General features: G+C 40.0%; 48 protein-coding genes and 1 pseudogene (1 of these 49 running past the window's edge). 44 read left to right on the forward strand and 5 right to left on the reverse strand.

Annotated elements, in window-relative coordinates:
• The first annotated feature begins 238 nt into the window (after nucleotides 1-238).
• Genes KFT32_RS20260 through KFT32_RS20350 form a run of 19 tightly spaced genes read left to right on the forward strand, consistent with a single transcriptional unit; the run spans nucleotide 239 to nucleotide 16,645 of the window.
• Complete coding sequence (locus tag KFT32_RS20260) at nucleotides 239-1,456, forward strand: ATP-grasp domain-containing protein (RefSeq protein WP_211749304.1); 1,218 nt, start codon at nucleotides 239-241, stop codon at nucleotides 1,454-1,456.
• Nucleotides 1,457-1,462: 6 nt separating this feature from the next.
• A complete protein-coding gene (locus KFT32_RS20265) occupies nucleotides 1,463-2,734 on the forward strand; it encodes an MFS transporter (RefSeq protein ID WP_211749305.1) in 1,272 nt (423 codons plus the stop codon).
• 31 nt (nucleotides 2,735-2,765) lie between these two features.
• The gene (locus tag KFT32_RS20270; RefSeq protein WP_211749306.1) at nucleotides 2,766-3,974 is read left to right on the forward strand and encodes an ATP-grasp domain-containing protein; all 1,209 of its coding nucleotides are present in this window, start codon (nucleotides 2,766-2,768) and stop codon (nucleotides 3,972-3,974) included.
• The gene (locus KFT32_RS20275; protein ID WP_249436019.1) at nucleotides 3,971-4,477 is read left to right on the forward strand and encodes a thiamine pyrophosphate-binding protein; all 507 of its coding nucleotides are present in this window, start codon (nucleotides 3,971-3,973) and stop codon (nucleotides 4,475-4,477) included. The genes KFT32_RS20270 and KFT32_RS20275 overlap by 4 nt, the downstream gene beginning before the upstream one ends.
• Before the next feature lie 11 nt (nucleotides 4,478-4,488).
• Nucleotides 4,489-5,034: a thiamine pyrophosphate-dependent enzyme gene (locus tag KFT32_RS20280; RefSeq protein WP_211749307.1), complete on the forward strand. Its 546-nt coding sequence runs from the start codon at nucleotides 4,489-4,491 to the stop codon at nucleotides 5,032-5,034.
• A gap of 4 nt (nucleotides 5,035-5,038) precedes the next feature.
• The gene (locus KFT32_RS20285; protein ID WP_211749308.1) at nucleotides 5,039-6,073 is read left to right on the forward strand and encodes a beta/alpha barrel domain-containing protein; all 1,035 of its coding nucleotides are present in this window, start codon (nucleotides 5,039-5,041) and stop codon (nucleotides 6,071-6,073) included.
• Complete coding sequence (gene aepX, locus KFT32_RS20290) at nucleotides 6,042-6,923, forward strand: phosphoenolpyruvate mutase (protein ID WP_211749309.1); 882 nt, start codon at nucleotides 6,042-6,044, stop codon at nucleotides 6,921-6,923. The genes KFT32_RS20285 and aepX overlap by 32 nt, the downstream gene beginning before the upstream one ends.
• 23 nt (nucleotides 6,924-6,946) lie before the next feature.
• Nucleotides 6,947-8,206, forward strand: coding sequence for a threonine synthase (thrC, locus tag KFT32_RS20295; protein ID WP_211749310.1), 1,260 nt, complete (start codon nucleotides 6,947-6,949; stop codon nucleotides 8,204-8,206).
• Between the two features lie 14 nt (nucleotides 8,207-8,220).
• Nucleotides 8,221-9,315: a phosphoenolpyruvate carboxykinase (ATP) gene (locus KFT32_RS20300; protein ID WP_349304934.1), complete on the forward strand. Its 1,095-nt coding sequence runs from the start codon at nucleotides 8,221-8,223 to the stop codon at nucleotides 9,313-9,315.
• On the forward strand, nucleotides 9,308-10,444 hold the full coding sequence (locus KFT32_RS20305) for an amidohydrolase family protein (RefSeq protein WP_211749311.1): 1,137 nt from the start codon (nucleotides 9,308-9,310) through the stop codon (nucleotides 10,442-10,444). The genes KFT32_RS20300 and KFT32_RS20305 overlap by 8 nt, the downstream gene beginning before the upstream one ends.
• Nucleotides 10,444-10,800 (forward strand): Rieske (2Fe-2S) protein, encoded by a 357-nt coding sequence (locus KFT32_RS20310; RefSeq protein ID WP_211749312.1) that lies wholly within the window; start codon nucleotides 10,444-10,446, stop codon nucleotides 10,798-10,800. Before KFT32_RS20305 ends, KFT32_RS20310 begins: the two co-directional genes overlap by 1 nt.
• A gap of 8 nt (nucleotides 10,801-10,808) precedes the next feature.
• Nucleotides 10,809-10,994 carry a hypothetical protein gene (locus KFT32_RS20315; RefSeq protein WP_211749313.1) on the forward strand — a complete coding sequence of 62 codons (186 nt, stop codon included), beginning with the start codon at nucleotides 10,809-10,811 and terminating at the stop codon, nucleotides 10,992-10,994.
• A gap of 19 nt (nucleotides 10,995-11,013) precedes the next feature.
• Nucleotides 11,014-12,174, forward strand: a complete 1,161-nt coding sequence (locus tag KFT32_RS20320; protein WP_211749314.1) for a nucleotidyltransferase domain-containing protein — start codon at nucleotides 11,014-11,016, stop codon at nucleotides 12,172-12,174.
• Entirely contained in the window at nucleotides 12,174-12,941 is a 768-nt protein-coding gene (locus KFT32_RS20325) for a metallophosphoesterase family protein (protein ID WP_211749315.1), read from the forward strand. Before KFT32_RS20320 ends, KFT32_RS20325 begins: the two co-directional genes overlap by 1 nt.
• Complete coding sequence (locus KFT32_RS20330; protein WP_249436020.1) at nucleotides 12,931-13,332, forward strand: YjbQ family protein; 402 nt, start codon at nucleotides 12,931-12,933, stop codon at nucleotides 13,330-13,332. Before KFT32_RS20325 ends, KFT32_RS20330 begins: the two co-directional genes overlap by 11 nt.
• Nucleotides 13,333-13,354: 22 nt before the next feature.
• Entirely contained in the window at nucleotides 13,355-14,521 is a 1,167-nt protein-coding gene (locus tag KFT32_RS20335; RefSeq protein WP_249436021.1) for a pyridoxal-phosphate-dependent aminotransferase family protein, read from the forward strand.
• A complete protein-coding gene (locus tag KFT32_RS20340; RefSeq protein WP_211749316.1) occupies nucleotides 14,499-14,753 on the forward strand; it encodes a glutaredoxin domain-containing protein in 255 nt (84 codons plus the stop codon). Before KFT32_RS20335 ends, KFT32_RS20340 begins: the two co-directional genes overlap by 23 nt.
• 12 nt (nucleotides 14,754-14,765) lie before the next feature.
• Nucleotides 14,766-15,413 (forward strand): metallophosphoesterase family protein, encoded by a 648-nt coding sequence (locus KFT32_RS20345; RefSeq protein WP_211749317.1) that lies wholly within the window; start codon nucleotides 14,766-14,768, stop codon nucleotides 15,411-15,413.
• A 20-nt stretch (nucleotides 15,414-15,433) separates the two neighbouring features.
• The gene (locus KFT32_RS20350; RefSeq protein ID WP_211749318.1) at nucleotides 15,434-16,645 is read left to right on the forward strand and encodes an ATP-grasp domain-containing protein; all 1,212 of its coding nucleotides are present in this window, start codon (nucleotides 15,434-15,436) and stop codon (nucleotides 16,643-16,645) included.
• A gap of 193 nt (nucleotides 16,646-16,838) precedes the next feature.
• Here KFT32_RS20350 and KFT32_RS20355 read toward each other — a convergent pair whose 3' ends face one another.
• Complete coding sequence (locus KFT32_RS20355) at nucleotides 16,839-17,690, reverse strand: aldo/keto reductase (protein ID WP_211749319.1); 852 nt, start codon at nucleotides 17,688-17,690, stop codon at nucleotides 16,839-16,841.
• 215 nt (nucleotides 17,691-17,905) lie between these two features.
• Between KFT32_RS20355 and KFT32_RS20360 the strand changes: the two genes are divergently transcribed.
• The 4 genes from KFT32_RS20360 to KFT32_RS20375 all read left to right on the forward strand — a co-directional run bounded on the left by KFT32_RS20360 (nucleotide 17,906) and on the right by KFT32_RS20375 (nucleotide 23,932).
• Nucleotides 17,906-18,523, forward strand: coding sequence for a DUF3238 domain-containing protein (locus KFT32_RS20360; RefSeq protein WP_211749320.1), 618 nt, complete (start codon nucleotides 17,906-17,908; stop codon nucleotides 18,521-18,523).
• Between the two features lie 267 nt (nucleotides 18,524-18,790).
• Nucleotides 18,791-21,250 carry a GH39 family glycosyl hydrolase gene (locus KFT32_RS20365; protein ID WP_211749321.1) on the forward strand — a complete coding sequence of 820 codons (2,460 nt, stop codon included), beginning with the start codon at nucleotides 18,791-18,793 and terminating at the stop codon, nucleotides 21,248-21,250.
• A 274-nt stretch (nucleotides 21,251-21,524) separates the two neighbouring features.
• The gene (locus tag KFT32_RS20370) at nucleotides 21,525-22,637 is read left to right on the forward strand and encodes an alpha/beta hydrolase (RefSeq protein ID WP_211749322.1); all 1,113 of its coding nucleotides are present in this window, start codon (nucleotides 21,525-21,527) and stop codon (nucleotides 22,635-22,637) included.
• A gap of 422 nt (nucleotides 22,638-23,059) precedes the next feature.
• Nucleotides 23,060-23,932: a YitT family protein gene (locus KFT32_RS20375; protein WP_211749323.1), complete on the forward strand. Its 873-nt coding sequence runs from the start codon at nucleotides 23,060-23,062 to the stop codon at nucleotides 23,930-23,932.
• Between the two features lie 99 nt (nucleotides 23,933-24,031).
• On the opposite strand, the gene KFT32_RS20380 is transcribed toward KFT32_RS20375, so the two are convergent.
• On the reverse strand, nucleotides 24,032-24,370 hold the full coding sequence (locus tag KFT32_RS20380) for a DoxX family protein (protein WP_211749324.1): 339 nt from the start codon (nucleotides 24,368-24,370) through the stop codon (nucleotides 24,032-24,034).
• A gap of 130 nt (nucleotides 24,371-24,500) precedes the next feature.
• On the opposite strand from KFT32_RS20380, the gene KFT32_RS20385 reads away from it, so the two are divergent.
• The 4 genes from KFT32_RS20385 to KFT32_RS20400 all read left to right on the forward strand — a co-directional run bounded on the left by KFT32_RS20385 (nucleotide 24,501) and on the right by KFT32_RS20400 (nucleotide 29,115).
• Nucleotides 24,501-24,842, forward strand: a complete 342-nt coding sequence (locus KFT32_RS20385; RefSeq protein ID WP_211749325.1) for a winged helix-turn-helix transcriptional regulator — start codon at nucleotides 24,501-24,503, stop codon at nucleotides 24,840-24,842.
• An 833-nt stretch (nucleotides 24,843-25,675) separates the two neighbouring features.
• Complete coding sequence (locus tag KFT32_RS20390; protein WP_211749326.1) at nucleotides 25,676-26,980, forward strand: NtaA/DmoA family FMN-dependent monooxygenase; 1,305 nt, start codon at nucleotides 25,676-25,678, stop codon at nucleotides 26,978-26,980.
• Nucleotides 26,981-27,670: 690 nt separating this feature from the next.
• The gene (locus KFT32_RS20395; RefSeq protein WP_211749327.1) at nucleotides 27,671-28,147 is read left to right on the forward strand and encodes a GNAT family N-acetyltransferase; all 477 of its coding nucleotides are present in this window, start codon (nucleotides 27,671-27,673) and stop codon (nucleotides 28,145-28,147) included.
• A gap of 149 nt (nucleotides 28,148-28,296) precedes the next feature.
• Nucleotides 28,297-29,115 (forward strand): endonuclease/exonuclease/phosphatase family protein, encoded by an 819-nt coding sequence (locus KFT32_RS20400; RefSeq protein ID WP_211749328.1) that lies wholly within the window; start codon nucleotides 28,297-28,299, stop codon nucleotides 29,113-29,115.
• Nucleotides 29,116-30,069: 954 nt separating this feature from the next.
• Here the strand turns inward: KFT32_RS20400 and KFT32_RS20405 are convergent.
• Complete coding sequence (locus KFT32_RS20405; RefSeq protein WP_211749329.1) at nucleotides 30,070-30,672, reverse strand: TetR/AcrR family transcriptional regulator; 603 nt, start codon at nucleotides 30,670-30,672, stop codon at nucleotides 30,070-30,072.
• A gap of 137 nt (nucleotides 30,673-30,809) precedes the next feature.
• Here KFT32_RS20405 and KFT32_RS20410 point away from each other — a divergent pair, with 137 nt between their 5' ends.
• From KFT32_RS20410 to ppsA, 3 genes are all read left to right on the forward strand, one after another.
• Entirely contained in the window at nucleotides 30,810-32,072 is a 1,263-nt protein-coding gene (locus tag KFT32_RS20410) for an MFS transporter (RefSeq protein WP_211749330.1), read from the forward strand.
• 465 nt (nucleotides 32,073-32,537) lie between these two features.
• Entirely contained in the window at nucleotides 32,538-34,871 is a 2,334-nt protein-coding gene (gene helD / locus KFT32_RS20415) for an RNA polymerase recycling motor HelD (protein WP_349304935.1), read from the forward strand.
• 406 nt (nucleotides 34,872-35,277) lie between these two features.
• Nucleotides 35,278-37,890, forward strand: a complete 2,613-nt coding sequence (gene ppsA / locus KFT32_RS20420) for a phosphoenolpyruvate synthase (RefSeq protein ID WP_211749332.1) — start codon at nucleotides 35,278-35,280, stop codon at nucleotides 37,888-37,890.
• Nucleotides 37,891-38,041: 151 nt separating this feature from the next.
• Here ppsA and KFT32_RS20425 read toward each other — a convergent pair.
• Nucleotides 38,042-38,638 (reverse strand): annotated as a pseudogene (locus KFT32_RS20425) (beta-propeller fold lactonase family protein); the annotation flags it as partial.
• Nucleotides 38,639-38,914: 276 nt separating this feature from the next.
• Here KFT32_RS20425 and KFT32_RS20430 point away from each other — a divergent pair.
• From KFT32_RS20430 to KFT32_RS20495, 14 genes are all read left to right on the forward strand, one after another.
• The gene (locus tag KFT32_RS20430; protein ID WP_211749333.1) at nucleotides 38,915-39,898 is read left to right on the forward strand and encodes a LacI family DNA-binding transcriptional regulator; all 984 of its coding nucleotides are present in this window, start codon (nucleotides 38,915-38,917) and stop codon (nucleotides 39,896-39,898) included.
• 201 nt (nucleotides 39,899-40,099) lie between these two features.
• Nucleotides 40,100-41,344 carry an MFS transporter gene (locus KFT32_RS20435; protein ID WP_211749334.1) on the forward strand — a complete coding sequence of 415 codons (1,245 nt, stop codon included), beginning with the start codon at nucleotides 40,100-40,102 and terminating at the stop codon, nucleotides 41,342-41,344.
• Nucleotides 41,345-41,355: 11 nt separating this feature from the next.
• Complete coding sequence (locus tag KFT32_RS20440) at nucleotides 41,356-42,837, forward strand: glycoside hydrolase family 32 protein (RefSeq protein ID WP_211749335.1); 1,482 nt, start codon at nucleotides 41,356-41,358, stop codon at nucleotides 42,835-42,837.
• 342 nt (nucleotides 42,838-43,179) lie between these two features.
• On the forward strand, nucleotides 43,180-43,965 hold the full coding sequence (locus tag KFT32_RS20445; protein WP_211749336.1) for a DeoR/GlpR family DNA-binding transcription regulator: 786 nt from the start codon (nucleotides 43,180-43,182) through the stop codon (nucleotides 43,963-43,965).
• A 22-nt stretch (nucleotides 43,966-43,987) separates the two neighbouring features.
• Nucleotides 43,988-45,061, forward strand: coding sequence for a phosphate/phosphite/phosphonate ABC transporter substrate-binding protein (locus KFT32_RS20450; protein ID WP_349304936.1), 1,074 nt, complete (start codon nucleotides 43,988-43,990; stop codon nucleotides 45,059-45,061).
• On the forward strand, nucleotides 45,061-45,864 hold the full coding sequence (locus tag KFT32_RS20455; protein WP_211749337.1) for an HAD family hydrolase: 804 nt from the start codon (nucleotides 45,061-45,063) through the stop codon (nucleotides 45,862-45,864). Before KFT32_RS20450 ends, KFT32_RS20455 begins: the two co-directional genes overlap by 1 nt.
• 114 nt (nucleotides 45,865-45,978) lie before the next feature.
• Entirely contained in the window at nucleotides 45,979-46,794 is an 816-nt protein-coding gene (phnC, locus tag KFT32_RS20460) for a phosphonate ABC transporter ATP-binding protein (protein ID WP_211749338.1), read from the forward strand.
• A complete protein-coding gene (locus tag KFT32_RS20465; protein ID WP_211749339.1) occupies nucleotides 46,781-47,569 on the forward strand; it encodes an ABC transporter permease subunit in 789 nt (262 codons plus the stop codon). Before phnC ends, KFT32_RS20465 begins: the two co-directional genes overlap by 14 nt.
• A 72-nt stretch (nucleotides 47,570-47,641) precedes the next feature.
• Nucleotides 47,642-48,463 (forward strand): PhnE/PtxC family ABC transporter permease, encoded by an 822-nt coding sequence (locus KFT32_RS20470; RefSeq protein ID WP_211749340.1) that lies wholly within the window; start codon nucleotides 47,642-47,644, stop codon nucleotides 48,461-48,463.
• Between the two features lie 96 nt (nucleotides 48,464-48,559).
• Entirely contained in the window at nucleotides 48,560-49,624 is a 1,065-nt protein-coding gene (locus KFT32_RS20475) for an Ig-like domain-containing protein (RefSeq protein WP_211749341.1), read from the forward strand.
• 107 nt (nucleotides 49,625-49,731) lie between these two features.
• Nucleotides 49,732-54,090 carry an S-layer homology domain-containing protein gene (locus KFT32_RS20480; RefSeq protein WP_211749342.1) on the forward strand — a complete coding sequence of 1,453 codons (4,359 nt, stop codon included), beginning with the start codon at nucleotides 49,732-49,734 and terminating at the stop codon, nucleotides 54,088-54,090.
• Nucleotides 54,091-54,476: 386 nt separating this feature from the next.
• Entirely contained in the window at nucleotides 54,477-55,490 is a 1,014-nt protein-coding gene (locus KFT32_RS20485) for a phosphotransferase enzyme family protein (protein WP_211749343.1), read from the forward strand.
• A gap of 427 nt (nucleotides 55,491-55,917) precedes the next feature.
• Nucleotides 55,918-56,658, forward strand: a complete 741-nt coding sequence (locus KFT32_RS20490) for an ABC transporter ATP-binding protein (protein ID WP_481856358.1) — start codon at nucleotides 55,918-55,920, stop codon at nucleotides 56,656-56,658.
• Nucleotides 56,659-56,909: 251 nt separating this feature from the next.
• Nucleotides 56,910-57,476, forward strand: coding sequence for a sugar O-acetyltransferase (locus KFT32_RS20495; RefSeq protein ID WP_249436023.1), 567 nt, complete (start codon nucleotides 56,910-56,912; stop codon nucleotides 57,474-57,476).
• Between the two features lie 178 nt (nucleotides 57,477-57,654).
• Here the strand turns inward: KFT32_RS20495 and KFT32_RS20500 are convergent, their stop codons facing one another.
• Nucleotides 57,655-57,671, reverse strand: the final stretch of a protein-coding gene (locus KFT32_RS20500) for a MerR family transcriptional regulator (protein WP_211749346.1). 397 nt of this gene lie beyond the right edge of the window; the window shows 17 of its 414 coding nt (coding positions 398-414); the start codon falls outside the window, past its right edge — the gene reads right to left on this strand; its stop codon occupies nucleotides 57,655-57,657.

The following is a 57,671-nucleotide window of genomic DNA, read 5'->3' on the forward strand; positions in this document are numbered from 1 at the left end:
GTTATATAATACCATTTTTGTTGTCATTGCAAATTATTCTTTTGGAATTGCCTACCCAGCACTAAGTTTTAATAATTTTACTCATGTTAGATATTCTGGTTTTGTAAAGCTCCTCTCAAATTCATCTGGTTATTCAAAAGTTTCAGGGCATATTTCCTCCGGTACACCATTTTATTAGTAATAAAAATTCAAGCTAATAATTCAATTCCAAAATCATAATATCTGCTGGAGTGGTTGAATGAAGACAGTGATTATAAATCGTTTTTCTCCTGAACGTGCTCAATATGAGGAATGGTTGCAAGATGTTGAAGGTGAATTCATCATGGTTACCAAAAGCGACAAGGTTCAGCGTTTTTCTTCTTTTTATTCAAATACGATTGGGTTCCCTAATTTCAGTCTCAATGACAATGTTTATAAGTTCATTTCAGATATGCATAAAGAAAGTAACATTGATTTCATTATAGCTACACATGAATTTGATTTACTTAAAGCTGCGCGGCTTCGTGAGCACTTAAAGGTAACTGGACAACATGGAGAAAGTGCTAGAGCATTTCGCGATAAGGTATATATGAAGCAGCTAGTGCAAAATAGCATTCGCATACCTAAATTCAGAAAAATCCATGATGTTATGGATCTAATTTCATTTATAGAAGAAAATGATTATCCTATAGTCATTAAGCCAATTGATGGTGCTGGCTCTGTAGATGTCCAAATTATACGTGGACAACAACAGTTGCTACCAATATTAGAAACCGGCCTTGAAGCAAATTTGGAAGTAGAGGAATATATTGAAGGCGAGATGTACCATGTAGATGGTATTTTCAGCGGATCTCAGTTATTACTTTCTCGTCCTTCACGTTATATAAACGGTTGTATGGCATTTCATGAAGACAAATACCTTGGCTCGCTCTTGCTTCAACCGGGCGAGTTATTTGATCGCCTCAATAATGCGGTTGAGTCTGTTTTAAGGGCTTTACCAACCCCTGATCATGCAATATCCTTTCATGCGGAATTTTTCTTAACTAATTCTGACGAGATTGTACTTTGCGAAATAGCTAGTAGGGTTGGTGGAGGAGATATCGTAGAAACAATTGATTTTGCAACTGGAGTCAATATTTTAAGAGAGTCTGTACGGGCTCAATGTGGTGCTTCAATTAATTGTACTCCTTCACAGGATCGGCTAGCTGGTTGGTTGCTTATTCCTGCTAGAAACGGTGTTTTAAAAAGCATTCATACTCAACCCCCTTTTGAATGGGTCCTAAACTGTACAGTGAAACCTGAACATATTGGTAAAACATTCGATCAAGCCTCCTCAAGTGTTGATAGTGTCGCTACATTGCTGGTAGAAGGAAAAGACGAAAATCAACTGCAATTACGCCTTAATGAAGTATATGAATGGATGCAAAATCACATTGTTTGGGAACAAGTATCTGACCAAACTTTAGTGGTTTCTTAAAAGATTATGATTAATGAAATCCGTTCATTTCACCCCAATATTAGAGCAAGAATGGGCATCGTTTTAATTAGCTCAGTTGCATCTAATATGATTCTTCCCTTTATGTCTATTTATTTGGCGCGTTCCGTAGGCACTGGTTTAGCCGGTCTTATTTTATCTTTAGGAATAATATTGAATTTTACAGCTAATTTGATAGGTGGATATTGCTCAGACACAATTGGGCGCAAAAACATGATGATTTTTTCTGAAGTAATAAGGCTTTTTTCTTATTTGTTAATGCTAATTTCTAATATGGGATTTCAACTTCTAATGATTTTGGGCTTCCTATTAAGTAATATAGCATCCGGTTTTTTTAGTCCAGCATCTGACGCCATGCTTTTAGATGTAACTTCATCTAAAGAACGGAAATCTATGTACTCTTATATGTACTGGATAATGAATTTCTCCATGGCATTAGGTGGACTTTTAGGGACATTACTTTTCACTCAATTCCTCATTTATTTATGTGCTGGTCTTGTATTGGCATCTTGTATATCGCTTGGTATCATTTTTGTTCGCATTACAGAGACATATAAACCAAATCCTAATGGTACGGTGATAAAAAAAGGTATTGGTAAAAATTTAGCACAAATGATGAAAAACTATGCCACGGTATGGAAAGACAAAGTTTTTATGGTTTATATTTCTACGTTCGTATTACTGTTCTCATTAGAGAGTCATTTCAGCTATTATGTAGCGGTTCGATTTGAACAACAGGTTGGACTGTTCCAGTTATCTCCACTCAATTTCCAACTTAATGGTATAGAAATGTTTGGTTTACTGAGGCTCGAGAACACCATTTTTGTAATTCTCTTTTCGATCATGGCGATAACCTTAACTAAAAAGTGGACGGATAGAGGATGGATGTTTCTGGGGATTAGTTTCTATATTATCGGCTATGTCTGTATCGTTTTCTTGAATAATTCTTGGTTGTTGGTAGCTATGATGGCTTTTGCTGTATTAGGTGAAGCTTTATTTGCACCAATCTATGAAACTTATCTTAGCGAAATCCCACCAAAGGAATTAAGGAGTACTTATATGGCAGTTAACAAGATTGCTTTAAAACTTAGTACACTAATAGGTTCTTTTGGTATTTTCTTTGTTAATGTGATTTCATCCGAAATAGCTGCTATCTTCTTGCTCATAGTTGGGGTGCTTGCCGTAATTCTCATTAGCTATATTCTTCCTAATGTTCGAAACCATAACGAATCAGCTCCAGGAATGTCTTCGGAATCGTAGAATATTTCAAGCAAGAAAAGGAAGCGATTGGATGAGTATATTAATTTTAAGTAAAACAGCCTATGCTAAATCTCCTTTTGACGTATGGCTAAAGGAATTAAATGAAGATTTAGTAGTAATCTCTTCTGAAAAAAGGAAGAAGGATTATACGAATTATTCACAAGTTGAGTTTTTTGATCATTATGAAACTAACCCTTTAATAGAATTAAGCGCATTAAAACAAGGTGAAAATTCATTTTTTCGAGCAGTCATTGCAACATCTGAATTTGATATTTTACGGGCTGGACGTATTCGAAACTACTTAGACATAGAAGGACAATCATATGACAGTGCAAATGCGTTCCGAAACAAAGTCATAATGAAGACGATCTTGCAGGAAGGCGGATTATCCGTACCTCCTTTTAGGAAAGTAACATCTGTAATTGATATTTTGGAATTTAGCGAAATTCATGGTTTCCCTATTGTTATAAAGCCAATCTATGGATCTGGATCATCAGATGTTTTCGTTCTAGAGAACGAAAGTGATATTTTTGGGTTTGCTCAAAATGAAATAAAACCAAATCAAGAAGTGGAGATATTTATTGAAGGGGATATGTACCACATTGACGGCTTAATTGTAGATAGTGAGATTAGGTTTATCTGGCCATCAAAATATATTAATGGTTGTTTATCTTTTCAAGACAAGACATTTAACGGGAGCTATCTCCTTGATGAATCCAATCCCCTTTTTAATAGACTTATTACTTTTGTTAAAGAGGCTCTTATCTTATTACCTACACCGAAGGACACTTCATTTCATGCTGAAGTATTTCACACACCTTCAGATGAGTTAATTTTTTGTGAGATTGCGAGCCGAACTGGAGGTGGGTTAATAAGAGAGACTATAAAAGGATCTTTTGATCTTGACCTTACACAAGCAAGTGTACAAGCACAGTGTGGGCTTAAAAATGGATTAGCGGATGAATACCCGTGTTTGACAGCAGGAGGTTTTATATTGATACCTACGCAAGAGGGTGTATTAATATCTCTTCCCGAAAAGTATCCGGAATGGGTAACACTAAAGGTAATAGAAGGGTCACCAGGGCAAAGATTTACAGATTCAGATTCAAGTGTTGATACCATTGCAAGTTTTCGCATTCAAGGTGATTCACAAACACAGGTGGAAAAAAGAATTGTGGAACTTGCTCTTTTTTTTGAAAAACATACAAATTGGGAGAGAAGAAAGGAAGAATATCATTGACCCAATCTATCGTTAGTACGAAGGCAGAAAAAATATTGTCAATCTTAAACGAGAAAGGTTACGACCACTTTACAGGCGTACCATGCTCCTTATTAAAAGGTCTTTTTGATTTGTTGGAGCAAAGCGACAATTCGAAAGTGCGTTACATACCTGCAGTAAGAGAAGATTCTGCAATTGGTGTCGCATCGGGATTTGCTATCTCTGGCCGAAAGAGTGTTGTATTGATGCAAAATTCCGGGCTTGGATACAGTCTAAACGTTCTAACTTCCTTTAATATGATTTATGATCTTCCCGTTATTCTTATTGTTAGTTGGAGAGGGGCCTATGGGAATGACGCAGTAGAACATGACATAATTGGTGCTAGACTAACACATCTCTTAGATGCTGTTGAAATTCCTTACATTGAGCTTAATGATAATGAAACTGAAGCGATTCATAAGGCAATTGAAGTGATTGAGACGACTAGTAAGCCTGTTGCTCTACTCATAAAGGATGAGGTTTAAGGAGAGATACTATGCGAAAAGATGAAGCGATTAAGCTTGTACTCGAAAAGTTTCCGTCCGCATATGTAGTCAGTACTTGTGGACATATAAGTAGAGATTTGTATAATATTCGGGATCGGAAAGAGCATTTTTATATGGTTGGTTCCATGGGGATTGCTGCTCCAGTAGCCCTTGGTCTAGCACTCACTAACTCTAACAAACAAATCCTTATTTTAGACGGAGATGGTTCTTTTTTAATGAATTTAGGTGTAACTTCCATGATTGGAGAACAAAAACCGACTAATTTAATTCATGTGGTATTAGATAATGCAATGCATGAAAGTACGGGTGGACAACGAACCATTGGAATGGATGGTATGACAACAGCTGTTCTTTCGATGGGATATAAACATGGGATGAAAATTCATAATCACCAAGAGTTGCAACAGGCAATTCCAGACGAAGGACCTGTTTTAATTCATATGAAAATTGAGCCTCGAACAGAAAAAATTGGGAAACGAGTAGAGTGGACGCCCCAACAAATTCTCTCACGTTTTTCAGCTGCCATAAAGGGGTGAGTGCGTGAGTATTCAACTTATTGACTGTACACTGCGAGATGGGGGCAATTTGAACAACTGGAATTTTAGTGATCAAGCAATTCAAAAAATAGTAGAGGGATTAGATGATACTCGTGCTGACTATATTGAAGTAGGGTACCTAGGGGGATCAAGCAGTAATAAATCCAAGTTAGTAGGTAAAAATTCTGACTGTACTCAGGATTTTTTAGAACAACTCCCAAAGACCTTACACTCAAAAATAGCAATAATGGTAGTTCCTACAGTATGCCGTATAGAGCAACTACTAGACCTTGATGTTGATACTGTTTCCCTAGTACGTGTTGCATCCTATCCACAAAATGTAGAGGATGTTTATCCCTATATCTCTACCTTGAAGAATCGTGGGTTTCAAGTAGCAATGAATTTAATGGCTGCAAGTTATGTAGAGCCAAGCAAAACCGCACAAATTGCAAAAGAAGCGACTCGACATGGAGCCGATATTTTTTATTTAGCTGATTCATTTGGGACGATGACACCAACAAGTGTTGATGAATATGTTACCGCTCTTAAAGAATCAACTCCTATTGAAGTGGGATTCCACGGACATAATAATTTGGGACTTGCTTTTTCAAATGCTCTACAAGCCATAAGATCAGGGGCAACCTATATTGATACTTCATTTTGTGGCATGGCCCGTGGTGCAGGGAATTTACCAACAGAACAATTTGTATGTGCTCTTACCCACTGGGGAGAGTTTGGAACTGATTTCATAGTGAAACCAGCAATTGATACTGCTGAATATGTGCTAAATAGTGTATTGGAGAAACCAATGAGGATTTCTTCTCCAGAAATAATTTGTGGAATTAGTAATATTCACTATTACTACTACGATAAAATTCTGAATTCTAATATGGATATAGAACCTATCCCTGCTTTAGAAATTGCACAAATTCTTGGAAAGTTACGTCCGCCAAAAGTAGACGTTTCCTATTTAAATGAAGCCATAGAACTAATAGGGGGAATTTCGAATGAAAGCACAAAAACTAAGAGAACTTCTTAATTCTAAAAAATTAATTCGCGTAATGGGTGCGCACAATGGCTTGAGTGCTAAACTAGCTGAACAGGCAGGTTTTGATGCTATTTGGGCAAGTGGTCTCGAAATTTCAGCAACTCATTCTGTTCCGGATGCAAATATTTTGACGATGACAGAAAACTTACAAGCAGCGATTTCAATGAATCAGGCAACGTCAATACCTATTATTTGTGACTGTGATTCCGGGTATGGAAATGTCAATAACGTAATTCGAATGGTAAAGGAATATGAAAGGAATGGAATGGCTGGAATATGTATAGAAGATAAGCAGTTCCCGAAATTAAATAGTTTTGTAGAAGGTCCTCAAAAGCTAACTCCAATCGAAGAATTTGCAGGCAAAATACGTGCTGCGAAGGATACACAATTAGATCCTAATTTCGTAGTTATAGCTAGGATTGAAGCTTTGATAGCAGGACAAGGTATGCAAGAAGCATTGAATCGAGCTTATGCCTATGAAGAGGCAGGTGCTGATGCCATATTGATTCATTCCAAGCAGAAACAACCACATGAAATTATCTCCTTCGTTGAGTCATATAAAGGATCTGCCCCTATGGTTATCGTTCCAACAACATATCCAACACTCGATGTAGAACAAATCAGTAATTTTGGAATCCAGATGGTTATTTATGCAAATCACGGATTACGGAGTTCAATAAAAGCTATGCAGGAAACATTTGATCGAATTCTCAAGGAAGGTAATACTGCAGGTGTAGAACTTGATATCTCAACAATGCAAGAAGTATTTGAACTTCAAGGCATGTATGAGATGAGACGCCAAGAAGATAAATACAGTGCAGCTCCAGTCACACTTAAATAACGAGTTGTTAAGGAGTAAGTATTATGAAGTTACATTGTAACGATTGTGATAAGCGGTATTCGTTAAGCGATTTTAAGTATGGTTGCAGTTGTGGCGGTCTTTTAGAGATTGAACAAGATTTTAGTAATGTGGATTCAGATTATTTGAAACAAAAATTTGAAGAGCGCTTATCGGAAAGAGTGACCCCCTATGCTAGTGGAGTATGGCGCTACAAAGAAATAATTTTCCCTGAGCTTGAAGATAGACATATGATAACGAAATATGAAGGAAACACAGGTCTTTATCAAGCGGAAAAAGTGAATCAATACTTAGGTGTTCAGAAAATTTGGCTGAAATGTCAGAGCGAAAACCCAAGTGGATCATTTAAAGATAACGGGATGGTCGTTGCTGTATCTCATGGCAAGTCCTTAGGGTTTAATAAGTTCACTTGTACCTCAACCGGGAATACCTCTTCTTCTCTTGCAATGTACAGCTCTCTTTCAAATAGTCAATCTTACGTTTTTGTCCCAGACAAAAATATTTCACTTAACAAGGTATTGCAGACCGTTTCGTATGGAGCAAAAGTTATTACCTTTGAGGGGACGTACGATGATGGAATTCAATTTTTAGAGAAGTACAACAATGAACTAGGAATGTACATTTGCAATTCAATTAATCCATTTCGTATTGAAGGGCAAAAAAGTATTATTTTTGAAATTGCACAATATTTTCATTGGAATTTACCTGACTGGATTGTTGTTCCGGGTGGTGCACTTAGTAATGTATCTGCACTTGGAAAAGGACTACGAGACTTGTATGATCTTGGTTTTATTCATAAACTCCCCCGTGTGTTACTGGTTCAGGCGGAGGGGGCAAGCCCTTTTCATCAAATGATAAGGAATAATGAAAGTATTCTTAAGCCTGAACCTCACCCCAGAACAATTGCTTCTGCGCTAAATATTGGTAACCCTCCTAGCTGGAAAAAAGCAAAACACACCTTGAATACAACCCAAGGGATCACAATATCAGTTACTGATGAGGAAATTCTTAATGCCAAAGCTGTCATCGATCAAAGTGGAATAGGTTGTGAACCTGCATCTGCTTCTACCATTGCTGGACTTAAAAAGCTTTATGCATCCGGAGAAATTCACCCAGAGGAAACGGCCGTATGTATACTTACTGGAAACTTACTTAAGGATACTGAGGTATTACAACATTACCACTTAGATGATTCTAAAAACTCTTTGTTTGCAAATCCCTTATTCAAATCAGAATTGATCATTGACAGTATTATAAATTTATAAAAGAGGTGTTTTTTGTGGCACAGGTAAGAGGTTATACGATGTCTTTTCTTCATTCGAAGCTGACATTTTACGTCGAAGATTCTTTATCACTAGATTCCATATTTGATTTCTTCAGTACTCACTTTGTCATAAAGAATGAACCTTCTGATAGTGTTCTCGCTAGTATCACAGTCACTAGAAATAATGATAATTTCAAAGAAATAGATTTCTCTAGTGGAGAAGATGTATTCCTTCGAAAAAGCGCATCAGATTTTTTTACGATTCCTGCAAAACGTGTGATATTGGAAGGTATTCAATACCTAAAATGTTTGAAAACAAATACCTATATTGCCATGAACTCTAATAAAAGTACAATCTTGATTTCCATTCAGGGGGAAGACGTAAGAGCAGAAGAATTAGTATTTATAGAGCTTATACGAGATCTAGTGCTCAAAAACGAGGAGAATCACGGAGTAGTAGTATTACATGCAACATGCTCCTATAAAGAGGGAAAAGCGAATTTAATTATCGGGCCGAAGGGGGCAGGTAAATCGACCACTTTATTAGAGATCGTTAGTAAATTTGGTCATCAATTTATGAGTGGCGATAAAACCTTTTTATGGGTGGAAAATGGGCAATTATACGCTTCTGGATGGCCGGATTACCCACATCTGGGCCTCGGTACATTATCCAAATATCCAGAATTTATTGGAAAATTCGGTTTGTCAGAAGAAATCAATGACGCCAAGGAAACCTTATGGTCCACAGATCATAAAAGAGCGGTTCCTCCTGATGTCTTCAAGTCCATGATTTCTCATGTACCAGCTGGTTTTACTTCACTTGTTGGGGGATTTCTTTACCCAAAACTTGAACCGGATAAAGAAACTGAATTAACACCGTTAGAAAATCATGTTTCTAGTATGGTCCCCCATATTGAAAGAGCGTTTGGTGATAACGGACACGCTAAATATTGGAACGATTTTGTAAAACCTCAGAATCTAGAGCAGATAAAAAACATGATTGAACAATGTAAGATGGTGGCTTCAAAATTGCCTGCATTCACAATTACCGGTTCTGGCATATTAACAAGCTTTAATGCTTTAGACGAAGGAGTAGCATCTTATGATTAAAAAGGGTCAGTACGAAGATTTTCTTATTGTTGATGCCGATGTACATATCAATGAAACTCCGGAGGATCTAATTCCATATTGCGACTTACCATGGAGGAAAGCGCTTGAGTCTATTGTTAATGTCCCTCGTCGTTATTTAAACATACCAGGATTTGCTCCTCAATTTTCAGGTAACCGTCCTTTTTGGCCGGGAGGATTTGATAAAAAAACAGTGAATAATCCTGATCAACTCCGTCAAGAGCTTACGGAACTAGGGATAGATATAGCTATTATTTTTCCTGATAATCTTCTCTTAATAGCAACATTCCCTCAACGGGAGTATGCCGCGGCATTAGCTAGAGCTTACAATGCATATCTTGTGGATCAATGGGCTGATAAGCGGGAAGGGCTGAAAGGTTTGATACTTGCCGCACCGCAGGATCCTCATGATGCTGCTAGGGAGATTAATAAGTATAAGGATGAAGAAGGTATTGTTGGGGTATATCTGCCGTGTGGAGGTTTGCACACTTTATGGGGACACGAAATGTATAACCCTATTTTTGAAGCTGCAGAGGCGGCAGGTTTACCGGTTATTTTCCATTCAGTACTAACTTTGAATACTGCATTTCCTTTCAATGGATTGGAACAATTTGAAACAGAATTTGCACGTCATGCATTGGCCCACTCTATGTCATTGATGTTTAATATGTTGCGACTGATAGAAACGGGCGTTCCTGTACGATATCCAAATTTGAAAATGTGTTTTATTGAGGGAGGTCTTTCATGGATTCCCTACATGTCCATGCGTTTGGATAAAGAATATATGGAACGACGTAGGTACGTTCAACATTTAGAAAAACCACCAAGTCATTATATCAAAAACTTTTACTATGGAACGCAGCCAATTGAAGAGCCTGAAAAACCAGGTGATTTGGCTAAGGTGATTGAACTCTACGAAGGAGAAAATACAACGATGTTTGCATCGGACTGGCCACACCACGACTTTGATCATCCTCGAGCTATTTTGAATTCAGGACTACCTAAAGAGGTCAAAAGAAAAATTTTGGGCGAAAATGCTCTGACCTTCTTTGACATTGATAGACAAGGCAAGCGACTTCGTTCAAGTGATAAAAAGGGGATACTGAGCTAATGGAACGAATTTTTGACGTTGCCGCTGCTGATGAAATCCCTGTGGGAGCACATAAGGTGGTTACCGTAAAAGGACGAACAATAGGAATATTTAATATTAATGGAGTATTTCACGGCTTACCCAATATTTGTCCTCACCAAATAGGTCCGCTATGTGATGGGAAAGTCTCCGGAACTCTTTACAGGAATAAAAAAACTTGGGAGTTGCAATGGACTGAGGAAGGTGAGATCGTAACATGTCCTTGGCATGGTTTGGAGTTCCGAGTGAGGACAGGTGAATGTTTAGCCTATGAGCAAGTGAAACTGCGGACTTATAACGTTACAGAAATCGATGGCCGTCTCATGTTGGAGCTTTAGGTACGGATATGGAATATAACGAGAAATTGGAACTTGTATTGATAGAAAAGGAGACCGAATACTTGGTTTCCTTCTCTATTCATCCAGATGATTGGATAGCTCGATTCGATAAATCATTAAGTAGAGCGCGCGAATGGGCTTCGAACATGGTCGAGTTATATAACAACCGGTTTGCGCAAGAAATAGAAAATTAAGAAGGGAAGAAGGACAAAAGTGAAAAGGAGTTCGGAAGGTGAAGGATGGTCAGCTCTTTCAAATGAGCAACAGTTAATGATCTTAGCTTCTAGAATCCATTTAAGCCTGGAACAAGAACAACATATTTGTTCTATTCTAGAGAATGGTATTGCAATAGAGTATTTTATAGCACTGTGCATAAAACATAAAGTTCTTCCACTCGTAACACCTCACCTTATAAGACTCGACCGAACTAAAGCAATCAAATTGGAATATAAAAAGGTAATGAATCACGCATATCAAGGGAATCGAATAAAGAATGAACTTATGTCCCAGGAACTGAAAATGATTCTGAAAAATGCAAATAATAATGGCTTGCAGATTATTCCGCTTAAAGGAGCATGGCTAATTCCTCATGTATATAAGGATGCTGGTCTTAGAATATCGAATGATTTGGACTTTCTGATTTCATTAGAACAGGGTCAAGCCATATCGGAAATGCTACAAAGTATGGGATATACTCCAGGTCATTATGATTGGGCCACTGATTCCATTTCTCATGTGAGTGCAGAAGAAGTCATACAGTGGAGAGACCGTTCGGGGAACTTACATCCTCATATGAAGAGAGTAGATAATGTCTTTTCTAAATACATTGGAGTTGATTTCTCTTATGATGTAGACCTAACTAGAACTTTTATCGCATCTAATGGTCTGAAGGAGCGTGCATACGAGAAAGAACTATATGACGTCCCCACAACGTGTCTAGAGACCGTTGATTTTCTAATTCATTTGGCTATCCACTTATATAAGGAAGCTAGTCATGAGAGATGGGTCCGAATAGACCAAGATGTTAATTTAATTAAGTTTTGTGACGTTCGTGAATATATTCTTTCTCATTTAGAAAAGATGAATTGGCCCGAAGTCGCTACTCGTTCAAAAGAACTTGCTGCTGAAGAAGCAATTTATTACTCTCTGTACTACTTAAAAATGCTTTTTAATGACCCGTTTGTCGATATGGTTCAGGATCACTTATCGATATCTGGGCATGAAATATTGAGACGTTATGTATCTTTAGAAGGTGGACAAGAGACAACTTGGCAGAAATCATTTTTTGATCGTTTTTTTAGTTTAAGCAATCAAGGTGAAAGAGAAACAAAAGACTTTGTAATGGCAGTTCCTAAGCAAGGTGGTACATTGTGATGAAAATGGCAATTATCTCTGATATTCACGGAAATGCAACCGCTCTCGAAACTGTGCTTAGGGATATCTCCAATAAAGGAATAAGTGACATTATTGTATTAGGGGATCTGGTTTTTCGCGGTCCTGAACCTAAAAAAGTACTCAATTTACTGCGTAGTACATCGGCATTAGTGCTAAAAGGAAATACGGACGAATGGATCATTCGAGGAATTAAAAAAAATGAGGTGCCTTCTACTGACTATGACATGATGAGTCTTGAAAGACATTGGACAATAGATCAGTTAACTGCAGAGGATTTAAACTATTTGGAATCTCTTCCAATCGAGTGTTCCTTAACCTTGTCCGCAACAATGTCGATTCATTGTTTTCATGCAACTCCTTATGACCTTTTCGAGGTTATTCTACCTTCAGAATCAATTGATGTATTTAGGGAAAAGATCATGACGAAGCAGCAGGCATCGATCTATGCTTATGCTCATACTCATCATCCTTTGCTACGGTACATCGATGGTAAATGTATTGTGAACCCGGGTGGAGTTGGGTATACATTCGACGGTTTTACACAGTCTTCCTATGCCATAGTTGAAGAAGAGAATGGTCAATTACGAGTCAGTATAGAACGAATTAAATATGATGTAGATCGAGTTGTAAACTTGTACGAGCAGCTTCGTTATCCAAATGCAGAACTTATGAAGCAAGTAGTTCTTGGTGGTATTCATCCTTATGATATTAAACTGAATAAAGGAACGATCATTCATGATGTATGAAATTCAAGTGCGATCTAAAGGTTTTAACTCTCATTACGATATAACAGAACAAGTAGTAAGTGTTTTACCGAAACTTCAGACTACTGAAGGCCTTGCTAAAGTATTTGCTGTTGGTAGTACGATAGGCCTCGTAAGCATGCGTTATGAAGAGGGAGCTGTAGAAGATTTATTAGAAACCTTGGAAAGTATCTCGCCGAAAGGGCGGAACTATGCCCACTTTCGTACATCAAAAGATCCAAATGGGTTCGCACATGTGTGGTCATCGATTATGGGTAGCAGTATTTTGGTTCCTTACAGAAGCTCAAGCCTAATGGTTTCGAATACTCATCGTATTGTACTATTCGATTTTGACCTACAACATTCTACTCGAACCATATTCGTCAGTAACTAACAGAAGGAAGATGATAATTGATATGAAAAAACATCGTATGGCTACTCCAGGACCAACTTATGTTCCGCAAGAAATACTACTTGCTGGAGCCCAAGAATTAATTCACCATCGCTCCCCTCATATGGAAGAAATCATGGAAGAAGTAAATGAGGGACTTCCCGTTCTTTTTGGTACAGAACAGAAGGTATTTACCATGCTTTCTTCTGGAACGGGAGCTATGGAAGCTGCAGTTGCCAATTGTTTTCAAGAACAAGATAAGGTGCTGGTGGTATCCAATGGATATTTTGGTGAAAGGTTTGCAGATATCGCAAGAGTATATGGAGTAGAACCTATTGAAATTGTGTCGCCTTGGGGTACTTCTGTTGATATCTTACAAGTAGAAGAAGCATATTTTAATAATCCTGAAGTAAAAGGGATTCTTGTTGTATATAGTGAAACATCGACAGGTGTCACCAATGATATCGAACGTATTGGGCAATTTTTTCAAGACAAAGATGTTCTTGTTGTTGTAGATGCTATAAGCGGGTTGCTGTCACATGAACTTCAAATGGACAATTGGGGGATTGACGTTGTTTTGGCTGCTTCTCATAAAGGTTTCATGATGCCTCCAGGACTTGCTTTTGTGTCTATTTCTGAGAAGGCATGGACCCGGCTAGAAAAAATAAAAGCTAAAACGTACTATTTCTCTTTTAAGAGATTTAAGAAATTTTACCCTATGTCCCCCTCAAGTCCTGGTGTATCTCTTATTTTTGCTTTAAGGGCATCAATAAATATGTTAATGAGAGAAGGACTAAAAGAATGTTACCAACGTCATCAATTGATAGCTGAAGCTACTCAGAAAGGGCTTGAATCCTTAGGATTTGAACTCTTTGTTTGTGATCCTGTAAGACGTAGTAACACAGTTACAACAGCCCTTGCTCCACAAGGTCTTGATACTTCACGATTACTAAAAATTCTGAGTTCAGAGTACGGTATGACTGTAACAGGAGGACAAGGAGAGTTTAAGGGCAAAATGATTCGTGTAGGACACATTGGCTCTGTAGATTTCCTAGATCTTTTTTCAGTGTTTGGAGCAATTGAGCTTGCACTTAGTGAGATGGGAGTATCCTTTACTAAGGGGGCAAGCACCGTTGCAATTCAAGACATCAAACTAAGGGGTGTATACGATGTTGACTTTATATCAACGTGAGACCTGTCCGTATTGTAAAACAGTTCGTGAACGTTTGATGGAACTTCAGGTGACGTATATTAACGTGAATCTTCCTAAAGAGCGCTCTGAGCGTAAAACATTGATTGACAAAATGGGAGTACCCTTTATACCGGCAATTGAAGATGAGGGTGTGCTAATTCCTGGAAAACTTGAAGATAATACTCATATCTTAGCTTATATCAATGAAAAATACGAAATGATGATGAAGTAAAAGAGGGGTAGAATGCGGTTTGCGATCATTGCAGATATTCATGGAAAAACAGATCATTTAAATCGTGTCTTTCACGATATCTTAAACTTTTCAGTAGATGAATGCATCTGTTTAGGTGATGTTTTTGAAGTAAAGGTTTCCAAAAATGAAGCAAAAAACATGTCTATTAATTCTATTGATGAGATAATAGATTTTGATTCTTCTTTATTGAATTTTATTGCTAACGTCCGGACCGTGTTAGGAAATCAAGAGGAGCGAATGTTAGAACTTTATTCTACTGATATGGAAGAATCTCTATACTCTTTACTTAAAGAATTACCCCATGAAATAGAACTTAACGATAAGGCACTCATTGTACATGGACATCAGTTTGAATGGCTCAACTTTGATGAAGAGTATAACCATCCAATTGTACCGGTATGGAAACGTCCACTTATTTTTTATGGTCATAATCATCAAAATGCAATTTTTAAAATAGGTAAGGAAACGAATCATAATAAGTACGACAGAATTGAGATGAAACCCGGCGATAAGATAACCTTTGATATGGGCAACCGGTATCTCATCAATGTCGGTGATATTAAAAATTCTCCCCCTAACTGGGTGCTTTACGACGATGAATCTAATCAAGTAACCTTTTATACGGTTTTAGAAGACTAACATAGAGGGGGATGAAAATAATGCATTACTTGTTAATCAGTTCGGATAAAGAAGAAGCAGTACGCTATTTTAAATGGTTGAAAAATAATACCCCAGAATTGAAACTATCTGTAATTACAAGACACCGTTATGCATCAATTTATAGCGATTTTGCTGATCACGTATACGGGGTCACTGATATAAGTAATATCACTGAGGTCTGTAATCAGGTTCTAGATTTGTGTCGTCATTCTCCTTTAGATGTTATCATCACTCCTACAGAGAAAAGTGTTCTCTCGGGGGGATTCATCCGATCTTTTTTTGCCATTCGGGGACCTGAATTTGAGACTACACTCTGGTTAACAAATAAAATAACTATGAAAAAAAAACTACAAGAAAACAATATTCCTGTGGCTAATTTTGAGTCTGTTTATCATATGAATGATATACCTAGAGTGGCAAAATTGTTAGGGTGGCCCCTTGTTATTAAGCCTGCAATGGGAACTGGTAGAAGAGGAATACGTTTGATTTCTAGCCTTGCTCATTACGAACAGTTAAAATCATTATCGCAATTGGATGAGATTGGTGTTCATGTACCCTGTATTGCAGAACAGTATATTGATATGGAAGAGTATCACTGTGATGCATTAGTACAGGATAAAATCGTGATTTTCTCTTCAGTATCCAAGTATTTTCAACCTCTTCATCAAGTACAAAGTGAATCGGAAGGATCTTTTATACTGAGTGAGGATAACAAAGTAAGCACAGATATAAAAGAACTACTAAAAAAAGTAGTGGTGCTTATGAAAATTCAGGATGGACCCGTTCATATGGAAGTATTCCACACACGAACCGATAATTTGTTAGTTGGTGAAGTTGCCTTAAGGGTTGGAGGCGGAGGCATAAGTGGAACAATTCTTCGTAAGAACGATGTAAATCTTTGGACGTCTTCATTTCAATTAGCGACTTATGAGAAATTTCAAATTATTAATGTTAACCACGCTGGAGTATTTGGTTGGATCTCCATCCCTTGTAAAAACGGTGTAATACAGAACTATATGTCTTTAGAAGATATGAAGGATATACCAGAAATAATCGATGTTGACGTTCACTATGAGTTAGGAGATCATGTTGAGCATAAACAAGGAAGTGATTTTGAGTTAGCTACGATTTATTTTAAGTTAGAACGAGAAGAAGAGCTTGGAAAAGTATTAGATAAAATTAAAAATACTTACGTGGCTAACTATATTTAACCATACTCTGTGTATAGATATTGACTATTCTTATGTAGAGTAAGTAATACTTAACAATTTTAATCTTAATCAAAAAAACCGTTGAGATGTTCTCAAACGGTTTTTTGAATTCCCTTGATGGAAGAGCATTATTGAACATACTATAGACTTATGATTCATGAATAAAGAAATTGCTTCGTCTTGACCGTATTTATTAAATATCAAGTTTACGGGTTCCGATCCATTTCACCATTTCAGGATCGCGATGGGAAAAGAACAGACTCTGTTTCGTATCTAACGTTGCAATCGACTCCATGTCATCTTGACTTAATTCAAAATCAAAGATATTGAAGTTTTCAATAATTCTTTCTTTACGAGAAGACTTCGGAATCACAACAATTCCTCTTTGCGTTAGCCAACGTAAAACCACCTGCGCAACGGATTTATTCACCTTTTCAGCTATGGAGACCAATACCTCATTCTGGAACAAATTATTTTTTCCTTCGGCAAATGGAGCCCAGGATTCGATCTGAACATGATTCTCTTTCATGAATTTCGCATTGTCTACTTGTTGGTGGAAAGGGTGCGTTTCAACCTGATTAACGGCAGGAACGACTTCATTATGAATAATTAAATCGATCAGTCGATCCTCATGGAAGTTACTAACCCCAATGGCACGGACCTTTCCTTCACGATACAATTCCTCCATAGCGCGCCAAGAACCATACACATCACCATATGGCTGATGAATTAAATACAAATCCAAATAATCTAATTGCAATCTTTCTAAAGATTTTTCAAATGCTTTTTTTGTGCGCTCATAACCAGTATCCTGCACCCAAAGTTTCGTTGTGATAAATAATTCCTCTCTTGCTACGCTACTTCGTTTGATCGCTCTTCCAACTGCATCTTCATTTTGATAGGAGGCCGCTGTATCAATCAACCGATAGCCTGCCATTATAGCGTCATAAACGCTTTGTTCACATTCATTTGGATCTGCAATCTGAAAAACGCCAAAGCCGAGTATGGGCATCTCAACATTATTGTTTAAAATTACTTTTTGCATGTAGAACCCTCCAGTTTTTTGAAGTAATTAAATAATTAACAGTACCTCTGGGGTATGTCTTAATTATGCATTGCTGAGCAAAGAACAGATATCAAATTCGTCTTAAATGATTGCCTAATCCTCTCAATACCATTCTTTTCAGCAAACAAATGCCGTATAATCATTAAGTCGACGGATCAAGTAGAATAAATATAATAACATTAGAGGTGTTTCTCATGATGAATGTCGTTAAAGTTAGAGCCAGTGTATTTATTCCCATATCTTGGACTGAACCTAGGAAGGATGTAAAAACAGGAAACGTAATTCAATTTGAAGGGGACTCCCGAGAATTTACACCATATGCTGTCAATGCTATGCGCTCCAGAGTGGAACAAGAAGTAGTTGTAGATTTTTACAAAAATGAAATTTTCACATATGAAAATACGGGCATAACAACAGAACGAGTCACAACTCCAAATGGTTCTGTTCATCAAAAAACTGGTAAAGCAAGTACAGAAGGAATTTTGTGCACAGATATCGTCTGGGGTTCTGATGAAGTCAAGTTTCAAATGAGTGCAAGTGCTAGTAATCCATTAAATGAATATGCACCTCCTGTCGACTATCTATTAATAGTACATATTAAAAAAGATGGTACCGTCAATATGCAAGGAGCACATGATGGGTTTCCTTGTTTTGAATTTTATAAGCAAGTAAACTTTGGGCCTTTTGAACAAATATATACGCATGATTTCAGAGAAACGGGTGATACTCCTGAAGCTATGGCTGGAGAAATGGAGTATAGTTTCAAAAAAAATATTATAAAGCAGAATAATAAGTACGTTCTAAATAACTAAGCACTTTTCATTTTATATGGCAGTACCAACACTTTAATAGTGGAGGTACTGCTTTCTTATTAACTTTCCCCCAGCTGCTTATGAAAGGGGAGAGAGATTTGCTGAATTAACCTTTTCACTCAGTAGAAGATCTACGTTCGAGATCTGACGCAAAAAAGTCGTTATCTATGGTTAATTTGCTTTCATGGGTTAATATGATACGATTTGGATTGGCATTAGAATAGTGCCTAATTGTCTGTCCATTAAGACATGAATAGGAGGTTAGGTATGCAAGAAAATACATTGACGGCCTCGGATTTCAGATTTTCAATTAGCCTCCCTGACGACGCTATTGCCTCCTGGCATCAGGACCTAGAGGTGATGTACATATTGCAGGGAACTGGGGTACTACAGTTGGATGACAATCAGTTTACTTATGAAGTTCGGCAGGATGACATTATTGTGTTGAACAGCTACCAACTGCACTCCTTAGATATGCAAGGTTCGGGCAAGGCACTGTCGTTGTTTATTTCACGTACTTTTTTGGCGGCATTTTGTCCTGAAATTGAAAGTATGAATATAGAGTGTAAGTCTTTTCTGTACCCGAAGGAGGAGCAGGCTCGCTTTAATTTACTCCGCAGTGAGTTCGCCAGCGTATTCCAGGCCTATTACAAAAACGAATCTCGTTTCCCTATATTGCTGCGTAGTCGTGTAGGGGTACTGCTGAACAACCTAGTGCATAATTTTCTTGAACAGACCAAGCCTAAGGATCCCTCCAGATCATCAAGTAGGGAAAGGTTGCGCAAAGCGACCGATTATATCCACCAACATTATCGGGAAAATATTACACTGAGTGAACTAGCCTCCACTATCTATTTAAGTAGTTCCTACCTGTCTCATTTATTTCAGAAACAGCTTGGTCTTACTTTTACTGCCTACCTTACGAATGTCAGGTTGAGTCAGGCAATGACTCTTCTTCGTAGTGAAAGAACAATAACAGACATCGCTTCAGAAGTTGGTTTTCCTAGTGCCAACGCGTTGATCGATGCCTTCAAACGGCGCTTTGGTGTTACACCAGGCCAATACCGTCACATAAATGAGCATGATACCGCTATACCTAAAGAAAACGGTATGACCAGTGAGGGATTCTCGACCGATTTTTCTTCACTGACGCAGCATTTGCATCACCCCGAGCAATCCATTGTCCACCCCCAGGTCAACGAGGTACATGATCTTCATGTGGATACTAGCCGTAAGATTCGGATGTTGAGTCACAACTGGCGAACGTTAGTAAATGCAGGATATGCCAAAGATCTGTTGAATGGCGCGGTACAGGCGCAAATACGAAAGTTGCAAAAGGAGATTGGTTTTCGCTATTTGCGCTGCAAAGGTCTGTTAGACGATGACATGATGCTGTATGTCAGCAAATTATCGGGCAGCGCAGATTATAACTTTGTTTATGTAGATGAGGTACTGGACTTCATGCTTTCCGTGGAGTTAAAACCTTATGTGGAATTCAGTTATATGCCCTCTGCATTAGCGAGGGAAGCTGTGTTTCCATTTAAGAGGCCAAGCATCCTATCGATGCCTGAAAAATTAGACGATTGGCTCGCCCTTGTGACTTCCCTTGTTCGGCATTTCATTGACCGATATGGGATTGAGTCCGTGCGGGAATGGAGGTTCGCTCCCTTTGTGAGTCCAGAGTTTTCGGGCTATGGTGTGTTTACAATGGAAGAATATTGGGTGCTTTACCGAGAGACTACCCACGCCATCCGTGCTATCGATCCCCAGCTACATATCGCTGGACCAGGAAGCAACATTGATTCGAGTGATTATATCAGCGACTTTCTAGTTTCTTGCAGTAAGGGAAATTGTATGCCCGACTCACTGGCTCTACGTGCTTATCACAGCATATTACCTGGTCAGGAAGACTCGGGTCTACAGATCATGGCAGAGGATGAAGCTTTTCCACTTGCGGCAAGCGGCGATGAACAGTTTTTGGAGCACACGCTGCATAAGGTCAAAAAGTTGCTGCGCCAACGTGGTTTCGGCAATCTGCCTGTGATTCTTGAAGAGTGGAGCAATAGCATCTGGCAACGTGATTTGTGCAACGATACCTCTTACAAATCTGCTTTTCTTTTTAAAAACATATTGGAAAACTATGACCAGTTTGAGGCGATGGGATACTGGTCGCTGAGTGACCACATGGAGGAGATTGTTCCTTTGCCGGATCTTTTTCATGGTGGGTTTGGGTTATTTACTCGCGGGGGATTGCCTAAAAGCTGTTATCGGGCCCTGCAGTTATTGCGGTATGCAGGTAACAGCCTGATATCTGAAGGTGACGGATATTTTATCACTTCTTCGAAAGGTGAAATACAAATATTTTTATATAATTATTGTCATTATGATACTCTATATCGCTACCGCCATACCACTCACCTGACTCAAACTGAAAGGTATAACGTGTTCAATATACGCAATTCCCGTCAGTACCACATTCGTCTGGACGGCTTAACGCCAGGCGACTATACAGAGCGCAGGTATTCTATAGGTCCGGATGGGGGAAGTGCCTTTGACGAATGGCTGAAAATGGGTGCGCCTAAGGACATGCGTTCAGAAGAATGGTCTTATCTTGAAAGTCGTTCTCTGCCATTATTTCAAATGCACTCGCGGCAAGTGACAGAGGATTTTGTGGTAAATGCTGTGGTTCAGCCACATGAGGTACAAGTGATTTTACTAACACGATAAACAGAAAATAATACAACGAGGATGACACCTATGTCATCCTTTTTTGATTTTTATATCTTATTTTTGCGTTCGACTACTATTATGGAATCGTTTTCTTTTTTTAAAATAAATGAAATATATAACAAAAGAAATAATGCGATATTTTTTCTGAAGACCAATACCTATAATTAAGTTATAGCAAACCAACTATAAATTGACGCGATGAATTTTACCATCAGGCCTAACGGAGTAAACATAGGCTGAGTGGATACAACATTCGAAAAGGAGCATCATCATGGAACGTAAATATTCTCAAGAGCTTCTTACATCTATTCTTGAAAGGCAGCATGTAATTAATGAAAATGGACTAGATATCCTGATTAAGCCCATTCCTGAAACTGATGAGGCTGGCGTGCTGGATCCCCGCTTTTATCAGAGTATGGAGTCAATCCTGAAGGGCCTCAATGGCATGTTGGTTAAGATGATGTTGAAAAGCAGTAAAAAGAAAAATATCCAAAAAAGTGCAGCTCAAATGCGCAAGATGATGAATGGCGTGAACAGCATTCCGATCACGGAAGGTGTTGATGTGAGGCATGCTACCGTTCAGAACGGCGATGTGGCAGTACCGGTGCGAATTTATACCCCGCAGAAGAAGAAGGCAGGTTTGCAGCCCGTGTTTTATTACATCCACGGAGGAGGTTTCGTAGCGGGTGGACCTGATGTGGTGGAGGAGATGTGCAAGCTCGTGGTAGCGAATACCGGGTGTGTATCGATTCAGGTTGATTATCGCCTAGCTCCAGAAAATCCATACCCTGCTGGGCTCGATGATTGTTATGCCGTGTTGAAATGGGTATATGCTCACGCCGAAGAATTCAATGGTGACCCGCATCGCATTTGTATCTCCGGTGATTCCGCAGGTGGGAATCTAGCCACGGTGTGCGCAATGAAGGATCGGGATGAGGGAACTCAGATGGTGAAGGCTCAGGCACTACTATATCCAAGTGTGGACGCAGCAGGTATGAAGGAACATATGCAGCGCAGAGATGTATATGAAATATCACCGTCTCAGGAAAAACCGATTCGTTCGATACTGGATCTGTTGAGCGGCGGTTTAGGAAGCGTCAGCTTAGGTGAATATTTGGGGGTACCTGATGATACAATCCCTCAAGTGAGCCCGCTGCGAGGTGATCTGAAAGGAATGCCACCTACCATTATTTTGTTTGGCGAATATGACTTTTTGCGTATAGAGGATGATGCTTATGCCTTAAAGCTGAAGGAGTCGGGCGTCAAAGTAAAAACGGTACGATACAAAGGACTTTCTCATGGCTTTGCCGATCAGGTGGGTGTCACACCGCAAGCGGAAGATAGTTTGATTGAAATTGGGAATTTCATGTTAGAGAATGTGTAATGATAAAGCGGATTCTGGTATGGCTTTCGGCAGCTGATTTAACGTGCTGAGAAATTCTGTTCAGATATTAAGAAGCAAAACTTAGTGTTATCAAAAAAAGTTGATGTCATAGACATCAGCTTTTTAACTCTATTTTCCAACGATTCTATCGCGGAGAGAACGCCAAACAAACAGAAGGAGTAGGTATCGGACTCTATCTCGTACGTAAAATTGTGACTCAACAAGGTTGATATATAAAAGTATCTTTTGTGGTTTGCCAAGGAAGCAACTTTTCAATTTTCATGACTATAAGTTAGAAAATTTATACATATGGGAACAATTAGAATAATCAGAATACTACCTACGAATCATCATTTATTTGCCAAAAAGGTGATAATTATTATAGACTATTTTCTATCGGTCTTGTCGAAAGGGGAAGTATAATGCATCAAAAGGGTAAACAAAAGTCAAAAAAACTGAAAGTAATCTCAAAAGTATTATTCATAATGATTGGGGCTTTTATAACTGCATATGGTCTAGAAGCAGTATTAATACCCAACAACGTTTCAGACGGTGGTGTGACTGGTCTCAGTATCGTTGGCTCAAAACTGTTTGGATTACCATTAGGGTTGCTAATTGGTGTACTTAACATTCCTTTTGTTTGGTTAGGATATAAGCAAATAGGTAAAAGCTTCGCTATTTATTCGGTTATCGGTATTGCCTCACTAGCAGTTGGGACTAGTCTTATGCATCATGTACCAACGATTATTCAAGGGGATACCTTGTTAATTACCGTTGTTGGTGGGATTATCATCGGTTTTGGGATGGGGTTAGCATTGCGTAATGGCGGTGCATTAGATGGGATAGATATGTTAGCAGTACTGCTATCACGAAAAATACCTTTTGGAACTAGTGATCTAATCTTATTCTTGAATATGTTCGTCTTTATTGTTGTTTCAACCGTATTTGGCCTACAGGGGGCAATTTTATCAGCACTTGCTTATTTTATTGCTTCTAAAGTAATTCATATTGTGGAAGAAGGTTTGAGCGGATCTAAAACCTTTAAAATTATCACAAATCAACCCGAAATCATGGTAGAAACGATACGTGACCGATTAGGTCGTGGAGCAACCTATACAGATGCTTACGGCGGATACTCTAATGAACAATTCAAAGAAATCACATGTGTAATTAACCGCATGGAAGAAAGCAAAATAAAAGAAATCATTCATGAAATTGACCCAAATGCTTTTGTTGTAGTATATGATGTAGCAGAAGTTAAAGGCGGTAATTTCAAAAAGAAAGATATACATTAATTACTGAAAAAACGCGTTGGTAGAGAAGGATCTCTCTCTCCAGCGCGTTATTTGTTTACCTAATCGGATTGAATAGGTTACATTTAGGTCCCATTAGAATTACCAACGGCCGATGATGACAAATATCAACAACGCCAAGAAAATGAGGGGCATACTAATGGCCTTATATTCTCCCTTTTTTGCATGATGTCCAGCAGCAAGAACCATGATTACGCCAAGTCCAATCGCTGCAAAAGATGTCAATGAAGGTACGATTCCGGTCGCGAGCGGTAGTATTAAGCCAAGTCCTCCAAGAATTTCAGATATTCCTATAAAAATTTCTAATCCTTTAGACGTTCCTGAGTCATGTGCTTTCTTTAACTGGAAAGCTTTCATAGAACCAAGCATTACGAAAAACAATCCTAAGATAATTTGCACGATCCATAAGGCAATATTCATACAATGATTCTCTCCTTTATTATTTAACTTATAGGTGTATAATAATTCCTAGTTCTATTTTTTAGAAGTAGGCACTCAAAATAAACATAGTATACAAAAAGATACCTAGATAATTAAAGGAGGATCTCTAATGGATGCGGAATCGGAATGTAAATTCGATAAGGTAATAGAAATTCTTGTAGGCAAATGGAAACCCATCATTCTGTATCATCTTTTAACAAATGGCACAATGAGATTTAGCGAACTTCAAAGAGCGATACCGGATATAACAAAAAAAATGCTTACCCAACAATTAAGGGAACTAGAGTATCACGATATCGTTCATCGTGAGATCTATCTCCAAATCCCTCCTAAAGTTGAATATTCCATCACAGAGTACGGTAAAGGAATGGACACAGTTGTACAGGCAATGCATGATTGGGGAATAGCTCATGTAAAACACTTAAAAGAATTATATGGGGAGACCAATTAACTGTTAATTTTGCACTGGACGAATGACCAATCGAGGAGCTATCCAATCCATTTAAACCTAAATAACGCTATTTCGTTACATTGAACAGGTCGATTATGATCAGATACTCACCATCATTGACATTATCTTCGTTAGTTTACTGGATAATGCGTGAAAGACCAAGTAAAGCGATCTCATACGATTACCACCAAAACAAACAAGCCGGAAGCAGTTAACATGCTTCTGGCTTGTTTGTCTTCCTGTAACATTCTTAATCCCCATCATTTTGCTAGTAACTAATATCATATATTAAATTCTAATTATGCAGTTTTTACTACTATACTTCTTCTATTGCGTAAAGGTAATACAATATATATAACATCGAAAATAGTGCAGAAAATACCACATATAAGGACTACCGGATTATAAGTCATGATACCCATTGTAATTGTGGGAGCAAGAGTCCCGATCCATTTTGCGAATGCAAGTAACAAACACTGACCTTCCATATTTCCACGCAAAATAAACATATTGAGAAACAGAATGGACATCAACAGATTTTGTAAAAAAGCTGAGTACATTGCACCCATAACAAATCCAAATTCTTGTATGAACACGAGCTGTAAAGCAAAGCAGCACAATAAAACTAATATAGTCCACGGTGCAAATAGTTTATTACTTATAGATAAAGCCATTTCTTTTTGCCATACTTGAAAAAAGTCATCAATCTGCTTTCATCCGTGATTTGTCTATTGGCATTTTTTGTAGTTCTGCTAGACTAAATAGTGATAATGAGAATCATTATTACTATGTTATGTTTCAAAGCTTATTTCAATAGAGGGAGGTTGGTAGAGTTGACTGCAAATAGACAATTATGTATTGGATTATCCTTATCTGCAACATGGATGAAAGGAGACGGTTGGCGGCGCCCAGACAGTGATATAGAAAAAATGGGGTCTATTGACTATTACATTGATTTGGCAAAGCTGGCGGAGAAGGCGAAGCTCGATTTTCTTTTCAAGGCGGATTATCTTTATCTTAGCCCACAGCTGCTAGGCGATTCCGCAAATTTTGGTAGTCCTGACCCTACTATGTTTTTTGCAGCGATTGCTCGTGAAACTCAGCGGATCGGATTGGTCACGACAGTTTCTACTACTTTCAATCCGCCGTATGTTGTCGCAAGGCAGCTTCAGTCGTTGCACTGGCTCAGCAATGGGCGCGCTGGATGGAATATCGTAACTTCGATTGAAGGAGCTGATAATTTCGGTGATTCGCCGATGCCTTCTCCGCAAGAAAGATATGCGAAAGCAATGGAATTTACTGATGTCGTACGCAAACTCTGGGATAGTTTTCCGAATGAAGCAATTGTGATTGACCGCGAGTCTGGCATTTTTTCTGATAAGGACAAGGTTTCATCCATTCATCATTCAGGTGATTTTTTCAGTGTCCAGGGACCGCTTACTTTGCCTGCACATAGATCTGGATCTATTCCTTTGTTTCAAGCAGGTGCATCAGATACAGGACGTAATTTTGCCTCTTCCATAGCGGATGCTATTTTTGCTGCCATGCCAGACCTTGAATCCGGAGTGGAATTACGAAATGATCTGAGAAGTAGAGCTCAGGAACATGGCCGTAATCCGAACGCTATCAAAGTTTTGCCAGGGTTGTATTTTTTCTTGGCTGAAACTCGCGAAGAAGCACATGAATTACATAAGTCTGCGCATGCACATTTGAGTATGGAGCGCAGACATGCATCGCTGATGTCAGTACTTGGTCTTGATTTAAGTAGCTTTGCCTTGGATGATTGCGTAACTACCGATATGCTTCCCGATCCGAATCAGTCAGTCCGCAGCCGGACTCATGCTGAGTTGTTACGCCGTTATATCACCAATCACGAGCCTACCGTGGAAGAGGTGTTGATAAGGCCAGAGGTCGTGGGATCTGCTCACTGGGTTTCCGTTGGAACGGTAGAGGACGTATTAAATGATATTATTGAGCGGCATGAGGCAGGGGTGATAGACGGATTTATAGCACTTCCAGGAGGTTCAGAGGAATCCATGAAACTATTTTTTGAAAAACTGCTGCCGCAGTTGGTTGAAAGAGGCTTGTTCAGAACCGAATATGAAGGTTCGACTCTGAGGGCACATTTGGGAATTTAATACCTGATACTCTAGATGGCCAAGAAGGTTTGAAAAATAGAATGTAAAGAAGCGGCATCCGTTCCTCGAAATATGGCGAGAGGGCGGGTGCCGTATTTTTATATGAACTTTCTAACTAATATAATAATATTTCAACATATGAAAAATTCATAATAGTAAGATATATCCGAACTTTGTTACTTTATCTCAATTTAAGACATTACTCTTCTCTCTACATTAGTTACAAACATTAAGTAAAAACAGTAGGGAAAAACAACGAAAGGATCTAGTATATAAGCATGGCTTGATACTTTCCACAGAGAAAGGATCTTTTCTGGTTAGCCAAACACTATGAATATTTGTAATCACAGCCGACAACGGCATACAGCTTATGAATTGATTACTAATAAAATATGACCTTTCCGTTTTAGATGTAATGATGCTGAAGATAGATAGTGTAGCACTGACAAAGAAAATCGGGGAATTCCAAAACATTATTTTTAATGGATTCATTTTACGAATGTTTGATTTCAGAACAGCAACGGCATATCATAGAAAGTGCCAAAGTAGTATGGGTTATGCTAGGGGCAGGATAGTTCAATCAAAAAGACAACATACATATAGAAACTCTTAGCGTTAATTGATGTTTAGATGTGATGACAATAACACGCTGGGGTATAAAAAAGTATCTGTCGAAACGGAGCCAATAGTATGAACATAAGAACAATTCAAGCAGAAGATAACAGCGCCATAGAATCGATTATCCGGCAATGTTTAATAGATTTTGGCGGAAATCGCCCAGGGTTAGCATGGGAAGATGAAAGTTTAAGCCATCTGTTCGATTATTATAACCAGGAAGGCCGGGCTTATTGGGTTGTGCTTGATGCAAACGGAAAGATGCTTGGCGGTTGCGGGATTGCACAGTTTGGTTCCCCTGAGGAAAAGATATGTGAACTGCAAAAGATGTATTTACTACAGGAAGCTAGAGGAACAGGAATTGCGAGAGAGTTGCTGCAGACCGCACTCCGATTTGCAACACAGCATTATAGGGCTTGTTATTTGGAAACATTGCAAAATATGCTTGCAGCGAATAGCTTTTATAAGAAACACGGTTTTCGGTTGTTGAAATCACCGCTTGCAGGTTCCGAGCATTTCGCATGTGACGCATGGTACATCCGGGATTTATAATTCCTTTACCAGCAGCAAATGGATGAACCACATCCTAATGAGAAAGTGAATCTAGCTCACTTATAACAAATGAAAACCGTATATAAAATGAAACTGGTTTTATGTAACACTCAGATAAAATCATGTAACCTTTGAAAGGGGATTTGTTTGTGAAAGAACACCTTTTTTCATATATCCCAAGCCTGATGATCGTTTCTATGTTTCCAACTAGTGCCATGGCGGGAGGAAAAGGGGATGGCACGGAGGTAAGCACAACTGTGATGTCTTATAATATCCACCACGGCGTTGATCTGAATGATCAGCTAAGCCTGCAAAACATTGGGGATGTCATCCGTGATTCCGGCGCAGAGATCGTCGGCCTTCAAGAAGTTGATCGATTTTATGGAGTACGAAGCGATTATAAAAACCAAGCAGAGGAATTAGCAGAATTACTCGGTTACCACTACGCATACGGTGCTAATCTTGATTTTGAACCTGACGAAGGACGGACTAACAATCGTCAATTTGGGACTGCCATTTTAAGCAAGCATCCTATTCTTAGTTCTGAAAATATGTTACTCAGCAGCTTCGGAGAAGAGCAACGCGGTGCTCTGCATGCGGTTGTAAATCTGCAGGGCATTCATGTGGATGTGTATAATACGCATCTTGGACTAGATGTCACGAGCAGAACGGTGCAGGCGCAGGAAATTATTGATCTTGCCTCCGCCACTCAGGGACCGAAGATTTTAATGGGCGATTTTAATGCGGAACCTGACAGTTCAGAGTTTCAGGTGCTGTTAAATAGCGGTTTATTCATGAACAGCTTTCAGGGAATTGAAGATGTCTATACCTTTCCGGTAGGCAATCCGTCTGAAATTATTGATTACATTTTAACGTCTCCAACGGTTCAGCTTTCGAATCAGCGAGTGATCCATTCAGAAGCTTCGGATCACCTGCCAATCGCAGTCGATTTGGTATTCAAGCGATAGAAATTCACGGTTGGGGCCTATCGAGGTGCTGAAAGTATACAAACTAACTATCTTTAGTCTCGTCATGCCAGTGTTTTCATGCAGCGAAATATTCACCACGCCCACCCAATGACTCTTAGTAGGAGAACTTTAATTTTAACGGGAAACGATAGTTCAATAATAGACAACAAAGCAGCCGGACATTGTGACCGGCTGTTTTTTTTATTAAAGCTGACAGGTAGAATAATATGTAAATATCCGAAATAGTTTTAGGAAGAATCACATTTAATAAAATATTAACACCTGAAATTACACTGTGTGCTACTTTCAGTTTGTTAACTCTATCTGAAATTATAAAAGGAATGGTGTGAGTATATGATGCTACAAATTTGGATAATCCCAAAGAAGTGAATGAATTTATCCTGGACTATCTTATTAAAACAACTTCTTAATGATATAGCTGCAAAGTTCAAACAAATAAAAGATCATATATTTTAACGTTTAAGAAGTCACCTAAATGGCGGCTTTTTTGTTTTAAGGCATCAAGTTCTTGTCCCAGGTCGAGGATAAGAACTTGATACCTTTGCCGTACAGTGCAAGAACTTGATATTACTTCCGATTAGATGGATTGGCTAATTATTAAGCTAAGGGCAGCATAGTGTAAGCTCAAGCGCGGTGAACACTATCATAAGTAACGACGAATTAAGAATAACCCTCATGCTAATGCAATGGGCTGATAGCGAAAACTTAAGAGTTACTAGGGTAGCTCCAAATCTTGCATTAACTGAATAAATGCTTATGTTCCCCTTATTTAGCTTTGACGACAAAAGGATTTAGATGCAAAAGTCTTCTGCTTTCTTCAACTTCTCTGCTGGGATTAAAAAGCCTCTTCGGAATGATTCTCGTAAGATTAGATGAAAATATTGACTGTAATCATTGGAAAGCAAAGAGCGATGGAACAAGGATTGAAATGAACTAACTAGGTTCGCGAAGGCATTCTTTTTTTAAATAAGAAGAAAAGCTCTTGATATTCATCCGTATATGCCGATTGTTGCCTTCGAGCTTGCTCATCATGATACCGCCTTCCATGATGGAAAGGGAAAAGGTAGCTAACGCCTCTATATCGAGGTCTGCTTTGAATTCACCGCTTTGTACACCTTGGGAAATGATTTTTTTTTTTGTTTCTAGAGTACCTATTAGGGCTTGTTGGGCTTTTTTACGTAAGCCTGGATGACTGTCGTCGCTTTCAATAGCTGTGTTAAGGAGAGGGCACCCCCCGATAAAGGGTGGTGCTTCAACTACTTTCTCGTACACATGTAAATAAGCTAATAGCTTGCCAGAGGCCGTTTCTTGCTGACTAATAGCATGAGCAAGTTGGGCACCGACAATACTGCCCGCATAGCTAAATGCTTCATATGCAATCTCATCTTTACTGGAAAAATGACGGTAGATACCGCCTTTCTTGATGCCTGTTAACTCTGTTATATCAGATAAGGATGAGCCTGAATATCCTTTCTGGTTAAACAGTTCAGCAGCTTTAGCTATGATGTAGTTGCGGGTTTTTTTTCCTTTTTCCATTGTCATACTCCGCTCTTAATTGTATTTGTACAAGTAGTATATCAAATGAATTTATTCTGTTGCAAAAAAGTGCTTTTATGATATTATAAATGAGACCGTTCGGTATCTTTTTATAATAGACAGGGGTGTAAGCGATAATGGGGACCACGTGGTTTAAGGAATCCAGGTATGCATGGATTGGGTTAGGATCTCTCTGGATTATTGGATTTATTGGTGCATTGACCCGGTTCAGCTTAGCTTTTTTTCAGGTGCAAATATCAACGGATTTACAGATTAGCCGGGGATTCATTTCGATGGCATGGTCAACCAATTTATTAATTGCAGCCTTATGTGCACCTTTGGGGGGCTGGCTCGTTGATCGTTATGGTACAAAACCAGTACTAATGTTGAGTGCAATTACGAGTATTTTAGGTACTGGCATTGTCGTGTTAGGTCACCATCCTACTGTCTTCTTTATTGGATACGGTATTATCTCGGGTTTGGCTGGTATTGGGGCAACTACGAATTATATATTGGTATTTGAATGGTTTCGTCATCATCGAGCTAAAGCAATGGCACTGCTGGGGACCGCTTCTTCTGTAGGATTAGCGATTATTACGCCTATTTTTGTATCGGCTGGCGGGCTGACTTGGAAGGATGCCTTTATGGCTTCTTTTACCCTAGGTGTTTTTGTGACACTTCCCGTAATTTTGCTAGGAATTAAGGCTCAACAACAGAAAACAACAGAGAAAGCTCAAACGGATGTTTCAATTGAAGTCGAAGGGCAAGATATATTACTTGGAGTAACTCCATCACCCAAGAGATTTATTCATCTCCCTATTTTTGTTGTGGTCGCGATTGCTCTGTTCACCTGCGGTATCAATATGGGATCGGTCGAGATGAACTTGGTAGCCATACATCAGTTGTCAGACGTGTCACCAAAGATGATCGCGTTATCCATGAGTATACTTGGTATTATGGAAATCACGGGGGCGCTCATTTGCGGCTATTTTCTGGACCGATACAATAAATTAATGATGATGTCTATTTTGTATGGAATACGTATTATAGGTTTTATTTTCCTCTTTATGCACTTGGGTAGTTCACCTATTCTTTTTGCTATAGCGTTCGGAGTTACTTACTTAAGCGCACTACCAGGTGGAATTCTCGTCATCAATGAGTGCACAAAGAGTAAAGGGAAACATACCGGCGTTTTACTTCTCATGCACCAGGGAGGGGCTATAGTGGGTGTATTAATTGGAGGTCTATCTTTCGATTATTTTCGAAATTATCAGAACTTGATTGTAATTGACGTCATATTTTGTATCCTCGTAACGCTTGGATACTTCGTATTGTTCACGACAAACAGAAGGAATCTTCGGATTCAAAATAATAAGGCTGCAGTAAGCGAGGCACTTTGACTAAGATATGAGATAAGGATTCCAAGGTGTAAATTTCTTCCAATGGGAAGGGTGTCCTTGATTTTCGCTAAATAGATGAAAAGAGAGAGTCGTATCACGAACATAAGGAGAAGCAAAAAAAGCTGGCTTTTAGTTATACTAAAGCCAGCTTTTTTTATATGATTTTTTGACCCTTAGCCCTGTTCTTATACTTTTTAGAACCGAAATAACCAATGTCCTCTACAAGCGTAGAATTCATTGGGAAATAAAGTTTGATATGTGAATGCTGATATGCTAAAATCATTATCTAAACAATATTTTACATAATAACAAATATAATACATATTTATAATTTTACTGTATCACAATCTCATCTCGTTGTCAATTGCTGTCTCATATAAATTATCATCAGCATGAAGCTGCAGAGTTCAAGTGATTGATATTGGCTTTAGAAACTGAACTACATTCTGGATGGGGAGTGTTGAGGTGAGAACTAAATTTGAGAGCTGGGAAGATGAACAACAACGGGTAAACCTTGTCCTGTCTGAGATCGACAGGCAGTTGGAAGGGATTGCGGGAGACATCGACGAGAAAAAAACGGCTATCGTGGAATTCCGAAAAACCTTCTGGGAAGATGTGTCTTTGAATTTTGAGGACTCAGGCACCTATGCGAGCCTGAAGCAGCAGGCCGAGGTGTTGTCCGAGAACGAGCGAACTTATCAGCATGCTAAAAAGAAAGTAAAAACCTTGTCACGGCTTAAGCAGTCTCCTTATTTCGGACGAATTGATTTTTATGATGAGTATGATAAACAAATTCAAGAAATTTATTTAGGAATTGCCTCATTGGTTGATGAAGAGGGTATCAATTTTCTTGTCTATGATTGGCGCGCACCTGTGTCCAACCTGTACTATGATTATTCTCCCGGGCCAGCTCAGTACAATACGCCCAGCGGTATCATTACCGGGGAAATGACCTTAAAGAGGCAGTACATGATCCGAGATTCCGTGATTGAAAGCATGTTCGATGCCAGCGTGACCATAGGCGACGAATTGCTGCAAGAGGTTCTCAGCAAGCAGTCCAATTCGCAAATGAAAAGCATTGTGGCTACCATTCAAAAGGAACAAAATTTGATTATTCGAAACATCACAAGTCAAATGCTTGTTGTTCAGGGAGCGGCAGGCAGCGGTAAAACTTCAGCCGCTCTGCAGAGGGTGGCTTACCTGCTGTACCGTTTTCGAGATACGCTGCGTGCAGACCAGATCGTGCTGTTCTCTCCAAATGCGATGTTTAATAGTTATGTCGCTACCGTCCTTCCTGAGTTGGGTGAAGAAAATATGGAACAAACCACTTTCCAGGAATATTTGGATCATCGCTTGGGAGAGGTAATTCAGGTTGAAGATCCGTTCAACCAAATGGAGTACATTCTGTCAGCGATGGGGAAAGAGGGATATACCGAGCGGATTGAAGGGACTCAGTTCAAAGCTACGGGAGAGTTCATGGATTGGATCGAGCAGTACGTTTCATCCTTGAGAAGCAGAGATATGATATTTAAAGATATTACGTTCCTTGGCGAGGTTCTGATTTCCGCTGTATGGATTCATGAGCAGTTCTACAGGTATGATTCTAGCCTTCGAATACCCAACCGTTTGGGACTTCTATCGGAGTGGCTCCTAAAGGAGCTGAAGAACAAGGCTGCCCATGAGATGTCTAAATTATGGGTTGAAGAAGAAATTGAGCTGCTTGACAAGGATGAGTATAACTGGGCTTTCAAGGAGCTTCAAAAGCGAGAGCGCAGTGCGGGCAATACGTTCGATGATTTTCAAACCGAAAGAACGATTCTTGCCGAAAAAATCGTGGATTTGTACTTCAAGCCGTTAAAAAAAGAAATTAAGCAATTCGGTTACGTCGATATTCCGATGTTGTATCGCCAACTGTTCGCGGATCCAAGCTACGTCTTACACTTTATTGACCATGTCGAACTTCCGCCTCACTGGGTGGAGATTTGCAGCCAGACGGTGGAGAATTTGGATCAAAAGAAGCTCTTTTATGAGGATGCTACACCCTATTTGTATCTAACCGAATGTATTGAAGGATTCCAGACGAACAATACCATCCGGCATGTCTTTATCGATGAGGCACAGGATTTCTCCACGTTCCAATTCAGATTCATCAAAAGATTATTTCCCCGGAGTAAAATGACGGTGCTGGGGGACTGGAATCAAAGGATTTTCATCCATGATCAAGGCAGCTTAAACACAGATAATTTAACCCTATTATACGGAAAGATGGATACTAGCCATGTAACCTTAACCCAGAGTTACCGCTCGACGCGGCAAATTATCGAATTTACCCGTGCTCTTATTGAAGGCGGGGAAGTTATTGAGCCATTTAACCGGGAAGGCGTTAAGCCGGTCCTGAAGCAAACGTCTGATTCGGCGAAACATGTTGCCGTGGTGATAGAAAGTATTCAGGATCTGCAGACCGCGGGTCACCGGACGATTGCTGTAATCTGCAAAACAGCTACCGAGAGTAGCGAGGCATATGAGGAATTAAAGGACTTGATCAATATAAGGCTAATTAAAAAGGAATCGGCCACCTTTCAGGCCGGGATCCTGATTATTCCGTCTTATCTGGCAAAAGGCGTTGAATTTGATGCGGTCATTATCTATGATGCATCACAAAAAACGTATGGAAAAGAATGCGAACGCAAGTTGTTCTATACAGCTTGTACAAGAGCGATGCATGAGCTGCATGTCTGTATTAACGGTGAATTGAATCCATTTATGGTGAATGTATCGAATGATTTGTATAAGGTGTAAGGATCATTAATTTTCCATTAGGAGGAATGACAAGGGTTCAATCGTTGGTTACCAATATAGATGGTAGACACTTGCTTGTCTGGGCTGAACTAACGGGCAGGTTAACCCAATATGAACCGATGCAACTCTAGGATTCTCATACGCTGTAGGACCGCTAGGGAGTAACGGAGTTCGGTTCGAACCAAGGTTATTGATGTGACTAATAATAGTAGAACATCAAAAAAAAGAACCTGATAGTCTTATCAGGTTCTTAATATTGTATATAAGCAGACACGATGATATAATCAGATCACGACTTTTATTGGTTAAATGGACATGATTAATGCACTTTACTCTTTTATAATACCATGCCGGTAAACTCTTGTCAAAAGTTTTTTCTTAAATTAATCGTTAGGAGTGTTATTGAATGAGTTCTTTGGTTCTCGGTTTTCAGGAAGTGGAAAATACACAGCTTTTGCTCGTTGGTGGAAAAGGGTTAAATGTAGGGGAATTATCAAAAATGGAAGGAATACAAGTACCAGAAGGATTTTGTGTGACAACTGTTGCATATCAAAAAGCCATCGCACAAAACGAAGCGTATCATGCTTTGCTCAGTCAACTAACCATGTTAAAAGTAGAAGATCAAGATCAAATTAGTGAAATCTGCAAGAAGATCAGACAAATCATTTTGGAAGTAGACATTCCTTCTGATGTTGTGGAAGCAGTTACTCGTTATCTCTCCCAGTTTGGTGATGAAAATGCTTATGCAGTGCGTTCTAGTGCGACTGCTGAAGATTTACCTTATGCCTCTTTTGCAGGTCAACAAGACACCTATTTAAATATCATTGGCAAAGAAGCCATCTTGCAGCATATCAGCAAATGTTGGGCTTCTCTGTTTACGGATCGTGCGGTAATCTACCGTATGCGGAATGGATTTGACCACAGTCAAGTTTACATATCCGTTATCATTCAAAGAATGGTATTCCCACAGGTTTCAGGGATTTTATTTACCGCTGATCCGATTACTTCAAACCGAAAGTTGCTATCTATCGATGCTAGTTTTGGACTTGGAGAAGCACTGGTCTCTGGCTTGGTATCTGCTGATTGTTATAAAGTTCAGGATGAGAAAATCGTCGAAAAGAGAATAGCAACCAAAAAATTGGCTATCTATGGACTAAAAGAAGGCGGAACAGAGACCAAGCAGATCGATCTAGATATTCAAAAGATGCAAACACTTACGGAACAACAAGTTTTACAACTGGCACGCATTGGAAGACAGATCGAAGCCTATTTTGGCCAGCCACAAGATATCGAATGGTGTTTGGACGAAGATACATTTTATATTCTCCAGAGCAGGCCAATCACTACTTTATATCCGATCCCTGAAGCGAACGATCAAGAGAATCATGTCTATGTTTCTGTCGGTCATCAACAAATGATGACGGATCCCATGAAACCACTGGGATTGTCATTCTACCTATTAACGACTCCAGCACCTATGCGTAAAGCTGGTGGAAGGTTATTTGTTGATGTTGCACCTATGCTGGCTTCACCTATCAGTAGAAAGAGTTTATTAAATACCCTGGGACAATCCGATCCTCTCATCAAGGATGCACTAATGACGATCGTAGAGCGGAATTTTATACCATCATTACCACATGATAAAACAGCACCAAGTTCCAAAAGAAGCAGTAAAGATATGGCCTCTGTAGGTTTGCAATCACAAATGGAAAACGATCCAACAATCGTTTCTGATTTGATTAAACGTAGTGAAGCTTCGATCGAAGAGTTAAAACAAATCATCCAAACGAAATCAGGATCAGAATTATTGGATTTTATTTTAGAAGATATTCAGCAATTAAAGAAGATCTTATTTGACCCACAAAGTTTGGGCGTGATTATGGCTGCTATGGATGCTTCAGCTTGGATCAATGAAAAAATGAACAAGTGGTTGGGTGAAAAAAACGCTGCAGATACACTTTCTCAATCTGTACCGGGCAATATTACTTCGGAAATGGGGCTGGCACTACTTGATGTCGGGGATGTGATCCGTCCTTATCCAGAAGTTATTGATTATTTACAACATGCAAAAGATGATCACTTTTTGGATGAACTGGTTAAGTTCGATGGTGGAAAGGAAACCCAAGACGCATTCTATTCTTTTCTAAGTAAATATGGAATGCGATGTGCCGGAGAAATCGATATTACTAGAACACGTTGGAGCGAAAAACCAATTACACTTGTCTCGTTGATTTTCAGTAACATCAAAAACTTTGAGCCTAATGCGAGCCATCGGAAATTTGAGCAAGGGCGACAGGAAGCTTTGAAAAAAGAACAAGAGTTATTAGATCGATTGAAGCAATTACCGGATGGTGAACAAAAAGCGAAAGAAACGAAACAAATGATCGATCTCATCCGGAATTTCATAGGTTACCGGGAATATCCTAAATACGGTATGGTTAATCGCTACTTCGTTTATAAGCAGGCATTACTGAAAGAAGCTGAACAGCTCGTACAAGCTAACGTTATTCGTGTAAAAGAAGATATATTCGATCTCACGTTTGATGAACTTCGCGAAGTCGTGCGTACGAATAAACTTGATTATCAGATCATCAGCAAACGAAAAGACGAGTACAAAATTTATGAAAAACTAACACCACCTCGTGTGATTACGTCTGATGGTGAAATCATTGCAGGTGAGTACAAACGAGAAAATCTTCCAGTCGAAGCAATTGTAGGTCTACCTGTTTCTTCCGGAGTTATAGAGGGCAGAGCACGCGTCATCTTAAACATGGAAGATGCTGATCTAGAAGATGGAGATATATTGGTCACCACCTTTACTGACCCTAGTTGGACACCATTGTTTGTGTCCATAAAAGGCCTAGTCACCGAAGTTGGTGGACTGATGACCCATGGAGCAGTAATCGCACGTGAATATGGTTTACCAGCAGTTGTCGGTGTGGAGAATGCTACCAAACTGATAAAAGATGGGCAGAGAATTCGTGTGCATGGAACTGAAGGGTATATTGAAAAATTGTAATGGCGGCTGAATGCGTCTAGTAATAGTCTTTGTCATATAGAACAGCATCAAAGACTATTAGAAGTTGCTATATTGAACTTACCCCTGTCAAGGAAGCAGCTTTATAGAAGTAAAAATAAGTAATCTTAGTTCCGCACTAGCCAGACTAAGGTGCAGTTTTCTGGCCGTTCGGTACGGAGCCGCTGATAACATTCAGCATTCCGTTGTCACTCATTGAATATGATGACGGCGCACTAGAAGCTACTTCCGTAACTAGAAGAATTCCTGAGGCTAGGATAATGGGTGGACCCCGGAATATAGGTAAGACATCCGTTATCCTCTATGCGAAAACCAGTAATATTAGATGTAATTCTATCAGCGGAGTTTCCCACATTTGAAACATACAGAAGATCATCGAATACAGTAACGCTATTTGGCTGAGCACCTCCCGATGGCTTCACATCGGCAAGAACAAGTCCTCCACTGTCGTTAATGATGAAACTACTGATACTATGACTGCCTGCATTAACTGCAAATAAGAAACGACCATCACGGGATAAAGACAGTGAACCTTGTGACACAAGAGGATCAATGCCATCATTTGCTGTTACAGATGAAACTTTCCTGGTACCTGTACCTTTTCCATATGTCGGGTAGTGACCCGTAAAGGTAAGCATTCCATTCATCTCCCGTAAAAAGCGATGACTTCGTTCATTTCTTCCATATTGGTCATAATGTAAACCATGCTCGTTCGAATGGATGTCGGCATTTTATGACTTTTCTCCTTCGAGTAGATCTTTGCTCCGCTTTAGATTCTGCTATCGTCTCATACTATTCATCTGAGCCTAGAACAATACCGAAGCTGCAAGTTTTTGAGACATGATTAAACACAGTAAATCCCTATTTACAGTCAATTCAAAATGCTCATTCTGGTCTTGTGTGAATTAGACTCTATATAGGCTGGAACATGTTCTTTCACGTTTAACAATGTTAAAATGGAAGGATAATTGGAGATAAGGCATGAAGAAAAGGCAGGGAACAATGAATGAAACCTAAACTTAATGATGTTGCACAATTAGCAGGAGTTTCGCCGACGACGGTTTCGCGGGTGCTTAATAACCGGGGTTATATTAGTCAGGAAACGAAGGATCGAGTTCATGACGCGATGCAGCAGTTGAATTATTTTCCAAACGACGTAGCTCGGTCATTATTTAGTAAACGAACCAATCTAATTGGATTAATCATTCCAACAACAAGCAACCCGTTTTTTGGAGAGCTTACTTTTCATATTGAGAATATTTGTGCATCATTAGGCTACAAACTACTGATTTGTAATAGCTTGAATCAACTGGATAAAGAAGAATCTTATGTGGATATGCTTATGCGCAATCAAGTTGACGGCATTATCGTAGGTACACATAACCGAGGTATTGTAAATTATGATCAGAAAAATATTGCGGTCATTGCGATTGATCGCTTCTTATCGGATACGATTCCTGTTGTAGGATCGGATAATTACATGGGCGGGAAAATGGCTTCTGAGCTGCTTATTGAGAAGGGCTGCAAGCATATTCTACATATTAATGGACCTGTCGAATTGGAAACACCAGCAAGCTTAAGAAGAAAAGCGTATGAAGATGTGATGGAACAGCACGGCCGAGAGGCAATCACTTATGAAGTAAATGACCCATTCCATCAACAGAATCATGATGAACCGATTGGGCGCTTGCTCGATGAGCATCCAGAAGTAGATGGATTGTTTGCGAGTAATGACTTGGTGGCCGCTTCATTTCTTGCTGCAGCAAGAAAACGTGGCAAACGTGTTCCTGAAGATATTCGTATAATTGGATATGACGGAACAGAAACGACTCGCAACTTACTTCCAGAATTAACGACGATTCAGCAGCCGATACAGGAGATAGCGAAATCTGCCGTTGAGCTGCTCATTAAAGAAATTGATGGGGAATTCAGTGATGTGCCGCGAGAAACCTATCTGCCTGTGAAACTTATTAAAGCTAGTACAGTATAATATAACTTTCATACCTAGCAGTACTGTGAATACAAGACGGAGCTAACCTTAGGAGAGTTGGGACAAGGGAGAGAGCTCCTTTTTCCTTAAAAAATATGTCAAGCGGTTGACATATGAAAGCGGTTGACATATAATCGGTTTTGTAAGCGCATTAACGTGCTTGCATTCACATTAAATGTTCAACTTAGAGGAGCGTTCACTATGAGACATTCAAAGAGCATGTATTGGAAACTAAGTGCCTATTTCTTCTTTTTCTTCTTTACATGGTCAGCAAGTTATTCATTGTTCTCCATCTGGCTGGGGCAAGAGATCAGTCTGAATGGTGCTGAAACAGGTATTATCTTTACTGTAAACGCTGTTTTTGCATTATGTATGCAACCGCTTTACGGCTATATCTCCGATAAGATTGGACTTAAGAAGCATATCCTATTTTTAATCAGTGGATTGCTCTTAGTCGTTGGTCCTTTCTATATCTTTATCTACGGACCTTTGCTTCAATACAATGTTTTTCTTGGCGCCATTGTAGGTGGATTATACTTGGGTGTTTCTTTCTTGGCAGGGATCGGAGCTATCGAATCTTATGTCGAGAAAATCAGCCGCAAATATGACTTTGAATATGGTAAATCTCGTATGTGGGGCTCGCTAGGTTGGGCGGCAGCAACATTTTTTGCCGGTCAGTTCTTTAATATCAACCCTAATATTAACTTCTGGATTGCATCTGTATCTGCAGTCATTCTGTTTATTATTATGATGACGATCAAAGTTGAGATGACAGAATCCGAGATGGAACGGGCTGAATCTATTAACTTTAAGCAAGTCGGTAATTTGTTTGCAGATAAGCATTTTTGGTTCTTCATTTTATATGTGCTTGGTGTTACGTGTATCTATAATGTATATGACCAGCAGTTCCCGATTTACTTTTCATCAGCATTCTCGAGCATTGCATTAGGCAATCAAGTGTACGGTTACTTAAATTCCTTCCAAGTGTTCTTGGAAGCAGGCATGATGTTCTTAGCACCGTTTATCGTCAACAAAATTGGAGCTAAAAAGGGTCTGATTCTGGCAGGGTTCTTAATGGCATTCCGAATCATGGGCTCCGGCTTAGTTGTCGAACCTTTCGGTATCTCCGCGATGAAATTGATTCACGCTTTGGAACTGCCAATCATGCTGATCTCCGTATTCAAATACTTGGCTGCTAATTTCGACACGCGTCTGTCATCGATCTTATATCTGGTAGGTTACCAGTTTACGAGTCAGGTAGGAGCTTCGATCTTCTCGCCAATCGCCGGTGCACTTTATGATGTCAGAGGCTTTGCGAATACATACTTGATTATGGGTATATTCGTATTCGTCTTTACGACCATCTCCATCTTTACCTTAAAGAAAGATCCGAAAAATACTAATAAGCTGGATTCTCAACTTCATTCACATATGGAAACAGCATAGGAGGAAGACATATGAACACATATAACAACAATACGAAGCAAGCTGAGGAAGCTTTGAAACAGGCAGAAGGAAAAATGAACAAGCGTTATCGCTTAGGTTTTCATATCATGGCACCTGCAAACTGGATAAACGATCCTAATGGATTAATTCAATATAAAGGCGAATATCACGCTTTCTATCAACATCATCCGTATGATGAGAACTGGGGACCAATGCACTGGGGGCATGTAAAAAGTAAAGATCTGGTGCATTGGGAACATTGTCCGATTGCATTAGCTCCTGGAGATGCGTGTGACCTGGATGGCTGCTTCTCAGGCAGCGCAGTGGATAATAACGGTGAATTGACATTGATCTATACTGGACATCACTACATTGATCAACCAAACAATATCTTTTTCCAAAATCAAAATGTGGCAGTAAGTACAGATGGCATTCATTTTACAAAAATACAACAGAATCCCGTGATTGCTGAGCCTCCTGCCGATAGCTCCCAGCATTTCCGTGATCCGAAGGTATGGAAGCATGAGGATACATGGTACATGATCCTAGGTAACAGTACGAAAGAAGATGTACCGCGTGTTATTTTGTATACATCTCCTGATCTTAGAACTTGGACCTATCATGGTGTGCTTTTGCAGGGAAATAAGGATATGGGCTTCATGTGGGAGTGCCCAGATTTCTTTGAACTTGGCGGCAAGCATGTATTTATGTTCTCTCCTCAAGGCATTGATGCGCAGGGAGAGAAGTACAATAACTTATTCCAGACCGGGTACTACGTTGGGAAATATGATTATGACAATAATGAATACAAGCATGGAGAGTTCGATGAGCTTGATAACGGTCATGACTTCTATGCGGTTCAAACTTTCTTAGATGATCAAGGTCGCCGTATTGCGATTGGCTGGATGGATATGTGGGAATCAGATATGCCGACAAAAGCAGACGGCTGGTGCGGTGCACTGACGATTCCTCGTGTGCTTACACTCACTGAGAATGACAAGGTGCTGATGAATCCGGTAGAAGAAATGAATCTGCTTCGTCAAAGTGAACATGTTGTGTATCAAGATCACGCGATTTCTGGAAGTTCCATGACAGAAGTTGAAGCGGATCTGCTTGAAGTGAAGGTCGTGTTTGATCTGACGAAGACAAGTGCGGACCTCGTAGGATTGAAGCTTCGCGGTACGAACCATGAGGAAACGGTTATCACTTATTCAATCCCGGAGCAGAAGCTTATGCTTGATTGCTCCAAATCAGGCAAGAAGACAGATGGCATTCGCCGTACAGCCTTAAGTGCTGAGGGACAGCTGACATTGCATGTATATCTGGATCGTTCATCAATTGAAATGTTTGCGAATGAAGGGCAAACTACGATGACCAGCCGCATTTATCCGAGTGAGAAGCTGTTAGGCATTGAACTCGTAACTGAGGGCGGAGAGGCACAAGTAAAAGGATTGACTTATTGGAAGTTGAAAGATATTTGGCAAGCTGAATAACGATGAAACAGACTGCTTTCTGAGCCATTACATTGACTCGGAAGCGGTCTTTTTTTGTTGTAAGGGATCAAGAGTTTTCCATGTAATTGAGAAAAAATCATCTTCATACTCAATTTGTATGAGTGTCTAAATAACTTCCAACAAAACAAAATGAAATGCAAAAATTTACAATAACATCCTTTGTATTTGATTTTAAGTAAATAATTCAACTTCATAATGAGGAGTGTAATTATGTTTTTGATAGATTGATGAACAACAAAGTAAGAACAGAATGGTACATAGGTACGGAGGTGGTTTCTACTTACGTTTCTTTTAGAAATAGAGTGCAAAAGAGGTGCTGATATGTCTTTAGTAGGCGAGGAACGCAAAAAGATTATTCTCGACATTTTGAATTTGGAAGGTAAGGTACGGTCCACTGATTTAGCTGAAAAGCTGCAAGTATCCGGCGAGATGATACGTCGATATTTGGAAGATTTGGAGGCAGAAAAGAAGCTTCGTCGCATTTATGGGGGTGCTGTCAAAATAGAGCTTACTCGCGAAGAACCTACTTACCTGAATCGGCAAGTAGTCAGAGTCGAGGAGAAGAAACGAATAGGGAGGGCTGCCGCTGAGCTCGTGGAAGATAATGATGTACTCTTTATCGACGATGGTAGCACTACAATGCAAGTTATTCATTACTTACAGAATAAGCAGAATGTCACGATTGTCGTGTTCTCCTTCCAAGTGCTTCATTTATTAGTTGAGATGCAAAATGAGGGCTTATTCACTGGTCAAATCTATTTCCTTGGCGGCAGAGTCTTGTCCAAATTTTCGCGCGTAACAGGCGGTATGGCTGAGAGTATAGCGGAGAATTTCAGCGTTGACAAAGCGTTTATCTCTGTTGACGGCCTAAGGCTTGATAGAGGCATTACTGGCTTTGATCTGGAACGAGGATATCTGATACGAAAAATAGTGAATCAAGCTCAGTTAACCGTCGCTATGACCGATCACACCAAGTTTGGTGGCATTCATCCCTATCAAATTATTGATATGAAAGACATTGATATCATTGTGACGGATGTAGAAGTTCCCTTACAATGGACTGCTACACTGAAACAAAAAAATGTGAGCTGGATTCATGCTCAATAACAAGAAAGCTAAGGTGATAGTCGTGAAAAAATTTACATTGATGATGACAATTGTACTGTTAGTCATTATGACAGCTTGTTCTTCAAACACAGGAAATGAAGGTAACAACTCATTAGCAAGCGCAAATAAGGGGGGTTCCAAAGAAGAGAAGGACACATTAACGATTGCTTGGCTACCGAATGAATCCAGCGGGGATCTGAAGGATACACGTGACGCAATCGGCGAAGTTATTGAGAAAGCGACCGGCAAGAAGGTGGAGCATTTCACCACGACCGATTATATCATTGCTATCGAAGCACTCGCTAACGGAAGCGCAGATCTTGCATACATGGGTGCCACAGCGTACGTGGAAGCGAAGAACAAAAATGCGAACTTGCAACCACTTGTTGTGAATTCAGGTGAGTCCGGTACACTGGATGATGCCGTATACTACGGATGGCTAGCGGTTAACGAAAAAGACACGGATCAATACAAGGACGGGGATTCCTATTCTATCGCTAATATTCAGGGTAAACGCTTCTCTTTTGTATCCAATAGTTCTACTTCGGGGTTTAAAGTGCCTTCCAATGAAATTGTCGCTACATTCTCTAAACAAGACACTTACAAAGCTCTTACTGCAGAAGATTTGATGGAAGGCGGAAAGAATCAATTCTTCAGTGAAGTATTGTATGGCGGCTCTCACCAAGGATCAGCTGTTAATTTATTGACGGATAAAGCAGATATTGCAGCATTTTGTGACACTTGCGTAAGCAACTACGTGGATCTTAAAGAAGGTGAAGCAAACCGTCCTGGTGCGGTGTACACAGTGAAAAATAATGCTGAGCAGCCGTTCGACCAGCTTGCTGACAAGTCATTCCGCCTCATTTCTGTAACGCCAGTATTGAATGGGCCATTTGTTGCAAATCTTGATCAAATGAGTGAGGAAGATTTTAACGCCATCGTAAAAGCGATGACAGCTGAAGAAACAACAATGAATGAACGTATCTTCCTTCCAGAAGATTCCGAATCTTCCGGTTTGTTTTGGAAAACAGGTGATACTCACTTCGTTCCAGTAGAAGATCCTTGGTTTAATCCAATTCGAGAGCTGTCCAAATAATGGCGATTCAGCTGATAGATGGACATCACGCTAAAGTCAAAGGAATCTTGTTCGATAAAGATGGTACCCTGCTGAACTTTATTTCTCTATGGGGTAGCTGGTGCGAGATACTCATACATCAAGTGAATAAGAGAATAGAAGAGCGGATTCCGGTGCATCCTTCATTGGCTTCTCTCCCTTCCATTTTTGGAGTTATTTGCGATGAGCAAGGGAAAATCGTGGATTATGATACTGAAGGATTGTTATCTACAGGGACTATGGCGGACATGCAGAGTGTGATCATTCATTATAGCGAGCAAGCAGGAATTGGTAACGCTGAAGCACATGTCATTGCTTACGAGAGCATGAAAGAAGCCTATCAAGGAATTGAGCGATCTCGTCCCGTGCAAGCACGCGCAAATATTATGGATGTATTAGCGCAGTGTCGCAAACAGGGAGTGTTGTTAGCAGTAGTTACCGCTGATGAGACGGATGATGCGGTTAAGCATCTGGAGTGGCTTGGGCTCAGTAATTATTTTGAGACCATTGTAGGTACCGATCAGGTACGGCAAGGCAAGCCAAGCCCTGATATGATTTATCTGGCTTGCGAACGACTAGGCATATTACCTTCAGAAGTTGCAGTCATAGGGGACACCGATTCTGATATGCAAATGGGCAAGGCGGCAGGAGTTGCTATCACAGTAGCGATATTTCCGGAAGACAAAGCAGAAACAAGGATAGGGAGAAATCTAATGCCTTACCGCAACGCAGACGTTCTTATTACTTCATATATTCAGTTATTAGCTGGATTAAAAATGAAGTGATTAGTTATTTCTTGAATAGCCCTTTCTTACAAACAAGATGAAGCTGCCATTTTATTCGTTGCGATTTCACACGTGTATGACATTCTGCAGCTAACAAAGAAAAAAGGAGCCTTTATGACAACTTTATTAACTTTGGATAAAGTATCCAAACAGTATGGGCGGGATAGCTGGGCCTTGAAAGATGTTAGCTTTTCGGTTAAAAGCGGAGCTTTTGTCTCCATTATCGGACCTTCAGGTGCTGGGAAATCGACGATGCTTCGCTGCATTAATCGCATGATTGAACCAAGTGAAGGTAGTATTCAGTTCCAAGGTAAAGAGACGACGTCACTGAAACGCAAAGAATTGCGCCAGATGCGAACAGGTATAGGTATGGTGTTCCAACACTTTAATTTGGTAGAGCGATTAAGCGTTATAGAAAACGTATTGCATGGTAGATTAGGATACAAAAATCCGTTAACAGGCGCATTAGGCATCTACACCGAAGCGGAGAAACGAGAGGCACAGGAGATTCTTCATGCGCTAGGGTTAGGTGAGTTTATGTTCAAGCGCTGTGACCAGCTAAGTGGAGGACAAAAGCAGCGAGTAGGCATTGCTAGGGCGCTAGTACAAAATCCCAAGTTGCTGTTGTGTGATGAGCCGATAGCCTCGCTTGATCCTAATGCATCCAAAGTAATTATGGATCATTTGCGGTCCATCACAACGAAGATGGGGATTTCGGTTTTGGTTAATCTGCATCAGGTAGATGTTGCATTGAACTATTCAGATTCTATTATTGGCGTGAACAGAGGCAAAATCGTCTTTAATGGTGCACCGGAGCAGCTTACACAAGATCGCATTCATCATATTTATGGTTCAGAGGCCGGTGAATTAATTATGGATTTGTCTGAGCATCGCAGGGGGGAGACAACAACGTCCTATGAATTTGGATAGATATATCGCAAGAAAACGAATCAGTCTGCTGCTCCTGATCGGCCTCCTGCTAACGATTAGCTGGATTGCGTCTATATTGACAAAGTTTGATCCTTTACAAGGATTAAGCGCTTTTCCACAAGCGGTGGGATGGGCCTTTCAGAACTTTTATCCCGATGCCAAGTCGCTGGAGAGACTTCCGCAAATTTTGCCTAGACTTTGGGATACGATACTTCTTTCTACCGCTGCTGCTGCAGTAGGCGCTATGGTAGCTATCGTATTTGCAGTATTGGGCTCAGCGACAACAAGAGTGAATGGATTTTTTAGTGCAGCATGTCGCCTCATTGCGACCTTGTTTCGGAATATTGATGTGTCCGTATGGTCGATGGTGCTCCTATTTTCCTTCGGACAAAGCGGTATGACGGGTTTTCTGGCTTTGTTCTTCGCAAGCTTTGGCTTTCTTACTCGCGCATTTATGGAAACAATTGATGAGGTAAGCGCAAGCTCAGTAGAAGCGTTGAAAGCGTCGGGATCAGGTTATCTCTCTGTTGTGTGTCGTTCGGTTATTCCTTCGACTGCCCCTCAGATGATGAGCTGGCTGCTCTATATGGTTGAAACAAATATCCGCAGCGCTACCTTAGTCGGTCTTTTGACAGGGACAGGCATCGGTTTTTCATTTGACCTGTATTATAAGAGTCTTAACTATAATTCTGCTAGTCTTGTCGTCATCTTGATCATTATTGCCATCGTCACCATTGAACTAGCATCGAACGCGATTCGCAAATTGATCAAATAGAAAGGTGGGTTTACCATTCATCTTCAGCCAGTTAATAAAGGAGTGCTAGGGAACGATACAAGCGGCAAGCCAATGCCGCTTAAGAAGAAGCCGTTCGATTTCTCTGGATTTATTATGAAATCAACCCTACTTATTATTGCTGTTCTTACGATCTATACACTCATGAGCATGGATAGTAAGAATGTTTCTTTCGTAGAGGGCGTTCAGAAAACGGTTAGCAACTTTGGCAGCATGTTCGGCGAGTCACATTTCAAGCATCTTACTTTCATAAATGCAGCTTATTCAGCTCTTATAACCGTTGGATTGGGTGTTATTACGACTTTGATCGGAGCGGTTATTGCGCTTGGAACGGGTTTGCTCGCTGCTCGCAATATTACGGGCGGCACTGTATCTCAAGCGGTCAAAGCGATTATGGCTGTCATTCGAGCTGTACCAACGATCTTGTGGGTGCTGATCTTTGCCGTGTCATCCGGTCTTGGTAGCGTAGCAGCCGTTATCGGCATGACCTTTCATACCGTTAGTTACTTGACGAAGGCGTATGCCGAGTCATTTGAGGAGCTAGACCCAGGTATGCTTGAAGCGTTGAAGGGAACTGGCGCGAGCCGACTACAAATTGTATTCCAAGCGGTTCTTCCGTCCTCATTGACGTATATCCTGTCATGGACATTTCTTCGTCTAGAGATTAACTTCTCTAACGCATTAGCAATGGGCGCCGCTGCAGGCGCAGGTGGAATTGGCTACGATATGTATATGGCAAGTTCACTTTACTTCGATATTCGTGAGATGGGAACACTTACGTATTTTATTTTGTTTTTCGCTATTTCTGTAGAACTAGTGTCTACCAAACTCAAGAAGTATTTAAAGATCGGCGACATGAAATTCAAGCAAATATAGAGATTTAACACGTGAAAATCGCAGATTGAGCAATGCTTATCATTTCGAAAAGAGCGGAGTAATCCTTTATTTTCAATATGAAAGGAGATTTGGCAAATGAACCAAAAAAGAAACCGGAAATCGCTTTGTTTTATCGGTTATTTTACTTTTGTTATCATGTTGGTTTTCAGCTTGACTGCAACATCTTTTGTACCTGTTGCTGATGCAGCTGCAGGCCAGACGTTAACATTGGACAAACTCCAGTATTTCAAGGGCGAATCTATTACGTTATCTTACACAGGTGCTGGTGCAAATGGGACGGATTGGGTCGGCATCTACAAAACCGGAGACGTTCCTCCAGGAGCGGGTGTATCGCTGAGATGGGTTTATTTAAAGTCGGGAGACGGGGAATCTAGTCTCAGCAATGGGCTGGCGCCTGGCACTTATGATGCGCTTTTCATGCTCGATGACGGGTATGAGATCGTGGATCGTAAGACATTCGAAGTCGTTGAACGCGTTCCTGTTAACGGGGTGACGCTTGATCAACAGGACATCATCTTGTCTGAAGGTGAAACCAGAATATTAACGGCTATGGTTACGCCGGCTAATGCAAATGATACCCAGGTTTCGTGGACAAGCAGCGATCCTGCTGTAGTATCTGTAACCTCAACTGGTGACAGCGCTTCCGCTTCACTGATCGGCAACAGTGCTGGAAAGGCAACAGTGACGGTCATGACTTCAGATGGAAATTTTACGTCTTCCGCTGATGTGACAGTAGAGCCAGAACTGATGTTACAGAGCCTAATCGAAAGCGCTCAGGCCAAATACGATGCAGCAGTGGAAGGAAATGAGGACGGGCTATATACGCCTGGATCCAAAGCTCGATTGCAATTAGCAATCGAAGCAGCGAATGGGATAGCAAACGATTCAAATGCTACAAAGGAGCAGATAGATATCGCGAAAACTGAATTGAGAAGGGCCATTCAAGAGTTTGACAAGAAGAGAATCACCGCAGATGTCAATGGAGATGGAAGAATCTCTATTGGAGACTTAGCTATTGTTGCAGGGGGAAGCGGTAAACAACAAGGTCAAGAGAACTGGATTGAAAACGCGGATGTGAATCATGACGGTAAGGTTGATACGCTAGACCTTGAAATGGTAGCCAAAGCGATTCTGCAATGAAAATGGGTAATACTGCTGTATATCGTATCTACAGCTGCGTTACAGTCGATGGTATATTCGGACTTTTTTTGATAGTTCTAACTTGAATATATGGAGGTTTTTCTGTAATGAACAGAATTTTATCTGTTTCGCTCATAGTAACGATGCTATTCGCTATGCTATCCAACAGTGCATACGCAGAAATCAATACTACTAGCGCGAATGCCAACAATCTTATTACATCGATTACATTCGATAATAATTTGAAGGACGATACAAATCAAAAGGATTTGATAGCACATGGGAATTATAGTTATGTAGACGGTGTATTACCAGGAACCAAAGCGCTACATTTACAAGGCGGGAACGGCAATTATGTCAGCACGTCGGAAAGTTTGAATTTTGGTGAAGAGAATTTTACTGTATCCTTCTGGTATAAAGGCGACACGAACAAGAATCAGGTCATCTTATCCAACAAAGATTTCAGTAACGGCTCTAATTCAGGCTGGGCGATCTACACTTCAGCTAATTCGATTCATATGAATTTTGGATTCCCAACCTCCAAAGAAAAGAACATTTCTTTGGGACGCAACACATTTGATGCTTCTGATTGGCGTTATGTTACTTATGTGGTTGACCGAGAAAAATTGCTTGCCTCGATGTATATTGATGGTTACGCAATGGCTGAAACGACGCTGAAGCTTGGATCGCTAGATACAGCGAACCCATTAAATATTGGTTCCGACGGATTGGGCAACCTTGGCGGGAATGCATTCGCTATCTCGGAGTTGAAAATTTGGAAAAGTGCGCTTAGCAGCGATATCGTTCAAGCGAATTATAATAGTTACTCTGAAAATAAAGTGGATTTGACAGCACTTCACAAGACGGTAGCAGAAGCCAATGCAATCATAGCAGGAGGACTTGGCAACGGCTATAGTAAAACCGATTTTGATTATTTGAAAAAGGTGTTTACGACCGCGAATACGGTTGCAACAACGCAAAAAGAAAAATTATTTACTCAGGAAACCATCAGTTATTACGAACGTGAACTAACCAATGCCATTTTTATCTATCAAAAAAGCGATAAAACAGTTACTCCAGCAGATTTAAATATGATTGTGAACAGTGATACGGAGATCAGTGGTAATCCAGCTGCAATTGCGCGGGTGGAAGATGATTTTAGAAAAAGCTTGAAAGTATTCTCGCAAGCCGACATTATGTTGATTCCTGGTGACGTTACTGGCGGTAACAATGCGATCGAATATCTGTGGATGAATGAACTGACAAATGTCTACAACAAACTGAAAGATGAAGGCTTATTTGATAATATCGCGCTGTATTTGGTAAGAGGGAACCATGATATGGGCGGCGCCGAAAAATTAATTCCTGTTGGTTCAGCTGGCGCATGGAACGAATCAACGCAATCATATGATAATAATTTCTTTAACGATGCTTATCGGGTCAAGGTAAAAGGATATAATCTTGTTGTTTTTGACGGAAACTATGACAATAATAACACGTCAGGCAAAGCTAAAAATTTCCTTGATCAAATTACTAAAGAACCGGATTACGATCCAACAAAACCGATATTTGTATCTTCTCACTTCCCTATAAGCGGAACCAATTGGGGATCGGGATGGAGCACCGCTGGAAGTAATAATGTAGGTAAATATATTGCTGACAATAATTTGTCACAGGTGGTATATGTGTCAGGTCATACACATTACGATCCGACCGACGAACGTTCTCTCTATCAGGGTGCGGCTTCGTACTTCGATGCTGGTTCGACGAATTATTCTAGTTATATTGATGCCGGTCCTTACGGTGGATACATTGAAGGGGACTATATCAAATACAATACTACTCCTCGTATCTCAAATTTAATTGAGGTTTATGGTACAAAAGTTATCATCAAACATTATAATTTAGCCACAGAAGAATTTGTAGGTGTACCTTCAGTAGTCAACGTTGGCGAAGGCAAAGATGCCTTTACGTATAGCAAAAGCGATACAAGAGAGCTCATTGCTCCGCAATTTGATGAGGAACTTAAGGTTAAATCCTTTGAAAACAACGAACTTACTTTTACAATGAAGCAAGCAAGTGACAATGTACGTGTGTTGGAATACAATATTCAGTTGATCAACAAGCTTACAGGAGAAGTGGACAAATCATTTAATAGTCTTTCGCTGCCGCTAGACAAGCCATTTGATGAATATAGGGAATACAAGCTGACAGGTTTGTCGCCGATTACTCCATATACACTCCGAGTATTCGCAGCGGATTCCATGTATAACCGCTCGGTGCAGGACTTTGACATTGCACCTCAAGGTGTAAATTTAGAGAGCATCACTGCACCTGTGAACAAAACTGGAGTAGCCGTTGGAGTGGAGAAGACAGCAGATGCTCTAGGTTTACCGAAAATGGTAAAATTAGTTACCGATGGTGGAGATGGCGAAGCAAAAGTAACATGGGATGTAGAGTCATCGAAATATGATCCTGCTTTAATGGCTGTACAGACTTTTACTGTGAATGGAACGGTAACTTTGCCAGATGGAGTTGCAAATCCGAATAACGTACCTTTGACAACAAGCATGAACGTAACTGTTGAAAAAGTCCCTCAGTCGCAAATGACGGCAACAGCTACAAGTGAGGAAACGGTTGGTGAAGACAATTCTGCATCTTTGGCGATTGACGGAAACTCACAAACATTTTGGCATACAAAGTGGGATAAATCTGATGTGCTTCCTCAATCAATCACATTAAACCTTGGAGGAACTTACAACATTAACAAGTTGACCTATTTACCGAGGTCATCAGCCGTTAATGGGATTATAACCGCTTATCATATCTATGTGAGTACGGATGGAGAGACCTTTACCAAGGTTGCAAGTGGAGATTGGGCAAAGGACAATGCAGAAAAAGTAGCGAATTTTGATCCAATCGATGCTTCATTTATCAAGCTTGAAGCAGCGGAAGGTGCAAATGGCTGGGCATCTGCTGCAGAGATCAACGTATTTTTGGAGCCGGGAATTTCTGAAAAGCCACACACGGTTATTACCGGACCAGATCAGGTGAGCACTGGCGAAACGTTCGATGTAACGATGGGACTGAACAACGTCACACAAAGCGTGTACCAGTCGGTGTATGCACAAGATTTGACGCTTCACTATGATCCAGCGATTTTGCAACTTGAATCGATCACATCACTGAAGGACGGATTTGAGGTTATCGAACAAAAGGAGACAGCCCCGGGACAAATTCGGATTATGACAGCCACTGTGGGTTCGAACGTGCCTGCCCAAGGCGATTTGCTTGCATTCAAATTTATTGCCAAAGCTGCAACGCAAGCTTCAGCTAAGACGATAGTATTGATCGATAATGTTGTCATTGCCAACGAACAAGGGAAAGAGCTGCCGGTAGCTGGTGCCTCCCATGAGGTAACCGTGTCCGAGGACGGCGGTCAAGTGGGCAAAATTCCTGCTGTACCTACAGGTTTGAAAGCAACAACAGCAAGTAGGTCACAAATCAATGTTACGTGGAACAATTCAGCTGATGCAACAGGTTATGACTTGATGGTAGATGGGGAGATTCATACAGATGTTGTAAATCCATTCACACACAAAAGTCTTGCAGCAAACACAAGCCATACCTATAAGGTGAGAGCTAAAAATTCGGCAGGAACGAGTGAATGGAGTACTCAGGTAATTGAAGTCACTCAGAGTAATACGTCACCGGCACCTGAACCAACGCCTGAGCCTACACCTACACCTGAGCCACCGACTACAACTACACCTGACCCAGTACCTACACCGGTACCTACCGATAATGTATTCAACAGCAATATAATTAATGAAGTACACTTAATTGAGGCGATTAGGTCCAAGGTAGAGGAAGCCAAGAAGTCTAATGTTAAGATTGACCTGGCAGACTTGAAAGGACACTGGGCTAAAACGACTTTTACTACGTTTGTGAAGTTGCAAATGATCGTTGGGTTTGAGGATGGCACGTACCGTCCAAACGGTCAAACTACACGAGCTGAGTTCGCAGCTATCATCGCCCGTGTATTCGATATCAACGGCGGCGACGCTAAAGATGCTGCTGAACTGAGCTATATTAACAGTCACTGGGCTAAAACCGAGATTCATAATCTTGCAAGAGTAGGTATTATTAACGGATACGGAGATGGAACTTTCAAACCGAACAAAACGATCAGCCGTGAAGAAATGGTCATCATTCTGTCCCGTATTGTCAACTTGACTGATGTTGACAAAGATGGTTCAAAAGGTGATTTCACGGATATGTCAAACGCAAGCCCTTTTGCAGTGAATAGTATTAAAGATGCTGCACAAGCTGGCATTATCAACGGCATGCCAAATGGGGGATTTGATCCGAAAGGAACCTCCACACGTGCTGAAGCTTTGACGATCATTGCGAATGCATTGAAGCTTAATCCGCAAATTAAAACAATCTTAAACAGCTTGAACTAATCCTCTCTGATGGGGAAGCGAAGTGTCTCCTTAAAGTTAGACAGGTTACATCATTAGGTAACTTGTTGGGCATGAGTTCGGTATATTACCGGACTTATGCCTTTTGTTTTTTTGTTAAAGATTCACAATCTTTTTCAGTAGCTATTAGGCAGTATAGTTTAGTTATAACTAATGTTTCTATTGTGATATCACAAAACTATATGTAAAATTATGGACAAATTAAATAAACTGAGGTTGGGATATCGCTTATCTACTACTGACAATTTTTAGATGGTGCGTACTGGATTCTTTCGCTTTTATAGTTAGTAACTTAAGGAGGAGATATTATAACTTGTGACGAGGTTATTCAAATCGCTGATGCATATTTAGTTTCATTAGTATCAGACATGTACGGGTTGGAAGGTTACGAAATCAAACCGGTTAAGGCACATTCCGGAGGACGTAATGTCGTTTATAATTGTGAGAAAGAGGATGCTGAAGCAAGAATACTCAGAATCTCCTTCTTAAATGACAGAAGCCTGGAAGACATACTGGCTGAAGTTGAATATAACAGATATTTATTCGAGCATGGTGGCAGTGTCCCGGATGTAATCCGCTCCATAAAGGGGAATCTGCTAGAAGAGATAACTCATGATGATCACACCTTTTTTATCTGCTTGTTTGAAAAGGCTAGAGGGAAAAAGCTGGTGGATAATAATTATCGGTATCGAGAAGAAGTTCCTATTACCGAATATTATTATAACTGTGGTAAAGTTTTGGGCAAACTGCATCAATTGTCAAAAGAATATACTCCTGTTCATTATCGGTATCATTTCTTTGATAAATACAATGTCGAATATATTAATAAACTGATACCTGATTCCTTAACTCTGCTGAAAGAGAAGTTGGCAAATCTCCTAACAACCTTAGAAGGATTGGACAGAAACGATGAGATTTTTGGTATGATCCATTTTGATTTCAACGATGGGAATTATATGATAGATTTTGATACTGGGCAAATCACTGTATATGATTTCGATAATTCATGTTTCGGTTGGTATATGTATGACTTGGCAGATCTCTGGAGAAGTGGAGTAGGATGGATAACTACAGAACCAGACGTGGAGAAACGCAAAAAGTTTATGGATGATTATTTTAGTACAGCGCTCGAGGGATACAGATCAGAGACTAAGATCGATGAATCGATGCTGGAGAAACTGCCCTTATTTATTAAGGTTGCCCTCATGGAACAAATTGTAGACGGATTCGAGTGGATGAGGAATAATGGTGGAAAGATGGAATGTGATGAGGAATTGTCATATTGCATAAAATGCTTGGAAGACGATATCCCGTATATGGGATTTTTCGATGAGATTTTCTCGTGTGAAGAACCCTTTGAGTATGAGGTGCGAAATATTTAATAGTCGGACGACTAGACATAGCCACTTTAGAAGTCGCCTATATGGGCGGCTTTTTTTGTTCCCTTTGCAGTAAAGGACACGAACATGATTCAATTACTGATGAGAAGGATAACAAGGGAAGTTAATGTTTCTACAGCATGAATTCGTCTGAAAAGTTTTTAATCTTATGCATCAAAAACTGTACAATCTGACTAGTTAAGCAAAGGGTAAAGTGATATTCTGCTAAAGAGGAGATGATCATATGTTTGAAAAGGATCGTTTCGACCAGTTCAATCAACTAGAAAATGGCTCATTACTATGTACAAGTTTATAAATTTATTAAAAATGGTATTTCAGATCAAACGGCATAATGGACACATTCATAAGGAGGGGAAACTTAGATATGATTATATCACTCAAAAATGTATCATGGCGACGTGATACGACGATGATTTTGCGCGATATAAATTGGGAAGTGAAAAAAGGGCAACACTGGTGTATCGTTGGTCTGAACGGATCAGGCAAGACGACGATGCTGAACGTCGTGAACGGCTATATTTGGCCGACGGCGGGGCAGGTCGAAGTGTTGGGCCATAGCTTCGGCGATGTGGATTTGAGAGAACTACGCAAACGAATCGGTTGGGTCAGCACCTCCCTGCAGCAGAAGCTGCACGGACATCAGACTGCGCTAACCATCGTCCTCAGCGGAAAATTCGCGACGATCGGTCTGTATGACAAGACAAATGAAGAAGATATAAAGCAAGCCGAAGAGTTGATGGGATTTTTAGACTGCTCTTCCTTGGCTGCTCGTACATACGATACCTTGTCACAAGGACAGCGTCAGAAAGTCCTTATTGCACGTGCACTAATGGCCAATCCAGACCTATTGATCCTTGATGAGCCATGCACGGGACTTGATATTTTTGCCCGAGAACAGCTGCTACAGATGATCGAGAAGATTACAAAGCAACCTGGTGGACCCACCTTATTGTATGTGACGCATCATATCGAAGAGATAACTCCATGCTTCACGCATACGCTGCTCGTGAAGAGCGGAGAAATCTACAAAGGGGATGAGACGCTAAAATGCTTGCAGTCTGATGTGTTGAGCGATTTCTTTGATACCCCCGTTGAAGTGCAAGAACACCATAACCGCAAGTGGCTTACCCTTGCCGGTGATAAGTATTAACATCCCATTCAATAACAAAAGCTGCCAAGCAATCGCTTGTCAGCTTTTGTTATTGAATGCCGTAAAGGACAAGAATTTGCAATCTAATAGAAGGATTTAAATTTAGATGTGTTTCTTAGTATTGGATTCAGTTCGATTCTTTATAGAAAAAGAGATGAGTGATTACAATTATAGTTGACCTAGAGTTAAATCGAGGGGGTATGGTAAAAAGAAGTTCTATCCTAAAAAGAAATGTAAAGGGTGATGTGCAAATGAATAAAGGTATTTTTGAAAGAGACCGCTCAGGTGAAGTGATTTCAATTAGTGACCCTGAGTTTTATAAAATGAGTGAAGCTATTGAACGAGCACAAAAGCTGATTGCAGAATTGAATACAGGATATCATAGCGCACAGAAAGTAAGAGATCTATTCAGTCAGCTAACGGGAGAAATAGTGGATGAAACGTTTGAATTACTGCCCCCGTTTTACACGGATTATGGTCAAAATATCCGAGTTGGGAAAGAGGTGTTTATCAACCAAGGTTGCACCTTCATGGATCGAGGAGGCATAACAATTGAAGATCATGTATTGATTGCTCCTAAAGTCAATCTCGTGACGATTAATCATCCGGTCAGTCCTTCCCAAAGAAGATCGACCATTTCAAATCCCATTGTCATTAAAAAAGGTGCCTGGATTGGAATCGCGGCAACCATTATGCCAGGTGTAACAGTCGGTGAGAATTCCATTATATCGGCAGGAGCGGTAGTGACAAAAGATGTCCCTGCCAACACGATAATGGCTGGTGTACCTGCAAAAGTGATAAAAACGATAGAAGATTAACACTTAGAATGACAGGAGGTTTATGATTAATTTCCTATTTAAAAAAGGACAATTAATCACATGGTTGAGTGTCTTTAATATGTCAAACTATTTCAGGATACTCTTCGGTCACACGGTAACAAAGAGCCTAAAGTCTATAGACCTTAGGCTCTTTGTTACGACAGTTAGTATGATGTTATTAACTAGTAATAAAAT

It is taken from the genome of Paenibacillus sp. Marseille-Q4541 (genome assembly GCF_018310695.1).
Lineage (GTDB): Bacteria > Bacillota > Bacilli > Paenibacillales > Paenibacillaceae > Paenibacillus.

Coding starts and splice junctions, on each gene's coding strand:
- KFT32_RS20475 (WP_211749341.1), top strand. CDS start 48,560: ATGAACCAAAAAAGAAACCGGAAATCGCTTTGTTTTATCGGTTATTTT.
- KFT32_RS20480 (WP_211749342.1), top strand. CDS start 49,732: ATGAACAGAATTTTATCTGTTTCGCTCATAGTAACGATGCTATTCGCT.
- KFT32_RS20335 (WP_249436021.1), top strand. CDS start 13,355: ATGAAAAAACATCGTATGGCTACTCCAGGACCAACTTATGTTCCGCAA.
- KFT32_RS20410 (WP_211749330.1), top strand. CDS start 30,810: ATGGGGACCACGTGGTTTAAGGAATCCAGGTATGCATGGATTGGGTTA.
- KFT32_RS20495 (WP_249436023.1), top strand. CDS start 56,910: ATGAATAAAGGTATTTTTGAAAGAGACCGCTCAGGTGAAGTGATTTCA.
- KFT32_RS20330 (WP_249436020.1), top strand. CDS start 12,931: ATGATGTATGAAATTCAAGTGCGATCTAAAGGTTTTAACTCTCATTAC.
- KFT32_RS20465 (WP_211749339.1), top strand. CDS start 46,781: ATGAATTTGGATAGATATATCGCAAGAAAACGAATCAGTCTGCTGCTC.
- KFT32_RS20440 (WP_211749335.1), top strand. CDS start 41,356: ATGAACACATATAACAACAATACGAAGCAAGCTGAGGAAGCTTTGAAA.
- phnC (WP_211749338.1), top strand. CDS start 45,979: ATGACAACTTTATTAACTTTGGATAAAGTATCCAAACAGTATGGGCGG.
- KFT32_RS20435 (WP_211749334.1), top strand. CDS start 40,100: ATGAGACATTCAAAGAGCATGTATTGGAAACTAAGTGCCTATTTCTTC.
- KFT32_RS20260 (WP_211749304.1), top strand. CDS start 239: ATGAAGACAGTGATTATAAATCGTTTTTCTCCTGAACGTGCTCAATAT.
- KFT32_RS20430 (WP_211749333.1), top strand. CDS start 38,915: ATGAAACCTAAACTTAATGATGTTGCACAATTAGCAGGAGTTTCGCCG.
- aepX (WP_211749309.1), top strand. CDS start 6,042: ATGAAAGCACAAAAACTAAGAGAACTTCTTAATTCTAAAAAATTAATT.
- KFT32_RS20350 (WP_211749318.1), top strand. CDS start 15,434: ATGCATTACTTGTTAATCAGTTCGGATAAAGAAGAAGCAGTACGCTAT.
- KFT32_RS20355 (WP_211749319.1), bottom strand. CDS start 17,690: ATGCAAAAAGTAATTTTAAACAATAATGTTGAGATGCCCATACTCGGC.
- KFT32_RS20280 (WP_211749307.1), top strand. CDS start 4,489: ATGCGAAAAGATGAAGCGATTAAGCTTGTACTCGAAAAGTTTCCGTCC.
- KFT32_RS20375 (WP_211749323.1), top strand. CDS start 23,060: ATGCATCAAAAGGGTAAACAAAAGTCAAAAAAACTGAAAGTAATCTCA.
- KFT32_RS20325 (WP_211749315.1), top strand. CDS start 12,174: ATGAAAATGGCAATTATCTCTGATATTCACGGAAATGCAACCGCTCTC.
- KFT32_RS20395 (WP_211749327.1), top strand. CDS start 27,671: ATGAACATAAGAACAATTCAAGCAGAAGATAACAGCGCCATAGAATCG.
- thrC (WP_211749310.1), top strand. CDS start 6,947: ATGAAGTTACATTGTAACGATTGTGATAAGCGGTATTCGTTAAGCGAT.
- KFT32_RS20380 (WP_211749324.1), bottom strand. CDS start 24,370: ATGAATATTGCCTTATGGATCGTGCAAATTATCTTAGGATTGTTTTTC.
- KFT32_RS20455 (WP_211749337.1), top strand. CDS start 45,061: ATGGCGATTCAGCTGATAGATGGACATCACGCTAAAGTCAAAGGAATC.
- KFT32_RS20405 (WP_211749329.1), bottom strand. CDS start 30,672: ATGGAAAAAGGAAAAAAAACCCGCAACTACATCATAGCTAAAGCTGCT.
- KFT32_RS20365 (WP_211749321.1), top strand. CDS start 18,791: ATGCAAGAAAATACATTGACGGCCTCGGATTTCAGATTTTCAATTAGC.
- KFT32_RS20445 (WP_211749336.1), top strand. CDS start 43,180: ATGTCTTTAGTAGGCGAGGAACGCAAAAAGATTATTCTCGACATTTTG.
- KFT32_RS20385 (WP_211749325.1), top strand. CDS start 24,501: ATGGATGCGGAATCGGAATGTAAATTCGATAAGGTAATAGAAATTCTT.
- KFT32_RS20315 (WP_211749313.1), top strand. CDS start 10,809: ATGGAATATAACGAGAAATTGGAACTTGTATTGATAGAAAAGGAGACC.
- KFT32_RS20470 (WP_211749340.1), top strand. CDS start 47,642: ATGCCGCTTAAGAAGAAGCCGTTCGATTTCTCTGGATTTATTATGAAA.
- ppsA (WP_211749332.1), top strand. CDS start 35,278: ATGAGTTCTTTGGTTCTCGGTTTTCAGGAAGTGGAAAATACACAGCTT.
- KFT32_RS20265 (WP_211749305.1), top strand. CDS start 1,463: ATGATTAATGAAATCCGTTCATTTCACCCCAATATTAGAGCAAGAATG.
- KFT32_RS20310 (WP_211749312.1), top strand. CDS start 10,444: ATGGAACGAATTTTTGACGTTGCCGCTGCTGATGAAATCCCTGTGGGA.
- KFT32_RS20490 (WP_481856358.1), top strand. CDS start 55,918: ATGATTTTGCGCGATATAAATTGGGAAGTGAAAAAAGGGCAACACTGG.
- KFT32_RS20360 (WP_211749320.1), top strand. CDS start 17,906: ATGATGAATGTCGTTAAAGTTAGAGCCAGTGTATTTATTCCCATATCT.
- KFT32_RS20370 (WP_211749322.1), top strand. CDS start 21,525: ATGGAACGTAAATATTCTCAAGAGCTTCTTACATCTATTCTTGAAAGG.
- KFT32_RS20345 (WP_211749317.1), top strand. CDS start 14,766: ATGCGGTTTGCGATCATTGCAGATATTCATGGAAAAACAGATCATTTA.
- KFT32_RS20340 (WP_211749316.1), top strand. CDS start 14,499: ATGTTGACTTTATATCAACGTGAGACCTGTCCGTATTGTAAAACAGTT.
- KFT32_RS20485 (WP_211749343.1), top strand. CDS start 54,477: ATGTACGGGTTGGAAGGTTACGAAATCAAACCGGTTAAGGCACATTCC.
- KFT32_RS20305 (WP_211749311.1), top strand. CDS start 9,308: ATGATTAAAAAGGGTCAGTACGAAGATTTTCTTATTGTTGATGCCGAT.
- KFT32_RS20270 (WP_211749306.1), top strand. CDS start 2,766: ATGAGTATATTAATTTTAAGTAAAACAGCCTATGCTAAATCTCCTTTT.